A 57,671-nucleotide genomic window follows, 5' to 3' on the forward strand; every position below is an offset into this window, starting at 1 on the left:
GGCGCGATCTTTATGATTCTGGTCGATACCGCCGCGAGAAACTTGACCGCCGCAGAGATTCCTATCGGAATTCTCACAGCCCTCATTGGGGCACCGTTTTTTGCAATTATCTATAACCGCAGAAGAAAGGAGGGATGAATCTATGAGCAAAATATTGGAAGTGCAGGATGGCTGCTTTGCCTACACGCAGAATCACCCGCTCCTGCAAAACATCATATTCTCTTTGGATGGAGGTCAAGTGATGGCTATCATGGGCAGGAACGGCATCGGCAAAACGACACTAATTAAGTGCATTGTTGGTATTCTAAGTTGGGATAACGGATTTTCTGCCATAGGAGGAAAGAGAAGTCAAAAAAACAAGCCCATGAAAGAAATCGGCTATGTCCCGCAGGCACACAGGGTTTCCTTCGACTACTCTGTGCGGGATATGGTCGTTTTCGGTAAGACTGGTCACAGCTCCTTTTTTGCAATGCCAAGCCAAAAAGATTATGATTTGGCAGATCAAATGCTCAAAAAGATAGGAATTTATGACCTGCGGGAGAATCCCTGCAACGAACTGAGCGGAGGGCAGCTTCAACTGGTGTATATTGCCCGCGCGCTCATCAACGCTCCTCAGCTTCTGGTGCTGGACGAGCCGGAATCGCATTTGGATTTTCGTAATCAAATCCGGCTGCTCAAATTGATTCAGTCTGTGGTGTCCGAGAAAAACATTGCCTGCATCATCAATACCCACTACCCCAATCATGCGCTCCGCATTGCGGATAAATGTTTTTTACTGGGCGAACAGGATTACATTGTGGGCAATACGGAAGAGGTCATGACAGATGTAAATATTCAGAAGTTTTTTGGCGTGTACTCTCACTCGGTTGAATTTCAATACAAGGGAGAAAAGGTCATATCGTTCTCGTTCTTAGATGAGGTGTGAAGTAAGCACTAATGTAGAAAGCGCAAGCCAAGCGCAGACGGCGCGAAGACAACAAAATATCGACAATAAAAATAAATATACCCAAGGGTAAACATGGAAAAAGTCAAGGACGCAAAGTTGAGGCTTGAAGGTGTTTATGCGCTATGATATTCTGGCTGCCAAAAACGAGCAGAGTCTGACCTCTATTCTGGAATCAGGATTCTGTCATATTCTATGGATATTTGGGTTATCGGACGGAGCTTTCGTTACAGACCACTTCCTTATGAGCATACCCTGCTTCTTGCTTTTCCGCAGGTAAATATACGAGTGTAGTCCATACCTACCGTTCTTTATACATATCATTTCATACCGATAATCTAAAAAAGTCAGTATCTTGCCATGAGCAACATACTGACTTTTTTTATTAGATGCAGATTATTTGGGCTGTCACAATCTCATCTGCAATCGTCCGGATGTGTGCTGAACAACTATGATTTTCGTAAACATCCTTGTTGAAGGACTGCTAATAACTGCAGCCCCTTTCTTTTATGACAAGAAAAGGTTTCCTTAACACCCTTTTTAGATATTGTGAAACTTGTTCTAAAATTGGAAAATTCATGTTTTTAAATTAGTTGATGGAATTTGACAAATAAAACAAGTATAATATAATTTCAGTTATAATAATAACTTCTGAATAAAAGACAGAATCATAATGAAGTAAATACATCATAGAGAGGACAAAAGGGTTTAGGTGATTAAATGTTAGTTTCAAAACAAGAAATGCAGCGATTATTAGATATTGAGCGAGAGTATAAAAACACTCTTATTAAAATAAATGAAATATCCCAAAATAATAATGATGCCAATAATTTACTAGAGAAGAGACAGCAAGAGATGTTAAGGTTATCTCAACAAGTAGCCTTTTATAAAAATGAAATTGTAAAATACAATGAAATTACAGTTGAAGTTGAGGAATATGTTCGTGAAAGAGAAAATGAAATAGCGAAACTTAGCAATAAAGTAAAGGATTATGAGGCAAAGTTAGACAATATATATTCAGAGAATGAAGATCTAATTGCATCTATCAAAAAGAATAAACAAGAAGTTCAGGAATTAGAATCAAATCTAAAAGAGAAAGAAAATGAGATTGTATCATTTAAAACAGCTTTGGAAGAAAAAGAACAGAATATAAAACATATAACAGAGCTGCTTAAAGAATCAGAAGTAATATTTTCAAATAAAGAGGATGAAATCAACTTATTAAAAGAACAAATCAATGCTTTAGAGCATGATAATCAAGAAAAATTATCAGATTTACATAATAAAACGGATTTGATTTCTTCTTTAGAAAATGATATGGAAAGGCTAAATGAATCATTAAGCCAAAGTCAGAGTGAACTAGAGCATACAGTAATAGAGTTAAAAAATGTGAATAATGCTTTAGGAACAAGCAAAGACGAAAATAAGCAGCTTCAACAGCAGCTTGTGGATAAAGAACAACAACTAAAAGCAGTAAATAATACATTATCACATAAAGAGAGCGAACTTCAAAATCTTAAGGAAAAATTAAAGCAAAAAGTAGATAGTTATACCCAATTAGAAACTGAATTACATAAAAAAGAAGCCGAAATAGAAAACCTAAAAAATAACTTGCAAAAGAATGAAAGTGTAATAGAAAATCATCAAAGGAACATAGAAGAACAAAAAAATACCATAATAAATCTAGAGAAACATATAGAAGAGAAAGAAAATTTAATTGAGGACTTCAAAAAGGAAGTCGATGAAAAAGAAAATGCAATCGAAGAACTTCAAAAGAAAGAAAATGAAAATAAACTCTTAATAGATAACCTTCAATCAAAGATAAGAAAAAGTGAAGAGACAATTGAGAATCTTCAAAATGAGCTGAAGGAAAAAGATAATTCAATCCAGGAATTCCATAGGAAAATAAAAGAGAAAGAGGATACAAAAGAAATCTTACAGCGGTATCTGGATGAAAAAGAAGAGAACATAGAAAACCTTACAAATAGTTTACAAGAAAAAGAAAGTGCTATAGATAAGCTTCAAAGTCATATTGAAGAAAAAGGAAATGAAATCATAATTCTCCAAAATGATATAGGAGAGAAAGAAAATACAATCGTAGAGCTTCAAGAAGATGTACATAAAAAAGAGTCTGCAATAGAAAATCTTCAATTAGATATAAGAGAAAGTAAAGAAACTATCGGGAATCTTCGAAGTAACATAGAAGAGCAAGGAAATATGATTGTAACCTTTCATAATGATTTGGAAGAGAAAGAGAATACAATCGGGAATCTTCGAAGTGACATAGAAGAGCAAGGAAATATAATTATAGACCTTCAAAATGGAGCAGAAGAGAAAGAAAATAAAATCGTAGAACTAGAAAATGAAGTGCAAAGAAAAGAATCTACAATAGAAAAGCTTCAATCAAATACAATAGAAAATGAGGATACAATTAAGAATCTTCGAAGTGACATAGAAAAACAAAAAAATGAGGTTATAACTCTTCATAATAGTATAGAAGAAAAAGAAAATACAATTGCAGAACTACATAAAAATGTACATAAAAAAGAATCCGCAATAGAAGACCTTCAATTAAATAGAACAGAAAATGAAGAGACGATTGAGAAGCTTCAAAATGAAATAGAAGAACAAGAGAATGTTATTGTAACTTTTCATAATAGTATACAAGAGCAAGAAAATACAATCGCTGAACTACAAAAAGATGTAGAAGAGTTTCATTCAATAATAAAAGATAAAGAGGATACAAATGAAATTTTACAGCAGTATCTAGATGAAAAAGAAGAGAATATAGAAGAACTTAAAAATAGCTTGCAAGGAAAGAATAGCATAATTGAGAATCTTCAAAGTAACATAGAAGAGAAAGAAAGTGCAGTAGATAATCTCCATTTAGTAGTGAAAGAAAGCAAAGAGGCGATAGAAAATCTTCAAAATGAATCAAATGAAAAGGATAATATAATAAAGGCACTTCATGGAGATTTGAAAGAAAAAGAAGAAGAGAACAAAATCTTACAACAGTATTTAGATGAAAAAGGCGAGAACATAGAAAGCCTTGCTAAAGACTTGGGTGAAAAAGAAAATGTGATCGATAATCTTAAAAATAGTGTAAAAGAAAAAGAAAACATAATAGAAGATTACGAAAAGGATATACTTGAAAAAGAAAAATTATTAGGGAATAGAAGAGCTCAGATCTACCAGTTGGAGCAAAAGTTATCTAAGTTTAATAAAGAACAAAAAATCTATAGTGATCAATTAGAGGATCAAGAGATTAAATTAGAATCAGTTATTAAAAATAGAGATGAACTACAGAATGAGACAGATTTAATAAAGAATCAGCTATTAAACTTGGAAGAGAAGAAACAGCAGATAGAATCTCAATGTTCTAAAATGGAAGATAAGATTAATGAAAAAGATGAATTAGTTAAGTCTTTACAAAATACTCTGGAAAAACAGACTAAGAAAACAGGGGAGCGGGAAGAGTCTATAGTACGACTACAAGATAATATAGCATCGAAATCTTTACAGTTGAAAGATTCCATAAAGAAGAATGATGAGTTACAATTAAATTACAATAATTTAATTAAAACTTTAAATAGTAAAGAAGAAAAAATAAGGTTAGCTGAAGATGCATTAAATAGTAAAACAAGTGAAGTAAATCATTTAGAAACAAGACTCCGGGAATTAGAAAATCAAAGGATCAATACATCTCCTGTAACAACAAATGGTACTGAAGAATTAGAAAATGATTTAAAAGAGAAGAGTGCAATCATAGATGAATACGAGACAAAAATTCTGGAATTAATGATAGAATTAGATGAATTAAGACACAAGTGATTTTGTAAACTGACTTATTTTTATATGGATGCCATTTCAAAATAGATGTCATTTCAAAATAGATGCCATTTCACAATAGATTGAGTTGATGCTTTGCCAGGAGTAAGTATGAATTGATACGAAGCGAAGGTTTTATATAGTTATGGCAGGTTAGATTTGTTTTCTGCATGAAGGCAAGAGAAGTGCTGATGCAGGAAAGTTTATATTAGGGGAGGTGTAAGATAATGGATATCATTAAGACAGAACGGTTAGAACTAAAGCCACTTGAATCAAGCTATTCAGCTCTGTTATTGCCAATTTGGGGCGATGAAGAAGTTGTTAAAAATACGTACATACAAGGTATGTATAATGAAGAAAACTGCAAAGAGAGGATTGATCGCATGATCAAAACCGGCTTATCAAGAAATGATATAGGACCATATGTCATATTCGAGGGTCAAAATCTAATCGGTATTGTTGGTGCCGCCCGGGATTCGTCATTTGAGTATGGTCTATACTATCATCTCGGGAAGGAATATTGGGGACGAGGGTACGCGACGGAAGCAGCAAAAGCCGTTGTAGATGCTGCATTTAAGCTTCCAGAGATAGTAAGAATTTCTGCTGATGCGCTAACAACTAATCCGGCAAGTTCAAGAGTTCTTGAAAAGATTGGTATGAAATTTGAGGGATGCATGCGTATGAAGTTCTTTCGAAATGGCGTATATGGCGACCTCAATACATATTCAATTTTAAAAAGAGAATATCGCATTAATTAATTAATTTCCCAGTATAATGTCCATTGACTTTGACGTCGTGTCGTCCTTTATACTTGAATCAGAAAGGAGATGTAGTAATGGAATTGATGACAATTAGTGAGATATCAAGAGGTTTTAATGTTTCAACAAGAACACTCCGGTATTATGAACAAATAGGACTTTTGACAAGTGGGAAGAAAGAGGATTATGCTTATCGTGTCTATGATGAAAATGCTGTAAGGCGCCTGCAGCAGATTATTATTTTGCGGAAGTTACGCATTCCGTTAAAACAAATAGGTGTTATCCTAAATGATAAAGAACAAACCCGCACCGTGGAAATCTTTCAAGAAAATATTTTAACACTTGATTGCGAGATTACTGCACTGTCAACAATTCGCTCTGTTTTACAAAGATTTGTGTCACAGTTGAATAATCATATTGGGGTGAATGTTAAACTGAACCTCTTCGATGATAACGAACTTCTGAAAGTCATAGAATCCTTAAGCCTTTCTAAAATTGATTTTAAGGAGGAACGGTCAATGGACGATTTAAACAAAGCAAATGAAATACTCGCAAAGAAGAAAGATATTAGAATTCTTTATTTACCCCCTGCTACAGTTGCATCAAGTCATTATATAGGCGAAAATCCGGAAGATGCTTCCAAAAAACTCTTAGATGAATTTGTTAAAAGTGCTAATTTGCACAGAATTAAGCCAGATTTAAGAGTGTATGGATTTAATAATCCCAGTCCCCGTAGCAGCGGTGACACATATGGTTATGAATTTTGGGTTACTATTCCTGATGACATGGTGGTGCCGGAACCTATTGTGAAAAAACACTTTGAAGGTGGATTATACGCCGCGCATTGCATTAATATGGGAGATTTTCATGAATGGCAGCCATTTTTTAAATGTATTTTGGATAATGATAATTATGAAGTTGATTACAGGGAACCTTTGGGAATGGAAGGCAGTTTGGAAGAACACATAAATGCATTTACTTATTACCAGACCTTTCATGAGAAATCAAAGTGTGAGCAATTAGATTTGTTGATTCCAATTAAACCCAAAGAATAGTATAGAATAAAACATGGGTTGCAGCAAAAGGTTCTAAACACATGAGTGTAAAGTGTAACATGTAGATAAATCGGAACTTACGTTATAGAAGCGGATGAAAATACAAGGAGAAAAGATATATGGAATTGAAAAAGTTAACAGAACATATTTATTATACAGAGAGTGATGCAGAAGTTGATCGTCCGGTACTGGGATATATTCTAGGAGATAAGTTCTCGATTATGATTGATGCCGGTAATTCAGCGAATCATGTTTTAGACTATAATAATGCTTTAGCGGAAGCTGGGGTTAGAATGCCAAAATACTGTATCATCACCCATTGGCATTGGGATCATACCTTTGGAATGCATGCTTTGGATATGGAAACAATTGCTTGCTGCAAGACCAATGAAGAATTGCATAGAATATCTTTGTGGGACTGGAATGACGAGGCAATGAAACAACGACTGATCAGTGGTGAAGAAATTGATTTTGCAGATGAACATATCCGGGCAGAGTACAGCCGATTAGAAGATATTAAGGTGGTACCGGCTGCGCTCACCTTTAATAGCAAATTAGCTATTGACTGTGGCAATATAACTTGTGAATGTATACACTTATCCTCTGCCCATAGCGATGATTCAGTGGTTATATACATTCCAGAAGAGAAAGTGATTTTTATTGGTGATATTTATAATGATGATTTTTATAACAATCATTATAGGGACTTGAAAAAAACAGAAAAACTATATCAGGATTTAAGCGGAATTGATTTTGAACTGGCGGTAGCCGGACATAGTAAACCTGTTAAGAAAGGTGACATTCTAAATTTCTTGTCTAGATTTCTTGTCTAAATTTTATAAATTAAGATATAGACTATTGGTGCAGTAATTAAAGAGAGCTAAGGATTGATGGTATGTTTATCTAAGGCGATAGAAATCGTTGATATGAAAGAAGAATTGTATGCATAGGAAATGTTGGTGTATACAGTCTAAAAACAATATTTTGAAGTATTTTTTTTGATATAAGCTACTCTCTGTCTCCTTGACAGGGAGCAGCTTTTTGTGCATTATGTCTCGGTTTCTATGTTGGATATAAGCTGCTTCACAAATTGCCCGCTTTGTTTAATAAACTGGTCAACATCTAAATTGTCATTCTGCAAGGTTTTATGAATGAAGAGCCCATCACTTACCAATAAGAGGAGCCAGGTAATATATTCTGCAGGAAGCTTCTGATTTCTTTCACTAATCTTTTTCGATATTAAATTTGCAAAATCAAAATACCGCTGCATTAATTTGGAACGCACTTCTTCGTTGCCAAGCATGGCATCATAAAAAAAGTGTAAACGCATTCCCACATTGGAAACATCCCGTTCTAAAACATATTGTACAAGACGATGCAGAGAGGTATCTTTTTCCGGATTTTCTGTCCATGCAATTAAGTCGTCCCATTGTTGTTCTAAGTATTTATCCGTTATATCGAATAAAATATCATTTTTGTTCTTATAATGATAATATAATGTACCTTTTGAAATACCGGCACTGGAAGCTATCTGTGCAAATGTTATTTCAGAGAGCTTCTGTGTTTCCAGCAGTTGCTCTGTTGCATTAAGTATTAATTCTTTCACATTATCTTTTCTAGGAGCAGCCATAGAAATCTCCTTCCAATTCTTTAGAATTTGTTACATATCATAATTACAATATCTTGAAACAGTATAAACTCTTTTCAACTATTTGTCCAATATCAAGGGGAAAAGTAAATAGAAAATAGTCAAATGTGTCAAAAAACAATTGACACATTCCAATATTTTTGGTAATATGTAGTAAAATAAGTCGGTCGCCTGTACGACTAAGAAAGAAGTGGGTGAATGAGCGGAAAAGTCTTTGAAAGGAAACTGAATAAGAAACTTGAGAGATACTTTCCCGGAAGGGTATGGGCAAAGTTAGATAAGGATTGCATTCGGGTTTCCGGAGAATTAACAAATTGGGAGGATGTTGTTAGAGCATGCAGGATGTGTGTCAGCAAAGACAAAAGATTACATGTAGTAAATGATATTAAGCTTATGAATACGAATATCCCAGGCATGAGGATTCCAAAGGAAGCTTCAAAAGAGTTAGAAGGTATGAAGCCGGACGTTTTAATTATCGGCGGTGGTATATCCGGGGCAAGTATCGCAAGAGAACTATCAAAATGGGATATCAATATTTTATTAGTTGAGAAAGAAGCGGATCTTGCAATGCAGGCATCCGGACGAAACGATGGTGAGGTACATCCGGGAGTTGATTTAAGCAAAGGGAGCTTAAAACAGCATTATGTGCTACCAGGTAATAAAATGTTCGATAAGGTTTGTGAAGAACTTGATGTTCCATTTAAACGAAGAGGGCAGTATGCTTGCTTTAAACAACCATATTTATTACCCTTATTGGCAGCTTATTCATGGCAGAAAAAACATATCTGCGGAGTAAAAGATACAAGAATTATTGGAGGGAAGGAATTAAGAAAACGGGAACCGGAATTAAACGACCAGTTTGTTTTTGCCTTATATAACTCAAGTGCAGGTTGTGTCTGCCCTTATGGATTAACCATTGCATATGCGGAAAACGCAGTACAAAACGGGGCAAAGGTTTCGTTAAATACGGCAGTTATGGGAATGGAAATAAAAGATAATCAGATAATCAGCGTAAAGACCAACAAAGGTGTTCTTTATCCAAAGTTAGTAATTAATGCAGCAGGGACATTTGCAGAAGATATTGCAGCTATGGCAAAGGACCGGTTTTATTCCATTCATCCAAGAAAAGGAACCAATTCTATTATGGATAAGAAAGCCGCACATCTGGTTCGCTCCATTGCATCAATTAAAACAATTACCCTTAAGAAACAGCATACAAAAGGAGGCGGTATCCTAAGAACTGTACATGAAAATTTACTGGTGGGACCAAATGCAATTGAAACCTATGAAAAAGAAAACTTTACTACAGAACGTAAAAGTATCGAAGAAGTATTTAGCAAACAAAAATTAACAGCGAAAGGGTTATCGGAACGGGATATTATTACATATTTTACCGGAGTTCGTGCCGCAACATTTGAAGAAGACTTTGTTATAGAAAAAGGACGGAACACAAAGAATCTCATTCATTGTGCAGGCATTCAGTCTCCAGGACTAACAACCGCACCGGCAGTGGCTTTGGATATTGAAAAGATGGTCATTAAAGAATTATCCAAAAGAGAGATTGTTACAAGGAATAGAAACTTCAATCCAAGGCGAAAAGGTATTCCGGTATTACGAGAAATGTCCGGTGAAGAACGGACCAAAATGATACAGAATAATCCGGACTACGGAATTATTATATGCCGCTGCGAGGAAGTCAGTAAAGGTGAAATTATAGATGCACTAAATGCTCCCATATCAGTACCAACCGTAGATGGAATAAAGAGGCGGGTCAGACCGGGAATGGGCAGATGTCAAGGGGGATTCTGTATGCCTCTTGTTACGCAGATTATAAGTGAACATGAGAATATTTCAATTCATGAAGTAAAAAAATCAAGGGCAGAGGCTTATATTACCCTGGGAGAAACAAAGGGGGGAACCAGGTGATAAATTATGATGTAATTGTAATCGGTGGAGGACCTGCTGGTCTGGCTGCAGCCATATCGGCCCATAAGGAAGGAGCTAAAGTTTTATTAATTGAACGTGAAGCACGACTTGGAGGTATTTTAAAACAGTGTATTCATGACGGTTTTGGTCTGCTTCTATTTGGGGAGAAACTTTCCGGACCGGAATATGCACAGCGTTTTGTGAATGAGTTTCATCGAAGAAAGATTGATTTTAATGTACTTACCTATGTTACGGGAATAGAAAAATCGGAGCATAAATATTTGGTTTCTGTGGTAAATACAAAAGGTGTGACTGAATACAGTGCAAAATCCATTATCTTAGCAACCGGATGCAGGGAGAGAACCGCAAAGCAGGTTTCTATCCATGGAACGAGACCATCCGGAGTATTTACGGCTGGAACAGCACAGTATTACACCAATATATTGGGGCAGCTTCCTACAAAAAAATGTGTTATTTTGGGAAGCGGTGATATTGGATTAATTATGGCAAGAAGGCTTACCTTAGAGGGGGCGAAAGTATGTGGGGTATATGAAGCCAAGCCTGTGCCCTCGGGCCTTACAAGAAATGTTATGCAGTGCCTGAATGACTTTGATATACCACTATTCTTATCACATACAGTAACCAGACTTATTGGGGAAGAACGGTTACAAGCAGTTGAAATTATGAAAGTGGATGAGTTCATGGCACCAATTCCCGGAACGGAAGAGATTGTGGAATGTGATGCGCTAATATTATCGGTTGGCTTGATTCCGGAAAATGAACTGGCAGAAAATCTGAATGTACGGATAGATCCAAAAACAAAAGGGCCGGTTTGTGACGATCAGTTCATGACAAGTGAACCGGGAATCTTTATTTGTGGAAATGCACTTCATGTCAATGATTTAGTGGATTATGTATCCGAGAGCGGGGAACTGGCAGGATGGGCAGCGGTAAATTATGATTATGAGTCAAAGGAATTAGTAAGATTTAAGGCAGGTAAAGATTTTCTCTACTTTGTACCACAGCAGGTTAGTGTCAGACCGGTAAACAAACCGTCAACATTTTATTTTAGAAGCAGTGAAGTATTAAAAAAAGCAGTGGTAACCATATTCCTGAATGATATACAAATCTTTCAAAAGAAATATGCATACTTAAAACCTCCTGAAATGGAAACCATTAAGCTGGATATGAGTCAATTTCATTTAGTGAAAGAAGATACACTTACAGTGGAAGTGAAAGGAGAGAGAGTATGAAAGAACTTGTCTGTATTGTCTGTCCCAATGGCTGTTCCATGATGATTGAAGAAATGGGGACTTCAATCAAGGTATCCGGAAACCAGTGTAAGCGGGGAGAAGAATTTGCAGTAAGTGAGATGATACATCCAATGCGAACCATCTGTTCTACGGTTAAAACGAGTTTTACGAACGTGCCTGTACTTCCTGTCAGAGTATCGGAGGAGATACCCAAGGATAAAATCTTTGATGTTATGAGGGAGATTAATAAAGTGGTGGTTACAGAACCGGTTTCACTTGGGGATATTATTATAGAAGATGTATTGGGGTTAAATGTTAATGTCATAGCAACAAGCAATATATTAAAGGAGCAATGAAAAATTATGGAGAAGGTTGAGAGAAACTAAATAGTAGAAAGGTTGCACAAAGAGATTCTTTCAACCCATGGGCGAATGGAGGTAAAGATGAAGAATCCGTTGATATTAACCTTTGATTTGGGAACCCAGAGTATGCGGGGAATGCTGGTGGATAAACAAGGGCAGATAGTATATATGATTCAGCATAAGTACGAGACGCCATACTATTCCAGGAAGCCGGGATGGGCAGAGCAAAAACCGGAATTTTATTTTGATACGCTATGTTCTATATCCAGGGAATTAAAAGAGAAAAGTCCAAATGGCTATGATGACGTAATTGGGGTGACGCTGACGGCCATTCGGGATTCCTCCCTCTGTCTGGATGAGAATAATGAACCTTTGCGGGATGTTATATTATGGTTAGACAGCAGAGAAACAAATCATGTAAAACCCTTTAAATGGTGGATCAAAACCGCAATGAAGCTGGCCGGAATGGAAGCAACTTTAAATAAACAATATAAGGTCTCCGCTGCCAATTGGGTTATGGAGAATGAACCGGATATTTGGGAGAAAACTTATAAATTTGTTATGCTGCCTACCTATCTAAATTATAAAATGACAGGACAATTAAAAGATTGTCCCGCCAATATGATTGGTCATATTCCCTTTGACTACAAAAAGATGAACTGGCAGTCAAAAAATAATATAAAGCGTTGTATGTGTGATATACCAAAGCCACAATTGTGTGAACTGGTCCAAACGGAAGAAACCATAGGAATGATTACAAAAGAGATGGAAGAATTGTCCGGAATACCGGAGGGGCTTTCTCTAATTGCAACCGGTTCTGATAAAGGCTGTGAGACATTAGGATTATCGGTAATTAATGAAGAAAAAGCGGCATTGTCCTTTGGAACCACAGCAACGGTTCAGTTTGCAACAAAGAAATATTTTGAACCAAAGCGATTTCTTCCGGCATATCCCGGAGTACCTCGTGGAATGTACAATCCGGAGATTGAGATTTTCCGCGGTTATTGGTTGATTTCCTGGTTCAAACGTGAATTTGCCATGAAAGAATGTGTGGAAGCACAGAAAAGAGGCTGCGATCCGGAGAAGATTCTAAATGAAAGGCTCAGAGAAATTCCTCCTGGATGCGATGGATTGATTTTACAGCCTTTTTGGACACCCGGAGTTGTTACACCCAATGCCAAAGGTGCGATTATTGGATTCTCGGATGTACATACAAGAATTCATATTTATCGGGCTATTATAGAAGGAATCGGGTTTGCACTAATGGATGGAATGTACAGTATGGAACGAAGGTCAGGGCAAAAGATAAAGGAAATATATGTAGCAGGAGGCGGATCTCAAAGCAATGAAATCTGTCAGATTACTGCCAATATGTTCGGTCTTCCGGTTATACGTATTCAAACTCATGAAGCCTCGGGTTTGGGAGCCTCCATAGCGGGATTTGTAGCGATGGGTGAATTTAAAAGCTATGAGGAAGCCATTTTCCATATGGTACATATAAAGGATGTATTCCAACCGGATATGGAAGAACATGATATATATGAAAAACTTTATCAGTATGTATATAGACGGATTTATTCAAGACTATTGCCACTTTATGTGAAAATAAAACATTTGACAAGGTGAGAAGTGTGAAGGAAAAGTGTCTTCACAAATGGAGGAGATGGTATTCCATTGGAAAGAACTCCAAAATGAACTTCTTCCACCATTAGCTGAGATACCGCAAGCGGTATTATGTCTGAAAGGAGCAGGTTTTAAAATGAGTAAGCCATATGAAGGATTTGAACCCAAATGGGTAAAAGAAGCAGCACCAAATAACAGTTATAGATCTATTTTTCGCTGGGGAGACCCTAATTATGTAAAATATCCAAAAGAGTCATTGTATAAAATGATGAAAGAAACATTTGATATGAAAGATGAAGACTTCAAACAATATACCGGTGATATTGGAATGGGAGAAGTAAAACTGAACATTCCATGCGGTTTAGATCAGGCGCATATAAAGGCGTTGAAAGGTATAGTGGGCAGTCAGTTTGTAACAACAAAAGATTATCCCCGTCTTGCTGTTGCATATGGTAAGACCGGATATGATGCACTACGGCTTCGGCAAAGACGGGTAGACTGTGTGCCGGATGTGGTTGTTTATCCGGATACAACAAAGCAGATTGAGGAGATTGTGGAGTATAGTACCAAACATAATATACCCCTTTATGTATATGGAGGCGGCAGCAGTGTTACAAGAGGTGTGGAACCAACTAAGGGCGGTATATCACTGGATATGAGACTACGATATAACAAAGTACTTTCCTTTAATGAGGTTGATCAAACCATTACGGTTCAAACAGGAATGTCCGGTCCTCAGTTGGAAGATGCATTAAATCAGGCACCTGTTTTATTTGGTGCAAAGCGGGCATATACCTGCGGGCATTTTCCACAGTCTTTTGAATACAGTAGTGTGGGCGGTTGGGTTGTAACAAGAGGAGCCGGTCAAAACAGTACATATTATGGCTGTATCACGGATATTGTCATAGGACAAAAATATGCCACTCCAATCGGAACTATCCAAACCAGTCATTACCCAAGAGAGGCAACGGGTCCGGACTTAAATCAGCTTATGATGGGAGGGGAAGGTACTTTTGGTGTTTTAACAGAAGTAACGCTGAAAATCTTTCGTTATATGCCTGAGAATAGAAAAAGGTTTTCTTTTATCTTTAAGAATTGGGAAATAGCCCAGGAAGCAGCAAGAGAAATGATGCAGTGTGAAGCGGGATATTCTTCTGTTTTCAGATTATCAGACCCTGAAGAAACCAGTCTAATGCTGCGTTTATACAATGTAGATGAAACTCCTTTACATAAAATCTTTGATATGCGGGGATTTAAGGATATGGAACGCTGCCTGTTCTTAGGTTTTACAGATGGTGAAAAAGGATTTTCTAAAAATGTGGCAAAGAATATTAAAAGAATTGCAAAGCAGTATGGTGGCATGAGTTTAACCTCCTTTGTAACCAAGAGCTGGGAAAAAGGCCGATTTACGGATCCTTATCTTAGAGATACTTTAATGGACTTTGGTCTTATAACCGACACCCTGGAATGCACTGTAAACTGGTCTAATATGGCACAGGTTCATAGGGATGTGAGAGAAGTCTGCCATAAGTTACCTAATACTATTGTAACAACCCATATGTCACACTGCTACCCACAGGGAGCAAACCTTTATTTTATCTTTATTACTAAAATGAGTGATGCCGAAAGTTTTAAAGCATATCACAGCAGTATTTTAGATGCCATCCAAAAATCCGGTGCCACCATGAGTCATCATCACGGAATCGGCAAAATGTTTGCACCTTGGCTGGAAGGTCAGATTGGCAGAAAAGAATATGGAGTCATTAAGGTTCTTAAGGATTATTTTGATCCCGGATATAATATGAATCCCGGAGGAACGCTTGGATTAGATTTGAAGGAAGAGGAAAAGAGATTTTTAAAACCGGATATTCAATAATATTAGATATTTAATAGCGGCTTCTCGGTTTTAATGAGATTATAAAAACCTTTATCTGCAAATTGTTATTGCTTGTTTAGTGAATGATTTTTACGTTTATTCATAATATTTCATTGTAATTTAAGAGGCTGTTGTAAAATGGAATAAAGATATTAGATATGGAAGATTTAGTTAATATTATAATCTATATCTGGTATAAAATATTCATTTTACAACAGCCTTGATTTTATTTGTGCCGATTATAAAACATCATACAATTTTGTGATGGATACAAAACATCAGCTTCACTTTGATAGGGTGGGGTGGTATAATAAGGTAATTAATAATGTAATGATAAAATTACTTGTATATCTGACTCGTTGGGATATAAACATTACAATTATAATCTGCGTTGTGGCTTGTTGCCGCAACTATACTAATGCTCATGTATGAATGCTGGTGGAATAGATATTTTAAAAGCCAAATAGATCAGCCGACTTTTACAACAGTTTTATGGCATTTCGGTAGCTGGTGCTACCTTGCATAGGGGATGGAAATATGAAACTATCTGATAGGACTTATTCAGAAGTAAGGGAATTACTGAAAGTAAATAAAAATTTAATAATTCCGGTAGGAACTTGTGAACAGCATGGGCTACATTTGCCTTTAAATAATGATATTTTATGTGCAGAATATTTTGCGGAAGAATTATCAAAAGCAACCGGTTGTTTAGTTGCCCCTACAGTAAATTATGGCGTAAATCTGCCGTGTGACCGTTCATTAACCGGAACAACATCTATTTCAACGAATACCTTAAAAGGAACAATAACAGAAATAATGGATTGGTGGAGATATCAAGGATTTCTTAAATTCTTTATCATTACTTTTCACGGAGATCCCTTCCACATAGATGCATTATCTGATATTGCTGATGATGTATATTTAATAGAGCCTTATGAAATTGACTATTCCGGTATATTGGAAAAGCAAACCACTATGAGACATTCCTGCGAAGCAGAGACTTCCATTGCTTTATATTTATATCCTGAAAAAGTCAGAGTTTCTTTAATAGAAGAAAAAGATATTGTTTTTGAAGATTTCCGTCAATACCTGTTTCATGAAAATTGTGAAAAACCTGAGGAATATATTGGCTGCTTGGGGTATCCCAAATCGGCAACGGAAGAAAAGGGCAAAATACTTGTAGAGAAGATGATTGAAAGAACCATAAATGAGTATCATAAAAAAGCTGTCATGCTTTAGCTGATCACTTATATTAGCTAAAAGTTAATATAAGCGTTGAAGTCTCCGGCTGAGATAATCTGTTTTTGAAAGGAACTTGCATTCTTAATTGCATTCTGATAAAGTTTCTTTATAAAATTCATATAAAATAAAGGAGATGATAGAATGAAAGTTATTATGTATGGCACAGGTATTTGCCCCGATTGTGTTGAAGCTAAAGAAATATTAAAAGATTATTCTAATATAGAACTTGACTATAGAAATATTACTGAAACCACTGCAGTATTAAAAGAATTTTTAGCCTACCGGGATCATGAACCAATCTTTGCTACGGTTGTTGAAGCAGGCAAAATTGGAATACCATTTTTTGTCCTTGAGGATGGAAGAAAGACATTTGAGCTCTCTGATTTTGTTAATATAATAAAATCAGAGGTACAAAGCTCAATAAGTTCTTGTTCTATTGATGGTAAAGGGCAATGCTAGTTTCACATAAGAAAAAGGTGCTTAAGAGCAGAATTGAGGTTAATATGATAGAAATATTATATGAAGATAAAGATTTAATTGTATGTGTAAAGCCTGTAGGAGTACTTTCCCAGCCGGGTATGGGAGAAGGGGAAGATATGATTACACTGCTTACCAGACATTTAGAAGAAAACCAGGAGAAACCATATATTGGTCTGATTCACCGATTGGATAGAAATGTAGGTGGAGTTATGGTATTTTCTAAAAAGCAAGTAGTAACTTCAAAATTATCTACAGCTATTCAAGAAAAAAATTTCACCAAGGAATATATGGCTGTAGTTCATAATAAACCAGAAGAACCAACGGGGATTTATAAAGATTTACTATTTAAAGATTCTGCTAAGAATAAATCCTTTGTTGTAAAAAGAGCCCGTAAGGGAGTAAAAGAAGCTTCTTTGGAATATACTGTTATGGATTCCATAATGGAAGAAAAGGGAGCACTTAGTCTTATTCGAATTAAATTGCACACAGGAAGAACCCATCAGATAAGAGTGCAATTTTCTTCCAGAAAAATGCCTTTATTAGGTGATGGTAAATATGGCAGCAAGGATAATGGATGTGAAATAGCATTATGGTCTTATCGTTTGGCTTTTTGTAATCCTATAACAAAGAAAGAGATTGATTTTACAAAGATGCCTCCAAGTATTTATCCCTGGAATTTATTTGATGTCAATTAGTTAGATAATCTTAAACAATAGAAGTGAAAGAATTGAATTAATCATTAAAGTATATAGTAAGAAGAATAGAATTGAGTTTTAAAATATAGAGTAAGAGGAACGGAATGGAGTATTAAGCATAGAGGATGAAATGATGGCCAAGATAGTAAAGCGTGGATATTATTTGAAAGATGAAATAGAATTCGGAAGCCAGTGGAAAGACAGATTAAACCGGGCAGGAGAAGAATTATATTTTCTATTGAACCGAGGATATAAGTTAAATCCTTCTTCTACTTTTATTGGAAATCATTATATGCTTTCGGAACGACAGCGATTGGCTTTAGTTAGAATGCTTGCTTCAAAGAAACAGTTAGAACTACGGAGAGAGAAAGAACTATCGCCCCCAGAACTACCTAAAAGGGTGGTAGTAGATGGGTTTAATACAATTATAAGTTTAGAGGTGGCATTGTCAGATTCCTTAATTATTAAGGGAATGGATGGCACCATAAGAGACTTGGCTGGACTTCGGGGGAATTATAGAATCATTGATAAAACAACTGGAGCGATTCAGTTAATACTACAAACTTTAGAGGAATTAAATATATCTGACGCATTATTTTATTTAGATCAACCGGTTTCTAACTCCGGAAGATTAAAGAATCTTATTATAGAAATTGCAAAAAATTATAACATATCGGTTGAGGTGGAAGTAATATATGATGTAGACAGAGTTCTGGAACAGAAGGAAGGAGTAATCTCAAGTGATGCAGTTATTCTGGACAAATGTATTAGTTGGTTTAACTTAAATAACCAGATAATAGACAGATATGTGCAGAAAGCTTGGGTTTTTGAATTGAATAATGCCTTATTTGATAATAAAAATCCATGATATTTAAGATTAATAATGTCATTGACATCCACAAAAGGATTTGATATTATGACTATATAGATGGAATTGGTCAAAAAGGGAGGAGAGGATTTTGCCTAAGTGTTATTCACAGCAAGAGAGAGAATATATTATCAAACGGTTAAAAGAAGAAGCAGCTAAGTGTCTTTCACAATATGGTATTAAAAGAACCACTGTTGATGAAATTGTCAAACGTGTGAAAATTCCTAAGGGAACCTTTTATTTATTTTATAAATCAAAAGAATTATTGCTGTTTGATGTTATTTTGGAGGAACACGATAAAATTGAAAAGCAATTATTAGAAGCTTTATCAAGTCTAAATCCAAAAGAAATTACTTTTGAAGAAATGACGGATTTACTCTTTAGTTTTTTTAAAGCTGTTGAGGATATACCTATCTTAAAAATGCTTAATTCCGGCGAGATAGAGATATTAACTCGTAAGCTTCCTGAAGACATTGTTGCAGAGCATCTCCTTCAAGATAATTCTATGATTGAGCGGTTATTTGAAAAAATCGTACCCAAAGGAAAGAACATGGAGGTATTTAGTGTTGCTTTTAGAAATATCTATTTTGCAACTCTGCATAAAAACGAATTTGATGAGCGGCATTATGATGATGCTTTGAAACTTTTAATTCGAGGCTTGGTAATACAATTACTGCAATAAAAAAGTCCGGCGTAATATGAACTGCCGGACTAGTATTTAATCTTATATTGACTATATAAATGATTACAGTCAAATAGTATGGAGGCGGATTATGATTGAGGTGAAAAATCTATCATTTAGTTACACAAAAAAGCCCTTTGTAAAAAATATTAATTTTTCTGTTGGCAGTGGTGAAATTTTTGGTTTTTTAGGACCCTCTGGAGCAGGAAAAACCACATTGCAAAAGATATTAACCGGTTTAATATCTACTTATGGAGGCTCTGCGGTTGTGGCAGGTATGGAATGTAAACATCATAATAACAATTTCTATGAAAATATTGGTGTGGACTTTGAATTTTCTACTTTATATGAGAAACTAACGGCACGGCAGAATCTGCAATTCTTTTCTTCTCTTTATAAAAAACAACCGGTTTCCATTAATAATTTATTGGAAGCAGTTGGACTACATAACGATGGAGATAAGAAAATATCAGATTATTCCAAAGGGATGAAATCCCGTTTGAACTTTATAAAAGCATTGCTGCATAATCCATATATTCTATTTCTTGATGAACCCACAAGCGGACTTGATCCAACAAACAGCCGGTTAATGAAGGACATGATTTTAGCGGAAAAACGTAAGGGGAAAACCATAATTATAACCACTCATAATATGCATGATGCAACGGAACTTTGCGATAAGGTAGCTTTTATTGTAAATGGGGAAATCCGTGCCCTGGATAGCCCTCATAATTTAATCATGTCAAAAGGTGCGGCAAAGATTACGTATTCCTATTTTGAAAATGGAGAGCAGACCTCATCCTGTTTGCTAAAAGAAATATCGGAGGATAGAAAACTGCAAATGCTGATAAAAAATAATAGTCTATTATCCATTCATAGCAGTGAGCCAACCCTAAATGATATTTTTATTGATTTGACAGGGAGGACGCTGTTATGAGAATGGTAAAAATGATTGTGGGAGATATAAGATTTCAGTTAAAATACGGTTTCTATTTTATATATACGGTGCTGACGGTTGTTTATATTACTATACTTTATACCTTTCCGCCGTCGTGGCGTGAAAGTACTGCAACCATTATGATATTTTCTGATCCTGCAGCCATGGGATTGTTTTTTATGGGGGCAATTATTTTGCTTGAGAAAAGTCAGCATGTGTTAAATGCCCTTGCTGTTTCACCTGTTAAAATAGCGGAATATATAATTTCAAAGGTAGTTTCCTTAGGATTAATTTCAATTATTGTTGCAGGGATTCTTTCCTTATCGGTAAAAAAGGAGAACTTATTCATGGTATTATTGGCTACAGCATTGACCACAATTATTTTTACACTTTTAGGCCTGATCGTAGGTACCAAAATAGCAAGTCTGAATCAGTTTCTTATGGTAACTGTACCGGTGGAAATAATATGTTTTGTTCCTGCAATGTTATATCTGTTTGGCTATAGTCCGACATTTATGCGGCTTTATCCTATAAACCTATGTATGAGCCTAATAGCTGGAAAATGTGAGAAGGTTCTAATAAGTATTTTGATTATTATTACGACCATAGGGATTCTGTTTTATATCGCATACCGTTGCACATGGAAGATGTGGAAGAGGGTGGGAGGGGTGAAATTATGAAAGCAATTAGAGCGAATTTCAGACAATTAATACTTTTCCTTAAAAATGATAACATGATGTTTGCAGCTTGTTTTACTCCGCTGCTATGTGCATTACTATTTCGATTTGGTGTTCCGGTATTGGAAAGAATGGTAACAAGATATTTTAACGTTTCATACATAATCACACCGTACTACGCACTATTTGACTTGTTTTTATCGGTACTGTCACCTACTATGTTATGTTATGTTGCCGCTATGATGATTTTGGAAGAAAAGGATGACCGCATTATAGAATATCTTTTTGTAACACCTTTAGGCAAAAAAGGATATTTGGTATCAAGGCTAGGTGTACCGGTGGGGATTTCTATTGTAATTACTATTATTCTCTTATTGCTTTTTAACCTTTCCCAAATATCTTTTGCTGCAAAAATTTTGCTCTCTGTAGCAGGAGCATTACAGGGACTTATTGCCGCACTTATAATAGTAACACTATCATCCAATAAATTAGAAGGAATGGCAGCAGCAAAATTAACCTCACTTATGTCACTTGGGATAATGGCGCCTTTTTTCTTACAGAAGGGAACACAATACTTGCTATCACCTTTACCTTCATTTTGGATGGCTAAAGGGGTTTATGAAAATACTTATTTATATATGACTTTATCCTTCGTATTATCATTCCTTTGGATGGGATTTTTAATAAAAAGATTTACACGTAAAACCACAGGATAAAAATATGTTTAAGGAAATAGAAATTTTAAAGGGTGGTCTTGAAATCGAAATTCAAGACCACCCTTTAAAGAATATCATTTACACCACTTTCTTCTAATAAAGCAGCTACTTCTTCAATTCTTTTCATACTCTTTGTAAAGTATCCGTTGGTTATAAGCTGACGTTTTCTTATGCTGTGTTGTTTGGCAACAGTATGGATTTTTGACAGTCCTTCAGGACATAGTAGAGGCTCCCCACCGAATGTCATAATAGAATCAATCTCAGAATATTCTGACAATTCGTCCAATGCATTAGCAACAATATCTGCATTCAGTCTGTTTTTACCTTGCAGATATCCTTCTGAACAATGTTTGCATCTGCTTGTGCAGGCATCTGTCATAACAAATTCAACACGTTTAACCGTTTTGATATATTTATTTAATTCGTTCATACCATGCTCCTTTTAAACTGTATTTAGTTCCAATTAAGCATATCTAACCTCCAACATCTTTGCTACAATTTTAACATAAGTATAACCTGCCGACAATCCAAACTATACTTTGATAGTTTAAAAATTCAAAGTTTTAATCCCCATTCTTAATAAAACTATGAAGCCAGTCTGCCTTTTTATAATATATAAGAAACGCTATAGAACTGAGCATCCATGTCAATGGGTATGCCCAAAAGATTACCCGTATATCCGGTATAAGACGTACCATAATTGTTATGTAACTTATACGGACAATGCACCAACAAACAAGCATGACAATCATGGGAACAGTGGACTTTCCCGCACCTCTTAAGATTCCGGCCAGGCAATGGGACAGAGCCAACAGGCAAAAAAACAATGCTTCTGTTCTCGACTGCATAACGCCAAACTCTATGACATCCGGTTGACTATTGAAGAATCGAATTAATACCGGCGCAAATATCCATAATATAATACCAACAGTTTCTGCCAATAGCACTCCGGTCAGGATACCGAAACGGGCGCCTTTTTTTGCACGTTCATATTGTTTGGCGCCGAGATTTTGCCCGATAAATGTTGTTAAAGCAACGCTGAAACTGGTAATTGGTAAGAATGCAAAACCTTCAAGTTTAGAGTAACTGCCGCATCCGGCCATAGCAACAGAACCAAAACTATTGATGTTTGACTGGACGATAACATTGGCAAATCCAATTACAGAATTTTGCACGCCGGTTGGGATACCCATTTTAAGAACTTTTATAAGCATCTTAGGTTGAATGCGTATTTGATTGATATGTATCCGGTGTTCTCCCTCAACTCTCATAAGCTTAGTAAATCCAAGAATAGCACTAACAAACTGTGAGATTACAGTTGCAATAGCTGCACCGCCAATACCATATCCCAGTACAGCTACAAATAAAAGATCCAAGATCACATTGATGACCGCGGCTATAATTAGGTAGTAAAGGGGGTGCCTGCTGTCTCCAACTGCCTGAAAGATACCCATGCATGCATTGTACATAACAATGCCAATCCCGCCTGCAAAATACAATTGAAAATACATAATAGAATTAGGAAGTACATCCTCCGGTGTTCCCATCATCTTTAGCATCCAAGGTGAAAACACCATTCCTAACGCGGTTACAATTATTCCGGCGATAAGTCCAAAAGCAATGGTGGTATGAACTGCAATGGACAAATCTTTTGGGTTCTTTTCTCCAAAGTATCGGGCAATAATCACACTTGCTCCAACAAAAATACCATTAATAAAGCCCACAATTAAAAAAATCAGGCTGCCGGAAGAACTTACCGCAGCAAGTGCATCCTTTCCAAGAAAGTTCCCAACAACAAGGGAATCCACAATGTTATAAAGCTGCTGAAATAAATTTCCCAAAAAGATGGGCATAGCAAATAATACAATTTTTTTTGAAATTTTTCCTTCTGTCAAAGTTTTATCCTCACTGTCATTTAATCACTTCAACTTATTATCATAGTTCATGTAAAGAATATATGCAAGTCCCAAAAGTGAATGAATAATCGTGAGATTTTATAAGTCGGGTATATTATTTGTGTTTAAGCTTATATAAAGAGAATGTAAATCCAATGTATGGTAAGAATGTAAATATAAAAAATACAAAAACAATTAAGCCTAAAATTGCGAAAATAATTGATTTAATTAATGAGCTTAAAATAGCACAAATCATAATTAATGCGGCAAATAGCAGAGCACATTTTCCGCTCCAATCTCTGTTTTTATTAAGTACATCTATTTCTGACTCTGCGTCACTAAAGATAGGCGCCGCACCGGATTCAGCTCTGAATATTTGATGCCCGTTTTCTACAACGATTGGTGTCCAGCCACTGGCTTCGTAAAATGACAACATTTCCGGAGTAGTACTTATTTCTATATTCAAAGAATAATTGTAATCATGGGGATCACCTTCTTCAAAGCAGTAAAAAATACCTTTCATCTTTGATAAGTGCCATCCTTTTTTACTCATATCACTTAACATTTTCATATCACGTTTTGGTGTCATAGCGAATCCGCCACACATACGATATTTAGTCATACAATACCTCCTATTTGTTTTTCTGCAATTTGAACTATACTTTTTCTATATTCATAATTATCTTCAAGAATTTTTTTGCCCGAAGCTGTTATGACATACAAAATCTTAGAATCGTCTTCACTTATTTCAGAAATCCATCCAGCTTGATTTAACTTTTTAAGTGTGGTATACATGGTTGCCGGACCAATTTCTACAATTTTTTTTGTCATGGTCTGAACATCCTGCATAATCTTATAGCCATGAGCAGGTGTAAGAGTTGCAAGCAGTATTAAAAAAATACTATCCGTAAGTTCGCCAGATTCATAAGGACTTATTTTAGCCATTTCATCACCTCCACTATATCAATGATTGATACATACACTATATCAATCATTGATATAACTGTCAAGTATAAAAATCATTGAAAACTGTTTATTAAGAAAACTTTTTGGAATATAAATGGTATTGATATACGCAAGGAAACTCAAAACAATTAAAAAAACCCCGGAAACCTTGAATAATCAAAGCTTCCAGGGAGATTAAAAAGCATAACGGAATCCGAGCTCCGTAAGCTATAAGAAAAACTATGTAATATGAAACTGGATTATACATTACTACGACTCTCGAACATGAAATACATTAATAAGCACAAAGACTAACATCATAACAATTGCTATTACGATAGCACTCATACCTGCCCATATTCCCCAGTTATCCGATAAGGAACCTACAATAATTGGCATTAAAATAGAGCCAATACTGCTTAGCATAAGCAGGGCGCCCATAGACATGGGATACAACTTAATGGTACTGCCAAATGTAGAAACTGTTGTAGGGTAAATGCCTGCCATAGAAAATCCTAAACCCATGATTGCAATGGTAATTACAAGTATATTTTGTGTAGACAATAATAGCAGGTAAAAAGCAACTGTCCCAATGCTGGTTACTAAAAGCAATGTTTTCTTTGATATCTTATCTACTATGAATGCGCAGGTTAATCTTCCTGCAAGAATAACTACCCATAGTAAGGAAGCAAGCATTTGAGCATATTCTCTTGTCATAATATCGGTGTCAATGAAATATTTTACGATCCAACCATTAATAGCAGCTTCTGCACATAAATAGAAGAAGAGAATTCCGGAAACTATCCAAAAATGCTTGAATTTTAAAAATTGATAAGAGGTATTTTCCTTACTTTTTACCATATCATCTATTTCCATTTGTGAAAATAGAATCATAGAAATAATCGCAAGAAAAATGATAACACCGGCAGCTATTTTCCAACCACGATCTCCAGACATGTTTGTACATGCAATAACTAAGAAAGGAGAAGTCAAAGCTCCAATGGCAAATACACTATGTAAGATATTAAGTGCTCCGGGGCTGCTATTGGATACTTCATTTACAACTGTATTATTAAAATTAGAGATACTGCCTCTGCTTAGTCCTGTAGATAGAAAGCCTAAAATCAATAGAACCGGATTGCCTGTTATAATCATAATAAAAAAGCCCATAACTACAAAACTACATAAAAATAGAATTGACTTTTTTCGTCCTAAATAAATGGGCAACACCCCTGCGATAAATCCTGCGATTAAATTGCCTACCTGATGTGCCGATAATAAAGCTCCGCTAACTGTATTATTAAGCCCGTATTCGCTGCTGATAAGTGGTAATAGGGATCCTAAAATCATAGCATATAAGCCGTTGACTGCGAAAACAAAAAAACAGCATTTTAATATATATTTGTTGCGCTTGTCAAGTTGTGTGTAAAATGATGGGCTACCCATTAAAATAAATCCTCCTGTCTAAATAAAAATGCTCAACGAGGGTATTGTACCATATTTTATAATAAATACAAGCTTGGATAATGGATACAAATAATTCATTAATGAAATAAAAAACGCCAGAAATCTTGTAAACAAAGGATTTCTGACGAATTAGGTAAGTATGTATACAGAGAATTTGTCCATCCACTGGTTCTACATTCTAAAACCGGATGTTCATCAATAGTATTTTATTTATATCATTTTAACCTAATCGGTATAAATGTTTCCATTTGCGCCCAGCCTTGTGCAGCTATAATCTCTTTGGGAGTGATTATATGTCCCATTGCATAATGATTAGGGCGTACATCCAGCTCAAAAATCCCGGAGTTCTTTATGTATTCCACAGCTTCATTATATAGCTTTCCGTTAGTTTCTTCGTCCCCATCTCTATAGGCATAAGTAAGATAGTGCCCACCTTCGAAGTTGACAACCTTGTTGCCCCCATCTTCCATATCCTCACTTAATGCCCACCACCATACCATACCTTGATTTTCTTCATCAAAAAATAAAAAATCTCTAGGCATAAAATCATCTCTTGCTGAGGGGATGATTGCGGAAAAGTACTTATCAAACTTTCCTAATATACCATCCTCGGAAAAATCAAAGTTCTTATCTACAGCAGATGAAGCGGCTTTAAACGGTGGCAAATATATTATCCTAAACTCCATAAAAATACCTTCTTTCATTTTATTTTTACTATTTTACCATATTATTCCTACCAAAGGAAGGCTAAATATCTAATAAAGGGTATTTACTTTGCACTAATTCCATTTACTATTACAGAAACTAAATCAAAATACTGAAGGTTTACGGTTATAAGTTTCATAATTAGCTACATAATAAGATATGAAGAAAGTATACCGGTAAATGTATAAAATTCATCAAAATCGTTATTTAGCGAAATTGCACAAAAGATGTCGATAAAAATGTGAAATATATAGAAATAACAATTAGTAAACTAAAACTATTGAAATATTAACTAGTAAATACTATAATATATTTACTTAGTAATATTGAAATATATTTACTAAAAGAATAGGAGGAAGGTTCATGAAAAAAAAGTTAGCAGCATTATGCGTATTGTCTTTAGCAGTAGCAACAATCTTCACCGGATGTGGAAAGAATAAGGATAATACGGATAACGCAAAAGGAGAAAAAACAAAAATTCGTTTTGCATCCTGGGATGTAGCAGAGGATGTAGATCGTCAGCAGGCACTAGTAGACAAGTTTAATGCAGCACATGATGACATTGTGGTAACTCTGGAAGCTTACGGAAGTGACTTTGATACAAAAATTAGTGCAGGTATGGGTTCAGGGGATGCACCGGATGTTATGTACATGTGGAACTATCCGGCATATTCCGGTGGTTTAGAACCTCTGGATGGATATATTGAGAAAGAAGGAGAGAACTATAAGTCTAACTTCTATGAAACTCTTTGGAACTATAATTCAATCAATGATCAGGTATATGGTATTCCCATTGGATTTACAACACATGCCTTATTCTACAATAAAGATATATTTGCAGAAGCAGGTGTGGCAGAACCTACAGCTGACTGGACCTGGGATGATTTAAAGGCAGCAGCAAAAACTATTACAGAGAAAACCTCAGCATTAGGATTTTCTTTCCAGATGAAACCAGATCCTTATGATTTTGAGATGTATCTGTGGAGTAATGGAACTGCATATTGCGACAAGGATGGAAAACTAGAAGGAAATTTAAATTCCGAGAAGTCTCAGGAAGTATTCCAGATGTTCCAGGGTATGGAGAAAGATGGATATGCAATAGCTTCTGAAAAGAGTGGAACAGATGAATTCCGTTCCGGTGCAGTAGCAATGTATGTTTATGGTTCCTGGGCAATTAGTTCACTTAAGGAAGATCAGTTGAACTACGGTGTTGCTACCATTCCTGCCTTTGCTAATGCAGGTCAGGATTCAGTTAGTATTTTAAGCTCCTCCGGTATCTCTATGTCTAAAGACAGCAAGAATAAAGATGCAGCATGGGAATTTATAAAATTCTGGACAAATGAAGAAGCAAATAAAGAACGTATCGGTTTGGAATTACCTGTATTAAACAGCGTTGTAGAGTCTGAAAAAATTATGGAACAGCCTGAATATGCACCATTTTATGTTATGTTGGAGCAAAGTAAGGGCTATACACCGGCAAGCTTTATTATTAAGGATTGGTCCGAAAAATCAGAAAACCTTTCCTTATCTTTTGAAGAAATATTTAACCCTAGTGTTTTACAAAGTGCACCGGATGTATTAAATAACGCGGTACAGCAGTAAACAGGAAAGGAAAGCATAATAGTAAGCTATCTGGGGCATAACGCCCCGGATAACTTGCATCTTTTACAAATAAAGAAGGGTCTAGGCAGGTGGAAATTATGAAGCGCAAAAAATTTATAAGGAAAGCAACCCCGTATTTCTTCATTTCTCCATGGATAATTGGTTTTTTAGTATTCACAATAGGACCGCTCATCTTGTCTCTTATCATGAGCTTTTTTGATTGGCCGTTGACAACAGAGCCGGTGTTCAGGGGATTTGGGAACTACATAGAGATGTTCACAAAGGACGCTCAGTTCTGGAAGTCTCTAAAAATCAGTCTAAAATATGCAGCAATTTTTGTCCCATTAAACATGGGAATTGCGCTATTCCTTGCCATGCTGATTACGCAGCCGGTAAGAGGAGTAAAAGTATTCCGTACCATATTCTATATTCCAGCAGTTATATCCGGTGTTGCAGTTTCTATTATTTGGGGATGGATCTTAAATGGTGACTACGGTGCATTAAATTATTTATTATCTTTAATTGGAATCGAAGGGCCAAGATGGCTGGTAGATCCCGCTTGGGCATTATTTGCAGTTATTCTTGCAAGTGCCTTTGGTGTAGGTACTATGATGCTCATATTTTATACTAACATTAAAAGTATACCTAATGATGTGTATGAAGCAGCCTCTCTTGACGGGGCCAGTCCCGCAAGACAGTTTTTCAGCATTACATTACCGATTATAACACCTACAATTTTGTTTAATTTGATTACCTCAATTATTGGTTCTTTCCAGCAGGTTACTCTGGTAATGCTGCTGACTGGTGGCGGCCCCTTAAAATCCACTTATTTTTACGGCCTTTACACCTATAATAATGCCTTTAAGCATCATAAACTGGGTTATGCAAGTGCCAATGCCTGGGTGATGTTTATCATAATACTGATTTTAACAGCATTGGTTTTCAAGTCCTCGTCAACATGGGTATTTTATGAGGCAGAAGCAAAAAAAGAAAATAAGAAGAGAAGGGGAGGTAGAAAGTAATGAAGATGTCAAGAAAAACGAAAGCTATTATATATATTTTACTGACAGTGATTGCGGTATACTTCCTTGCACCTTTTGTATATATGTTCTTTACTACTTTTAAAACAGAGGCAGAGGCAATCGCATATCCTCCCAAGCTGTTTCCGTCAAAATGGCTGTTTGAGAATTTCGTAAATGCCTGGAAATCACAACCCTTTGGAACTTATTTAAAGAACTCCATCTTGGTTACCGTATTGACTACCGCAGGTCAGATACTTTCCTGTTCTTTGGTTGCCTACGGTTTTGCTAAGTTTGAATTTAAAGGGAAAAATGCTTTGTTCATGATTCTTCTTTCAACCATGATGATTCCCTGGGATGTTACCATGATTCCACAGTACATGGAATTTAATATGTTTGGATGGATTAATACATTAAAGCCTTTGATTATACCGGCATGGTTCGGTTCGGCTTATTATATTTTCCTTATGAGACAGTTCCTTATGGGAATTCCAAAGGATTTTGAAGAAGCTGCCCGCATCGACGGAGCCAACTCTTTTCAGATTTATTGGAAGATTTATATGCCAATTTTAAAGCCTTCCCTTATTCTGGTGGGTGTTCTGAATATGATTTCAGTATGGAATGACTATCTTGGACCATTGATTTTCTTACAGGAAAGAAGCAAATACACATTGGCATTAGGGCTGGCGGCCTTTAAGGGAGTTCACAGTACAAGAATTATTCCGATGCTTTGCATCACAGTTATTATGATTATACCACCAATTATTGCATTTGTTGTTGCACAAAAATATATTGTGGAAGGAACCAGTGGTTCCATTAAATAAGAAAAAGCGGCCGGGTAGCTTATTTCAGATAGTATGTGTTCTGTTTTCTGCCCGGCTTTACATTTATCTCAGTTACCAAAAGGTATCATTCATTTATAGTTAATATTTAGATAAGGAGAAATAGACATGACGAGGAGAAAAAAGAAGAGATGGGAAGACCATCAATTGGGGCATATAGGAAGAAGAGAGGCTCGTACTGCTTTCTATAAGGATTCTGCTAACAGAATCAGTTTAAACGGAGAATGGAAGTTTTTATATATGGAAGCTCCCGAATTATCTCCGGAAGACTTTATGAATAAGGAAAACGGCAGCCAGTGGGATACCATAGATGTTCCATCGGTATGGCAATTAAGAGGATATGACCGGATGCATTATACTGATGTACTGTATTTGTTTCCAATCAATCCTCCTTTTGTACCCACCGAGAACCCTACCGGAATTTATAAAAAGATAGTTTCTCTTAACAAAGAATGGATGTCTCATGATACAATTCTAAAATTTCATGGAGTAGATAGTGCATTTGATGTATGGGTAAACGGAACACATGCGGGATACAGTAAAGTCAGCCGTCTTCCCAGTGAATTTGATATTACAGACCTGTTGCAGGAAGGTGATAATGACATTACGGTGCGGGTTTATAAATGGTCCGATGGTACTTACCTGGAGGATCAGGATATGTGGTGGCTTTCAGGAATTTACCGTGATGTGGAATTGATTAATGAGCCAAAGAACAGTATTATTGATTGTGCCGTAAACGGAGATCTGGACAGTACTTATAAAAACGGAATATTAAAGGCAGACATTACAACAAAAGAAATAAGCTGCGAGGGTACTTGGAAGTTAGAGAGGACTGGGAAAGAAGCTGCAAGTGGAACGTTTCGAACAGAAGATGGGAAAGCTCATTTGGAAGAAATGATTCCTGAGGCAGACCTTTGGACAGCAGAGACTCCGAATCTATATGAGTTGACGGTATCTACAGACAGCCATGAGATAAAGGTACGTGTGGGATTCCGCAAGATTGAAATTATAGATCATAATTTTTGTGTAAATAATCAGGTTATTTTATTAAATGGTGTAAATCATCATGATTATAATCCCAAAGAAGGACGCTGTGTTACATATGAGCAGTCCAGAGCAGATGTTCTGCTCATGAAGCAGTATAATATAAACGCGGTACGCTGTTCCCACTATCCTGCAAATGAACATTTTTATGATCTTTGCGATGAATATGGACTTTATGTAATTGATGAGGCGGATTTGGAATGCCATGGCTTTGAATGGGTAGAGCGGTATGACTGGATTACCGATGATCCAACCTGGAAGCAAGCTTATGTGGATAGAAGCATTCGCATGGTAAAAAGGGATCGCAATCATCCTTCCATTATAATGTGGTCTATGGGAAATGAATCCAGCTTTGGCTGTAATTTTAAAAGTGCTGCAAAAGCCATAAAAGAATTGGACAGCACAAGATTGCTTCATTATGAAGGAGACTATGAAGCAGAGATTACAGATGTATATTCTACCATGTACACACGTTTGAAAAGATTAAAAGAAATTGGGGAATATGAAATAAAAGGAAAGAAACCTCATGTGATGTGTGAATACGGTCATGCCATGGGAAATGGACCGGGAGGACTTAAGGCATATCAGGATATGTACCGTAAGTATAAGAGGCTTCAAGGCGGTTTTATCTGGGAATGGTATGATCATGGTATTTATACGGAGGAAGATGGAGAGACCTATTACCGTTACGGCGGAAATTACGGCGATTTTCCTACTAATGGTAATTTCTGTATTGATGGTCTGCTGATGCCGGACAGAACACCTTCTCCTGGATTGCTGGAGTATAAACAGGTTATTGCACCGGTTGAGGTGACAAGAATAGAAGGAACACAAAGGGAGTTTCAGTTAAAGAACTATTATGATTTCCTTTCTTTAGAGCATTTTTATGTTAAATGGGCAGTACAGGGAGAGGATAAGTTACTTCAGGAAGGAACCATTGACCGCCTGACAGCACTTCCTCATGAAACAGAGAAGATAATCATTCCTTTTGACCCTATCCAACCGGAAGCCAATACAGACTATTATCTTAACATAACAGTGTGCCGGAAAGAAGCAACCCAATATGCAGAGGCTGGCTATGAGATTTCAAAAGTACAATTTCCTCTGGATATACTCTATAATATACTGGAAGAACGTCCACAGGGAAATACACTGAAAGTATCGGAAGTAGAAAATATTTTAACTATAGAGAATGATGGCGTAACGGTAAGATTTCATAAGGTATTTGGAAATCTGCTTAGTGTATCGGTAAAGGATAAAGAATACTTAAGTGAAGGTCCTAAGGTGACAGTGTACCGTGCTACTATTGATAATGATATGTATAAAAAAGAGGACTGGATGGAGAGATACTTTATCCAGAAATCCAGTGAACAGACAGAGTATTTCAGATATAAAGAGGACCGGGATAAAGTAAGGGTTTCCATTGGTAAATACTTCGGATGTTATAATCAATCCTGGGGATTTGAATGTGATTACGAATATACGGTATATTCCAGTGGTCAGGTTAAAGTGAACTTACACGGAAAAGCAATACAAAACGGAAAACTGGAACCTGCCTTTCTGCCTAGAATCGGCGTCATAATGAAGGGAAATAAGGAACTTCAGCAAGCCATATGGTATGGACGTGGGCCTGGAGAAAATTATGCAGACAGCAAAGAAGCAGGTGTCATGGGGATTTATTCTAACTCTGTGGACGAGATGGGAACTAACTATGTATTTCCTCAGGAAAATGGACACAGGGAAGAGGTTAGATGGTTCAGTATCGGAAACGGAGATAAGACCTTGCTATGTAAAGCAGAAATGCCTCTTGGGTTGAATCTTGCTAATTATACGGATGAAAGTCTGGAAGAAGCGAAACATCCATTCCAGATTAAGAGAGCTGAAGATGTTATTATCCATCTGGATTATGCCCAGTCTGGATTAGGAAGCAACAGCTGCGGCGAAGAGCAGCAGGAGGAGTTCAAGGTAAAACTTCAGGACTTTACTATGGCATTTGAGTTACAGGTGGTATCTGATGGTGAAGAAATGAAGGAAGCGAAAAGACGCTATCTGGATTAAGAAAATAACATCTAAATTTTGAAATGCAAAATACAGAATCATTTTTTGAACAGGATGAGGAAGGAAGATTATTTGAATTAAGAAGTATTTTGCAAAGTAATCTTCCTTCAATTAAAATAAAGTAAGGAGCAGAGAAGATGATTAAAGAGAGATTTTCAGAAAGATTAAGTAAGATGCTCAGTTCCGATGATTGGATGATTTTACAGGATAAATACGAACCGGAAGAAAATCTGAAATTTGAGAGTTTATTCAACTTATCCAATGGATATCTGGGTATACGGGGAAGCCACGAAGAAGGAACCAAAATTACACTTCCCTATTTATACATCAATGGTGTATTTGATAAGTCGGAAACCTTTATGCGTGAACTAGCCACACTGCCTAATTGGCTTGGAATTAAACTTTATGTAGAAAAAGAGCTGATTGGAATTGAAGATTGTGAGATTTTAGATTTTTCAAGAGCTTTGGATATGAAACATGCACTATTGGCTAAGCGTGTATTACTTCGTGATAAGCAGGGCAGAGAAACCCTGATAGAGGGAATCCGCTTTGTCAGCCGGGCAAATGTACATCGGATGGGAATTAAGCTATATGTAACTCCTATGAACTACAGCGGAATTATTGAGGTGGAAAGTATCGTTGACGGAACAATAATCAACTTTTATGATGCGCCCCGTTTTAAAGTAAAACATACGTATATGACATCAAATGAGAAACTGGATGGAAATGGTACTTATATAGAAATGGCAACAAGGGATAATCATCTGCACATAGGTACTGGATGTCATATTGAAGCTTATAAAGATGGAAAAGATATTTTAAAAAACAGAATGTTCAATGCCTTTGGTGAACAGGCGGTAGAATTCTCCGATTTCGATGCAGTGGAAGGTGAAACAGTAGAAATAGTGAAGTATGTATCCATGTACACGGAACGTGATGTGGCAAAATATGCTCTTCATACAAGTGTAAAAGAAGAAGTGGATCATTTCCTTCACACTGGCTTTGAAGAAGAATTGACTGCACATAAAGCCGTTTATGAAGATATGTGGAAAGCGGCGGACATTCGAATTGAAGGTGATTTTGAACTGGATCGTGCCATCCGTTTTAATATTTTTCATCTGATGAGTACGGGAAATGAACGTGATGACCGGGTAAATGTTGGTGCAAAGCTGCTTTCCGGAGAAGAATACGGAGGTCATGCTTTCTGGGATACCGAGTTGTTTATGCTTCCATTTTTCTCATATGTTTTCCCTAAAACGGCGCGGAATCTGGAGACTTACCGTTACCGTTTGCTGGATGCAGCAAGAGCAAATGCTGGGAAAAACGGATATCAGGGTGCACAGTATCCATGGGAATCTGCGGATGACGGTACGGAGCAGTGTCCGGATTGGACTATCGAACCGGATGGAACCTGTTATCGCTGCTATGTAGCGGTCTACGAGCATCATGTAACAGCAGCTGTTGCCTATGGTGTATGCAACTATGTGAAAATTACAAATGACTTGAATTTCTTATTCAACAAAGGTGCTGAAATCTTAACAGAAACAGCAAGATTCTGGGCAAGCCGCTGCGAATATGTGGCAGAGAAAGACCGTTATGAAATCAATCAGGTAACCGGTCCCGATGAATGGCATGAACCGGTAAACAACAACTTATATACCAACTATTTAGCGAAATGGAATTTACGTTATGTGATTTCCTTAATTGATATTCTGAAGAAAGATCACACGGGAGAATATCATATACTGATTGAAAAGACAGGCTTGACTCAGGAAGAAATTATTAAGTGGCAGGATGTTCAGGAAAAGATGTATCTTCCAAGAAAGGAAGGTACCAGTCTTTTAGAGCAGTTTGAAGGCTATTTTGAATTGGAGAATGTAATAATTGAAAAATACGATGAGAATGATTGGCCAGTTCGTCCGGAAGCATTGAAAAATAGAAGGGCGCGAGAGACCCAGATTATCAAACAGGCTGATGTTGTTATGTTACTTCATTTAATGGGTGAAGAATTTGATGAAGAAACGAAAAAATTAAATTATTCTTACTATGAGAAACGTACTCTTCACGGCTCTTCCTTAAGTCCAAGTATTTATGCTATAATGGGACTTAAAGTAGGTGATAATTCCAAAGCATACCGTTACCTGCGCCGTGCGGCATTCATTGACTTGCTAAATCTCCAGAGGAATACCAGAGAAGGCATTCATGCTGCTAATACGGGTGGTGTATGGCAGACAGTTGTATTTGGATTTGCAGGAGTTGCTATTGAAGAAGAGGGTATATTATCTATTCGACCGAATATGCCAAAAGAATGGGAAGGCTTGACTTTCCGTATTCATTATCTGAATTCATGGTTGGAGATAAGCATTAGTGCAGATAACAGCGCCTCGGTAAAAGTTTTAGAAGGAGATTCTATAACAGTAAGAATTAATGGAGAAACAGTAGAAGTATAAGAGGAGGACACATTCATGAAGAACAAACTTGCAATCGGCGGTCTTATATTAGTAACCATTATATGGGGCGGCGGTTTTGTTGCGAGTGATATGGCATTAGAGAGTATGGGTCCGTTTCAAATTATGGCAGTACGATTTCTGTTAGCAACGGTTTTGATGGGTTTAATCAGCATCAAATCCTTTGAAAGGAAATCACCTCATGAGAAATCCACTAAAGGGAAATCATTTGAAAGAAAATCCTTCGAAAGAAAATCATTTGAAAGAAAATCCCTTCAAGAGAAAACCATTCAAGGTAAATCCCTTAAAGGGAAATCCCTTAAAGGGAAATCCCTTAAAGGGATTGAAAAAGCAGAGGTATTGGCAGGGGGACTCATGGGAGTCGCCCTCTTTACCGGTTTTGCATTTCAGATCGTGGGGCTGCAATATACAACTCCATCCAAGAATGCATTTTTAACTGCGTTAAATGTGGTAATAGTGCCGTTTATTTCATTTTTAATTTTAAAAAAGAAAATTGGGGTAAAAGGTGTGATTGGTGCTTTGATGTCAGTGGCGGGAGTTGCCCTTTTGTCTCTGGACAGTAATTTTTCCCTGGGTCTTGGAGACGGACTGACTCTTATCTGTGCCTTTGGTTTCGCATTTCAGATATTTCTAACAAGTGAATTTGTTAAAAAATATCGTGCTACGGTATTAAATTTTATTCAGATGGCAACCGCTTTTCTATTGTCGGTAGTGTGTCTGGTTGCTAATGGAGAAACGAACTTTCAGGTCACCACCAAAGGCTGGCTCAGTGTACTGTATTTAGGTATTATCAGCACAACAGTCTGTTACCTGCTTCAAACTGCCAGTCAAAAATATGTGGATGAAACAAAAGCCGCAATTATTTTATCTATGGAGTCCGTCTTCGGAACCATATTTTCGATTATTATACTGCATGAAATCATTACACTGCGAATGGTAATCGGCAGTGCAGTTATATTATCGGCGGTGATTATATCGAATTTGTCAGAAGTACAGGAACAGACGGAAGAAACAACGTGATAACATTAACAGAAAACTTTCTAACCTTATTATCCCTACGTAAATTGTCACAATCAATGTACACATTTGGGACTTGTAAAAGAAAACAGAAAAAGGTATAGTAAAGGTGTGATTTTTACTAACATATCTATGGCGATTTCCATCTTATTCAACTAAAGTAAAGTTGCGTAATCCCAGGTATACATAATAGTGTGATACTAATCAGATATGTTAAAATAAAATAAGATAGGTGAAATACTAATCTCTATTAAAACCTTACTAAAAATCCCTGCAAAAATCCATAAATTCAAGATTTTTACAAGGATTTTTAGAGGTTTTATAATCGAGATAAGTATAAGGAAGGATAGAATAGTGGCAACAATTAAAGAAATAGCTGAAATGGCAGGTGTTTCTGCTGCAACAGTATCCCGAGTCCTTAATTTCGATGATACATTGAATGTACAGGATGAGACTAAGCAAAGAGTGTTTGAAGCTGCGGAACGGCTAGAATACCAAGTAAAGAATAAGAAGAGAAGTAAAAAGAAATTAAGGATGGGAATGTTATCCTCATATTCTCTGGAAGAAGAACTGGAGGATACTTTTTATCTGTCGGTACGCATTGCAATTGAAAGAAAAATAGAGGAAGAAGGCTTCAAAAAGGTTCTTGTTAACATAAAAGATTCAGTGGAAAGTGTATCCAATCTGGATGGGCTGATTTGTCTCGGAACATTCAGTGAATCTATGGTAAACAAGGTGAAAGCCTTTAATAAGCCTGCCGTGTTTGTTGATACAATTGGTGATTTAGATTTATTTGATTCCATAGTAACCGATTTGAAGCATTCTGTGAAAAATGTGCTGAATTATTTTTTACAGGAAGGACATAAGAAGATTGCTTTCATCGGTGGCCGGGATGTGGATGCTGATGGAAAAGAAGTGGTGGATATGAGAGTTCCTATCTTCCAATCCTATATGGAAGAAAAGGGCTTATTAAATGAGGACTATATTAAGATCGGAGGCTACACGCCAAAGCAAGGGTATCGTCTGGGAAAAGAGCTGGTGTCGATGGAATCAAGGCCTACTGCTATTTTTGCAGCGAATGATTCTCTGGCTGTTGGATGCTATAAAGCAATACAGGAAGCAGGGCTTAGAATTCCGGAGGATATCAGTGTGATAGGGTTTAATGATATATCTATTGCAAAGTACTTGGTTCCTCCCCTTACAACGGTTCATATTTATATGGACTTTATGGGCTCTCAGGCGGTGAATATGCTTTCTGAGAGAATCTACTCTAACCGTGAAATCAGTATGCATGTTTCAATACCTACTAAGTTGATGATTCGGGGAAGTGTCAGCAAATGGGAGGGAGAAAGCTAAGAAATATTTTAAATAGCAAATGATTCTCTGGCTATTGGAAAAAATATAAGCGGATAAATGGATATTATAATTCAGTTTATCCGCTTTAATGTATTCGTTCACAATAAAATTACGGAGACCCTATGACAATCCATTCATTAATCACGTATTTTTCTTTTTAAAGTAGGCATAAGGAAAAAAGAATCCCAAAGAAACACCTAATATAATTTTATTCAAGGATATTCCAAACATCTCAAATATTAATTGAAGAAGAATATTAAATAAATATTCTAATTTACCATAAGCTATATACAGCAATGATCAATGTTTAAAGGTAATTTGGATTACGGGAAGTGTATGTGTATCTAACCCTAGTTTTGAATTGAAGGTACTGGATAATCTGTATCAAAATTTTTCATATGAAGGGGTTAGAATTGACACAGAAAAATGGGATACAGAAGGTATAATATATGATTTAGGGTACTTACTTGACAAATATTTATTAAAGAAAAATAATGTCAAATGGAAAAATATAAAAAGTGTCAGATTTGATACAATATACAAGGAAAATAATGATATAAAAAAGACTGCATACAAAGCAATAGGAATATATTTTGGTATTGTATTTGGATTATCTGTTAATATATCATTTTATAAAATTCAAATTAAGATAATAATATTTCTCTTTTGTATATATGCAATAATGGCAGTAGTTGCTTACTTGGTTAAGCCAATACGATTTGGCTTAATGAGTACAGTTTATTTTAAATGTGGTTATTTTGTGGAATATTGCAATAAGATTAAATATGAAGTTGGTACAATAACACCAACATCAGATTGGTACATGTTTATACATTCTTTGGAATGTATTTTGTATTTTTATAAAATTGCAATTAATAAAAGTGATCAAGAAGATGTGAATATTGAAAAAAAGATTATAGAATATATTGTAAGTCGGAATCAAGACGGAAATTGTGATTTATTGTTAAGCTTATTATTATATCTGAAATTTGAGAAAAACGATAACATACATACATGGGATGGAATACATAGGATAATTGTAGAAAAAATTTGTTGCCCGATTTTTGTAAATCCAAACAGTATACAGTATCAAATAGCTAATTCTGTTATATGCGATATTAATAGAGATACAAATGGAGATAAAAATAGTAATATAACATCCAATCAGCTTGAACTTAAAAATGAAAAATTTTTTAAATTTTGTAAGTGTATAAAAGACATTAGCTGACCTTCTAGCAGATATAAAGATTGCTTTTTATATCGGGAAGTAATCTTTATATCTGAGTAATAAGATAAATGAAATGTGTTTATTAGTCTTTTAAAATCATTGGTAAATCCATTTGAAAATACACATGTCAATATCTTAATAATCAAAAATTTCCCCCGAACTTTTCAATTTCTTGTGAGCGTCAATAATAATTGAAACCATGCCTAGTTTACCGTCGTTGTTTCTAGTATCAAATCGTAATGACCTTCCAATAAATCCTTGCTCAGGATCCCAGTAATTAAAGTGAAATCGTCCATCTTTGTCACAATACTCAAGCAAATCTACTAAAAAACCAGCAGCTTCGAAAACCTTTATTAAAGATTTATAGTCGTAAAAAACTTTATGACTATATGCAGGATGATCTACTGGACCTGGGCCACCTGGCTTACACATATTTTGGTACCATTCGTTTTGAAAATTAATATCTGGAACGGCTAATCGAATATACCCATTAGGTTTTAAAAACTTGTAAAGATTTTTTCCGGCTTCTATACCTTCTTCGTAGCTTAAATGTTCAAATACATGTTCAGCTAAAAAAGCATCAACAGATTCTACCTGTTCAAAAAGCTTATAATAATCTTCGATTTTTAATAAATTGAGTTCATTTTCTTGGGTCGCAATCCATCCATCATAAGCAGTTTTACCTGCCCCTATAATAATCTTTTTCATATCATAATCGCCCTTTCAATATTTAATTACTTTTTGAGTTTATAGTATCACGTTGATTAAAATAAATAAACTTAATATCCATAAATCTAGATGGAGTAGTGTACATATTATAATACATCTACAGCAAAAAATCCCTTAAAATCAAGGGATTTTAAAAAGTAGGAGATAGGTTTCGATTTTTCAAAATTATTTCTGCTTAAGCCATTCTTCTACCAGTTTGTAGTATTCATTATTAGGATCTCCATTCTCATAATAAAATTCTAATTTCTGTACATAAATGATTTGTCCATCAACATAAACTGGCTCCGCATTCCTGTAAAGACATTCATCGGTATCATCATCGGGGGAGCCTTTATAAAACATACATCGAATTTTCATTCCTTCGAATGTTACATCAAAAAATTTAAATCCAGTAAAGGTGCTTTTTGCGTTACCATCATAATTAAAGAAATTTTTTATTATATCTTCTTCATTCCATTTAAAAGTCAGGCAGATTTTTTCAAGTTTAAATTCAAGCCCATGTGCAAATATCATAGTTTTACCATCCACTTTAAATTTGATTTTTTCATGATTAAGTTTCCTTGCTATGGATAGTAGGATTTCCCAGTCCCTTTTTTGCTGCATATCTTTTAAACAGATGTGATATTCATATCTAGGATTTTCCATAGATATTCCTCCTTTATATTTAGTAATTTCATCATAACAATAAAGGGGATTCTTTTCTTGTTCGGGGGAATTTTGTTTTGTCAGTAATGCATTATCGCTATTTAATGCTTCTTCCCATCCACCATGTATTTCAAATTTTATCAGTAATGGATTGAACACTTTGATTTCTGGATATGTCCTTCTAACAAAACTTGGCGGAAATCCATGAAAACGTGTAAATGCTTTGGTAAATGCCTCAGGTGTTTCATATCCATATTTATAAGCAAGGTCTATTATAGGTATATTAGAAATCATAAGCTCTTTTCCGGCAAGTGAAAGCCGCCGGTTCCGTACGTATTCCATTATAGTCATGTTGCAAACAATCTTAAATAAGCTATTAAGAGTAGAAACGCTTAGAAAAAATTGTCCTGCAATATTAGATGGTGTTACTATTTTAAGAATGTTGTCTTCAATATAGTCTATAATTTTCTGTACCGTATCAATCGAAATTGTATTTATATTCTTATTTGATTCTTTTGACATATTATATTTCCTCCTAAAAGTAGTACTATCATTATAACTATACTTAGGTTGGTATTCCTGTCCGTAAAATTTTAAGTTTGTCAGTTATACTGTACCATATGATATAAACATAGAAGGTGCATGAACTGCAAATAATTCGTTTTATTTTTTCTAACAAAATCGTTTATTTCTTTTTCTCATTCATATTGACGAATTGCCTCCTGATCTGTAAGTCCACATTTGCATAAACTATCAATAATTTCTTGCTTTTAGCCCGTTTCATTATCCCCACCTCCTGTCAAAAATGAGGTTAGATGCTTTTCATGCTCAGTAGCATTAACTTGCGGATTTACAAATTGAACACAATAATTTATACGTATTCTGACATTAGAAAGTCCTAATTTCTGCATTAATACTGGAATTTTTATTCCAATACATCGGTCTATATTATTTTTCCTGTTTTCTTCAACCCAAAGTTTTTGTAATATTCCGAGATTGCAATGACGGTTTGTATCAATACCATCAATATAAAATGCCGCATTAGTTACATTCCAATTAATTTCGCTGCAAATTACAAGACCATTGACTTTGGGTGAATAAATCATTTTTCTTAAAATATCAGATGGGTTTGGTATGTGCACATAATCTTGCCTTATATATGAAGCTACCTCAATTACATTTCTTCCAAATACGAAACTTCATTTAACGTTTTTACTTGAAACTTAGCAAGTTCTTTATTATAGTCTAAAATATTTAAGCTTGTGTTTCCAATATCAAAGCAAATTCTTTCAGTTAATGGAATGTGTAAAATTTTACACATAACTGATTTTATACATGCGTTATGTGTTATGATTGCAACTTCATTATGTACACTATTCCCTATTTCAATAAGCGCTTGATACGCTCTTTGCTGAACACTAAAACAACTTTCTATGCCATGGCCTGCTTCAAACGTAGGGTCTTGTTCCCACTTAGTAACCAGTTCGCCGTATATTGCCTTATTTTCGGCAATTGTGCGCCCTTCCCAAACCCTGCATACACAAATACTGATAAATAGGAGGTTTGCGGCTTCTGTTATTTATCTGCACACATACTTGTACAATTGAATGTGTGCGTTTTGCTGTTAAAGTTTATTCCTGCATATCGTTAATTATACTTGCTTTTATTTATATAATTCAAAATGTGATTCAATCTTATGGGACATTTCAACAAGTGATGTGCGTTCATCTCTCATGAATTGTTTAATTCCATATACAGATGTGTCGTCACAAAAAGAATTACAAGCAACTTCTTTTCTTAGATTTATTCTACGTTCTTTTTCTTCTAATGTTATATTGGTTGTACTCAGAATACTATTTAGAAGTGGTTTATGGTCATCTCTATTGAAAAATTCGTTCTTAATTATTTCTTTACTAACAGTTAAATATACAACTCTTTTTTTATTTACAATTTGACTAATCAAACTCAAATCCAAAATCCCATCAAATAGAATTAAGTCATAATTGCCTGAAAGATTATTAAGGTCAGACAAAATAAAGGGAGTTTGTTCAGAAATAACACCTTTTTCCCACTCTATCATATCTTTAATAGACCATTCATAAAAATTCGATGTATCCTTTGTCATGTAAGGATGTTTCGATGAATCTGCAAGTTTAAAATAATCAAAACGTCTATTATCACCACTAAAGTAAAACATGTTATATTTCTTTGCTAATATATTGCCAACAGTTGTTTTTCCGGAACACGGAAGACCTAGCATAAAATAAATATTATCATTTAGCAAAATGGGTTACCTCCAAATAATATAATGTTGATTAAATATCTCACTTTACATTTATTTCGTTATGCAATAGTCATCATTCTAAAGCTGAACGTCGGTATAATAATACTTTTTAACTATTTCTTTCATAAACTCATCAATAATACTTTTCATAATAATTAATTTGAATATTTTTATATTACACTTTTTTCATATTATAAAGTCAATGGGGGGTGGAAAAATGTAGTATATTAACTTCGCATTATGCTCATAATCTTACTATAATTTTAGCAACTCACTTGCAATATCTTCTGTATTTCCAATAAGTTGATTTACTTGTGAAAGCCAATAAAATGTTGATGTATTATCATCGCATTTAAAGTATGTATCATCATGGTGACATAAGTAAACTTTTTTGTTTAATGCTATTGCTATACCTAATTCCGTATGAGTTCCTCTACCCTGCGGAGTTAATATTATTACAACATCAGACTGCTTTATCCCTTCATATTCCTTTTCGCCAATAGACTTTAGTGCTTCTACGTCTGTTTCTTTCACTGGGCAATGTAATGTCCAATCATAAGTATGCTCCCAACCAGCATTTTTTAGCAGACGTGAAAGGTTACGCACTTGTTCATAATTTATAAGACTTGAAGCAATATAAAAATTCATTTTTATCCTCCAATTTATATAAATAATCTTGCTATTAATTTTAATAAAATATATAGCCTTATGCTAACTTTAAAGCAATAAAAAAGCAAGTGATAATGTTAAATTATACTTTGCTATTTTTCTATAAAAAGTGTACACTTTTTTCCCGAAGTGCAGTAAATTTACACTTTCTAATCAACATTTATACTTTTCTATTTTACCAGATTATAACGGTAACTCGTCCAGTTTTTCTATCCAACGGCTAAACGGTTAATAATGTCATTTTTTTCGATATCATTGAATGAATAATAGTATATTAAAATTGTAGTCATGGCGAAAGGAGAAAACAAAACATACAAAACATGTAGAAATAATAAACAAATGAAACAAACAGCATCCCGCACACATTATTTTTAGAAACAAAAAAAGAAAAGCTTAATTTTATTAGCTTTCTGCCCTTTCCAATTAAGCGTGAGACGGGATTCGAACATTACTGGCCCTTCGCGAACCCTACAAAAATAAGGAGAAAAGCACACCGTCTACCAAATGTCTACAGTCTGTCTACAACTGTTTTATTGGAAAAATATTGTTTATAAATATTGATGTTATTATATATAAGTGATATGATTCAAAGGATAGACATATTTTGTCTAGCCAAGCGATGATACACTGTCGTTAGGAAATGCGAACTAACGATTATTTATATATTTCTTTTAATAAAAGGAGATGAAAAAGAGATGAACAAGAGAAAATCTATGGGAATTCAACATTCCATGTGTGTACAACCAGCTTTTCTAATTGGTACTTATGATGAGGATGGTAATGTTAATTTTGCCCCAATAACCTGGGTAAGCGTTACTTGTGACGCTGACCACTATATGCTTGTAATAAGTATGTTTGGTACAAAGAAAACAAAGCAAAATGTAATAAAGACAAAACAACTATCAGCAAATCTTGTGAGTACAAATATGCTATATTTAATGGATTATTTCGGAAGTAACTCTGGTCATAATGGGATAAAGGACAAGAAGTCATATGACTACAGCAATGGTGAAATCTTACATGTACCTACACTTGACATAAGTAAATGGGTATATGAATGCGAAGTTAAAACGATTGTACATACAGGAGATTCCGACACTTTTTTCTGCGATATTAAGAATGTTCAAATTGATAATGATATAGATATATCTGATGGAATTGATTTGACGCTATTTGATCCAGTTGTATATTCAGGACAATATCATTCCATAGGTAAACATTTAGGGAAAATCGGTGATTACATTAAAGAGGATTAGCTTCACATCAGGGATATATAGAACCCAAGATGCATTTTTCGGTATCAACACAATTTTAGAATGCTAGGACTACGATAACAAAATAGTAGTGTACATATGGTGCATATATCATACTCAACAAAAAAATCCCTTGAAAATCAAGGGATTTCGTAAGCGCGAGACGGGATTCGAACCCGCGACCCTCGCCTTGGCAAGGCGATACTCCACCACTGAGCCACTCGCGCATATGTAATTTTGTTGGCTTTGTATTTTGCAAGCACGTGTTATAATATACCATATACCAATGTGCTTGTCAATAATAAATCAATAAATTATTTTGGTTTATTTATCCAGTAAAATTGGGAGATGGAAGAGTGGTAACAGCAAGACTTGCCGGAAATATTACTAAATTTAATCCGGCTGTTACAGACTTGCTAACATTATGGTTTAAAAACAAATCTGCAACAGCCGTTATTATTAGTTATAATGCAAACAAAACATGTTAAAAAGAAGCTTAATACTGAATATCCAGTAATCAATTCGATAGATTGATATTACTCTACATAACCAGATTACGATACGGTTCTTTAAACATTAAACTTACATATTCTCCAATACTACACTAACAGGATAATGATCGGATAAATAAACACCATTTTCATAATCCGTCCACATCTCACGTTTACTGCATTCCAAACCGGAAGAAACTATAATATAATCTATCTTTTCAGGCGGAATCATTCTACCATAATCATGAAACGTTCCTTCCATTCCGGCAGTAAGATCCTTTAATAACTCACTTTTCTCAATAAGTTGTATTTCAGGGGAGTCGGGATAACCGTTAAAATCTCCGGTTAATATCATTTCAATTGTTCCATATCCAGTTTGCTCTTTTTGTTCCACTACCTTTTTCATGTGCTTCAATATTTGCTCCATACCAAGTATTCTTGCTTCGCTTCCCTCATGATCCAAGTGAGTATTTAAAAGATAGTATAATTTTTCTGTCTCTAAATCCTGCAAGAATAACTCCGTAACCGATCTTGGACACATACTTTGTTTTTCATATCTGGTTCCGGGTGTCTCCGGTGTCAATGACAACCAAAAAGTATTCATAGATATTAACTGAAACTTTTCTTTCTTAATTGCCACAGTATTTTGCTCACCTTTTAAGTCTTTTTCCCTGCCACAGCCAAGGATGTAATAATCTTTTAAATTCTCTTTCAGCCAACCGGCTACATGTGGTAATACTTCCTGAAAACAAACAATGTCTGCATTTTCTTTATTTAATTTCTTTAAAATGAAATCTTTTCTGTTTTGAAAATTGTTATCACCATCCTGATTGTAATCACAACGGATGTTAAATGTTACCACCTTCATAGGTTCTACCTCACTTTTGAAATTAAAAATAATTTTACTTTCATATAAAGATATCAAAATCTGCTGCTTATATTATTATATTTTATTGCTTTAAGTAAATATGAAATTCCTTGTCTTTCTCTGCTGCATCTAAGAAATCCGCCATTAAAATTTCAAATCCGCCATTTCGATAATGATTTTTCACGTAATTACCAGGAAGTTCTTTGCTGCCTGATTTTATACAGATAGGCTGCTCCATGCTATTATCTATATGATAGTTAAAGCAGACAGTCTTTCCATAGCAAGTATATTGAAAGGAAACACCATCTAAATCCTCTGTTATAACAGGATCTATGTGGATAAAATTATGTTTAAAGCGAATTCCCAGTAGATCAGCTATAATTCTACGAATATAAATCCCTGGGCCGCTGGAATATAGTCTCCAGCCACCTTTTACACATATGTCACCGGTTCTTAATTTGTCAAAATTAGCTGCATATTCATAACGGTCATAGAAACATCCTTCTGAGCTGCTATAATAAACATTGCTTTGACGTGTTAGTGCATTTGGTACATACTTAGTAAGCAGGACAGGAGTAATACGCATCAGTGCATCCCAAGCTTTTTCGGCCATTCCTAATGTGGCAGTGGCTTCGATATAACGAATATGTGCATGAACATATTGCAGACTAATTTCCCTGCCTACATTGGCTGCCTGTTCCGCTCTTAAGAAGATTTTACTGATTCCCCCATTATAGCTGGCAGGATGATCCATTAGGCGGACACCGTCGGGGCATGATAAATGCTGGTCGATAATCTCCAGGTTGCGGGCTGCCAGTTCAGGTTCTGCCAATTGCGCAATGATACTTCTGGTCAGCGGCAGCAAACGATACTGAATAGAGGTTTCTGTATCACTTGGATGCAGCATATATTTCATATGTTCTTCGGACTCTCTGTAAAGAAAGCCTGCTATAACTCCATCTTTAATCAGATACTGATAGAATGAATCTTTAATTTCCGCTGCCATGTGGGAAAGGTCTTTTACAAAAGCTTCATCCGTATCGCATATAGTTTGACTGAGCAATTCCAGGGTCTGCATAGCAAGTGCCTGAGTCCAAGCGCTTACCAGGTTATCTCTTAACTTACGGCTGGCTGGTTGTAAGGTGTCGTCCCAATCACCCCCAGCATAGGAGATAAGAGCAGTACCGGAAAGATAACGCTTCTTTATGGTATATACTGCACGCTTTATATGAAGCAGTATTGTTTCAGGCTTGTTAGCAGGCAATGCATTCTGTGAGGTTCGATAATCTACAATTTCTTCCAGAATGGAAGTATCTCCGGTAGCCTGTATGTAATCACTGATGGCTTTTAACGGCCAGAATACCACATCTCCATGACAATCTTCCTGATGCATAGGATAACGGTCAAACATAAACCATTGAGGCCACTCAAAAACTTGATCAATCTGATGAGAGAATAAGTTTAATAATATATCCCGTACAAGAGGATAATGCTGAGTAGTTAAGAAAAATTCCAATGGACCCTGACACACATCACGGGTACCCCAAGCTGCACCACCGGACTGCTCAAGCCCGTGTGGGGAAGCAAAATGGATTAAAGCGTCATGTGCATACCAGTATATAATGGCGTTTAATTTCTGTGCTGTAAGGGGAATACCATTTGGTGTACTTAACTGAAAATTGCATGTTAAGTCGTCATAGTATTCATGATAAGCTTCCTTTTGAGCCGGGTAATCGTAGTTATCCAGGAAAGAAATTTCATTTTCATTATCGTAGCCTTGCATTACAATATCAAAGTTGGAACTGTCCGGTATTACAACAGACAAAAGGGATTGATTTATAGTGGCATTATCTTCAAAGAAAATACTATCATCTGTTATGGTACTGTCTTCAGGGATTCTCATACGAAAATGAAGATCAGGATAAAAAGAATTTGTAAAAGCATCCGGGGATGGATGAATTTGTACAATATTATCTTCTTTTTCTAGTACAATTTCGTTTTCATATTCATTTGGTCCGGCAGTAAGTTGATGGGTAATAATAAAATCATATTTTTTGTTATTAACAGATCTAACTTTTAGAACTATCTCTGGTCGGTTATACATAGCAAATGTGGTTATGATTAAAACGTCCTCATCCAGCTGATAGTACCAGGTACTTCCTGACACATCCATTTCATAGGCTGCGGGTAATGTAAGTTGTCTGTAGAAATCTCCGATTTTTACATAAATTCTTTGTCCACTGTTTTTTTCAACATTTAATAACCCTCTATGATTGGATAGCAGCTTATTATAAGTTGTATTACCCACTACCAGTTGACAGTTAAATACACCATAGATATAGTTAGTAGAGCTGACCAAACCTTGCGGAACCTTTGTTAAATCAAAATTTGTTAAAAGAATATGCCCATGTGGGCGCTCTGTTATCAATTCTTTTGATTGTAAAACCACATGACTATTTGTGGAAGTAAAAAAGGAAAGTAATGAATCACCTTCTTTTTCCTCCAATAACCTACGAGGAAAGTATTTATTTACTTGTTCCATATTCCATTGCTCAGAAGCGTATGGGATTCCTGTTTTGGTAAGAGAGGGCACTTTAACAGGCAGGAACTTCTGGGATTCATTAAATGAATAGGCCTTATGTAATTCCTGCACATATTCTATTTCTTTGATAGCTTCCGGATGATTGGATTTGCAGATACCATAAAAAGAAAATTGTTTCCTACCGGATAAGGAAAATACTTCTGTTTGAAGAGCGGTATGTGACAATTCATATTGTTTGTTTTTACTGGGAAGATTGCCAAGCAGTGCTTCCGGAATATTTGTTTTTTTATAAGAAAGGCCAAAAAACTGTGTGCCATCTGTAGAATAGGCTACAGTACGTATGCCAAGGCTTCCTTGCTGAAGATAAGGATAGGTTCCTTCTTGTTCTATGTTTTGCCTGGAACAGATAACATATCCGCAATCTCCTTCAAAAATACTATGGCCTAAATATTGAGCTACATATAGTTCGTTTGTATTTACACTTCCCTTTGAGCCAATTCCGATGTCCTGAGAATAGATAATATCCGCTTTGTTACATTCACCGCTTAAAGAGATATCCCAAAACCAGATGCCATACGAAGTTAAGCGAAAGGTAACAGTATAGCTGATTTGTTCCGCAGTTCCTTCAAAAACAAGGGAAGAATTACTTGCTTTTAAACTACTTTTGGATGCTAATCCGATTAATGGATAGAAATTAATAGAATTATCCTTGTATATTCGAAGGTATATATTATTGGTTGAACCGTCTAATGTATTACCTCGAAAAGCATTAATCAGAATGGATTCGTGAATCCATTCAAAACTGTCTCCTCCGGGTAAGAAAGTAAAATTGCTGTTACCATTTTTTAAAGTTATTGGAGCAGACAAAGTTTTTAGTATCATATAGTAACCTCCTTCATAAAAATGAGTGGAAACATTTCCAATTACAAAGAAGTATACAAGAACATAAATTATATGTCAAGAATAATTAGTGATTATGATATAAGAAACGGATTTAAAGAAATATATTAGAAAGAATAGAAAATAGCAGCTGATAACAAGAGTTGGTTAAAGTGCATAAAAAAAAATAATATATATTAATATAATTAACATATTGACAAAAAAACTGGAATAGATTATTATAAACATATCAAAACATAAGGAAACGTTTCCAATTACTTTTTCATTAATCTTATTTCCTAGTTTTGATAATAAAAAGAATGGAGGAACGGAATTGAAAGTAAAGCAGGGTTTCCGTGTATTTGGAAAAGAAATACGTAGGAATTGGGTTATGTTCCTTATGCTTTTACCGGCAATTATTTATTTTATTATATTTTCTTATATCACAATGCCGGGAGCATATGTTGCCTTCGTCAACTACAATCCCACAAAAGGAATTTTTGGAAGTGACTTCGTAGGTTTCAAAAATTTCGAATTTTTAATCAAGAATGGTGATCTTTGGAGAATAACAAAAAATACATTATTATACAATGTGGTGTTTTTAATTTTAAGCCATTCTTTTCAAATTGTATTGGCTATTATGTTATCTGAAATAACCGGTAAATATTTTAAAAAAGTATCACAATCGGTAATTTTACTCCCTCACTTTATTTCTTACGTTGTAGTTGGAGTTTTTGCGTATAACTTTTTTAATTATGATAACGGATTTATAAATTCCATCTTGGTAAACATGGGTATGGAAAGATTCCCTTTTTATACGAATCCAGGGATATGGAAATACATAATTGTCTTTTTCTACATGTGGAAGACTACCGGATATGGGATGATTGTATATTTGGCAGCTATTACAGGTATCAGCGGTGAAATTTATGAAGCTGCCTATATAGATGGAGCCAGTCGTTTTCAGAGAATTCGTTATGTGACGATTCCCCTTCTAAAACAGACCTTTGTTTTATTAGTATTATTTGGTCTGGGAGGCATTTTGCGAGGATCTTTTGATTTGTTTTATAACCTGATTGGTACCAATTCACTCCTTTATCATCAGACGGATATTATTGATACTTATGTTTATCGTAGTTTAATTGGTTCCTTTAACTTTTCATCCAGTGCAGCTGTAGGTCTGTATCAGTCTGTGTTTGGTTTGATTCTGGTTCTGACTATTAATATGATAGTTCGAAAGTTAGAACCGGAAAGTGCATTGTTTTAATAAAAGGAGGCAGAAGATGAAAAAAAGTCATCAAAATGGTAATTCCATCAAAATGAGCAAAGGTAATCGGACTTTGAATATTATTTGCTATGTTGTAGTGGGAATATTTGCTATAACTTGCCTTTTTCCATTTGCGTTAATGATTTCTTCTTCCTTTATGAAAGAAAAAGAAATTGTTGCAGAAGGGTACAAGTTATTCCCGAAAGAATTAAGTATTGCTGCTTATAGATATTTACTGGATAATCCAACAAAACTTATTAATGCCTATAAAGTTACGATTACAACTACTGTAGTAGGAACTGTGCTTGGCTTAGGTGCTATGTCTATGGCAGGATATGTACTTAATCGTAAGGATTTTAAATATCGAAATTTCTTTTCCTTTTTTATTTACTTCACTACTTTATTTAGTGGTGGTTTAGTACCGACTTATATTTTAAATGTAAGATATCTTCATTTAAAGGACAGTTTATGGGCAATGATACTTCCGGGACTGGTTAGTGCCTGGTCCATATTTTTAATGAGAAACTTTATGAAATCCATACCGGATGAATTGTATGAATCCGCCATGATGGACGGGGCAGGTGCTTTTACCATATACAGGAAAGTGTTTATGCCCTTAGCTATTCCTTCATTAGCCACCGTAGGACTATTCCTTGCTTTAGGCTACTGGAATCAATGGTATAGTGCCAGCTTATATATTGATACTCCATCCAAGTATCCACTGCAATATTATCTGCAAAAGATGATTAATCAAACAAATATTGAAGCTTTAACAAGCCAGGGACATTTTATTGATGCTGAAACTTTGCCAACCCAGTCCGTAAAGATGGCAACAGCAGTATTAACTACGGGACCGATTATCTTATTATACCCATTTGTTCAAAAGTATTTTGTAACCGGTCTTACTATGGGTTCCGTAAAAGGGTGAGTAATTTAACCTCATCAGGGAAGAGGATTTGCCGGTTTAGCAGGAGTTAGGGTTCCTGAAATGCCACATAGTGGAAATGAGGTTAGAGCAAGCAGCGTAGGCGAATTGTAAATATACGCTTTAATTAGAAATTATAGGCTTTACTTTTGAGTAGTAGGCTTATAAAATAAAAGGAGGAAAAAGTATGAAATTAAAAAAAGTTATGTCTGGTATTTTATGCCTTGTTATGGCCATCACGCTATTAGCGGGATGTGGAAAAAAGGCACCAACCAATGAAACAGGAAATCAGACTGAGAAAACTGAGAACAAGTCTGAGGGGGATGTGGATTTATCCGAGCATGTAACACTTGTTATGTATCTTTATGGTTCAGCAGGGGTGGCTAATGAAGATATTTTAGCAGAAATTAATCGTAAGCTGACAGAGGATATTAATACATCCATTGAAGTTAAGTATATTGACTGGGGTGATATCGGCACAAAGTATCCGCTAATCTGGGCATCCAATGAAGCCTTTGATATGGCATATGCTTCCGTTAACACAGCTGTACCATTCTACACATTGGCAAAGCAGGGTTCTTTATATGATATTACTGATATCGTTGATAAGTATACCCCTACATTGAAGGAAACAGTTCCAGAATCAAGCTGGGCTGCAACATCCTCTGAAGGTAAAATCTATGGAGTACCTACTCTTGGTTCCGGTTATACCAGTACTGGATTTGTTTACAATAAGGAAAATTGTAAGAAATGGGGAATTAGTGAAGTTACAGATTTAGAATCCATGATCGCATATTGTGACGCTTCCGTAGCTCATGGCATTTATCCTTTCAATGGTAATGCTGATATCTTTAGGGATTTCTATAAAATGCTGATTGAAACTACTGGAAACTGGGTTCCAGCTCCTGGAATATCAACAGAAGAAATGCATTTAGTAACTCGTGATTATAATAATTATAAAGATATTGTACACCCGGCATTCACTGATGAATTTGCACAGTTTGTGACTATGATGGATGAATGGGAAGCAAAAGGCTATTGGCCTAAGGATATTTTATCTTCTTCAACCGGTGATAAAGAAATGTATAAGAATGGTCAATCCTCTTCTTATATAACACATCTGGGAGACTGGACAGGAAACTTTATAAATATTCATGGTAAATTAGCAGATCAGGATATTGATGCATGGTATTTTGCAGAAGATCATAATAAAATAATGAAAAGTTCTCCGGCACAGGATATCACAGTTGTGAACGCTAATTCAAAATATCCGGAAAGATGTGTTATGGCAATTGAAAAGTTCTTAACAGATCAATCTTACTACAATTTATGGCAGTCCGGTATTGAAGGACGTCAGTACGAAATTGTAGACGGTTATCTTGAAAAACCTGCTAATTATGATGAAAGCGTTGATGCAGGCGGTTTTTCAGCATGGGCATTCAGCAACTCTGAATTCAAGATTCCACTAAGAACAGAGCATCCAAGCCGCTATGTAAAAATGGATGAATGGAGTAAGACATACCTTAGTGATCCTTACACAGGATTTAGCTTTGATTCTTCCAAAGTAAGCACGGAACTTTCAGCTATTTCTAATGTAAATTCAACACTTGGTATTCAGCTTATGTTAGGTAAGACAGATAATGTAGAAGCTGCAATAGAAGAATATAGGAATCAGTTAAAGAGAGCAGGTATTGATACAGTTATAGAAGAAGTAAATAGTCAATTAGAATCCTTTACACCTGCTGTAAAATAAACCAATAAAAGAGCTGTTGCATAATAATAATTCGCATTCCGGGTACAAATATGAATCAAGAATGCCGGTTTTTGCAACAGCCTCTTTTAAATAAAAATATTTTAGATGAAGATTTTATCTTGGTAATATATTTATCCGGATAATGTATTTATCTATACTGGAGGTACATGATGGCAAATATCAATATTAAGGATATAGCAAGATTATCGGGTGTAGGTATTGCGACAGTTTCTCGTGTAATAAATCAGACAGGATCAGTTAGTGATAAAACAAAAAAGAAAGTTATGGATGTAATTAATGAATACAATTACATTCCGAATAACAATGCCCGAAATCTAAAATTGACTCAATCTGAAAATATTGCACTGATTGTCAAGTACATGTCCAATCCATTTTTTATTAAAATGATGGATGTAATTGAAATTGAAATGGCATCCAGAGGATATCCGCTTTTGATACAGAACGTAGATGAGACATCCGATGAACTTGACACTGCAATCAGTGAATCTATGCATAGTAATCTATGCGGAGTAATTATTATGGGAGGTTCTTTCTCTTCTTATACGGAAGCAAAGTTTAAGCAGCTTGGAATTCCATGTGTTCTTCTTACAGTAAGTTCAGAAGGAAATGTTGACCCATCCCTTTATTCCAGTGTGATTATTGATGATGAAATAGAAGCCTATAAAGCGACTAAATATTTGATTGAAATGGGACATAAGAATATAGGATTCTTATACAAAGATGTAGCCGGTTTGGTTACTCCGAACATATTGCGATATCAGGGATATAAAAGAGCATTAGAAGAAAGTGGAATACCCGTAGATGATAATTTAATCTCTACTGGAATACCTGTAAATGGTTCCGGTTTTCGCGCAGGCTTCCAGACTATGAAGCAGTTAATGCAAAGAAATCCTTCCATGACTGCTGTTTTTGCCTTTTCCGACGTATTGGCAATTGGAGCTGCAAAGGCTGCATTGGCTAACGGAAAGAAAATACCGGAGGATTTATCCATTATAGGATTTGACGGAATAGAAATGACTGAGTTTTATAATCCGGCTTTGGATACTGTATACCAGCCTGCAACAGAAATGGCTTTATCTGCAGTATCATTGTTGCACGGAATGATGAACGGAGAGAGATCACAGCATATGGTGTATGACTCTGTAATTTTAAAAAGAGGTTCCGTTAAAAAAATACAAGAGATAGAATAACACATTATAGTACTGTGTATGACAGAAAGGAACGTGCAATGGAGCAACAGAAGTTAAAAGATTTAGTTGGAGACATGAGTCTTGCAGAGAAAATAAATCAGCTCTTACAAGTGACCAGCGGATTTTTCATAGATGAAACAGTGCTTACAGGGCCAATTAGAGAAAATGGAATAACAGAAGAAAGTATTTCACAGGCGGGCTCTGTAATTGGTTTATTAGGTGCAAAACAATATAAAGAAATACAAGATGCTTATATAGAAAAACATCCTCATAAGATTCCATTATTAATTATGATGGATATTATCAATGGATTTCGGACCATATTCCCTATACCCTTAGCACAAGGGGCTACCTTCGAGCCAGAGTTATCCAAAAAATGCGCAGAGATAGCAGCCAGGGAATCTGCTGTTTCCGGAGTCCATGTTACTTTTGCGCCAATGGTTGATTTAGTCAGGGACGCCAGATGGGGAAGAGTAATGGAATCCACCGGTGAGGATACAAAGTTAAACAGTGACTTTGCAACTGCAATGGTAGAGGGTTTTCAAGGTAATAATGTAGGAGAGGAATACAAAATTGCCGCTTGTGTAAAACATTTTGCCGCATATGGAGCTCCCACCGCAGGAAGAGAGTACAATACGGTGGAACTTTCAGAGAATACCCTTAGAGGTTATTATCTTCCGGCTTATGAGGCTGCTATAAAAGCCGGTGTAGAGATGGTAATGACATCATTTAATACATTAAATGGAATTCCATCTACCGGTAACAAGTGGCTAAATAGAGATGTACTGCGGGATGAGATGGAATTTGATGGTGTATTAATATCTGACTGGGCAGCCATTGAAGAAATGCAATATCATGGATATGCAAAGGATCGTAAAGAAGCAGCAGGAATGGCCATGAATGCCGGTGTAGATATTGATATGATGACAGGTATATACAGCAAAAATCTTGCTTTACTTATAGAAGAAGGGACCGTTAAAGAAGACCTGTTAGATGAGGCAGTTCTTCGTATACTTAACTTAAAGAATAAATTAGGCTTATTTGAAAATCCTTATAAAGATGCAGATGAGATAAAGGAAAAAGAAATTATACTGTGCGAAGAACACAGACAGGTTTCCTTGGAAGCGGCGGAAAAGTCCTTTGTTTTATTAAAAAATGAAGAGGTATTGCCTTTAAAGAAGAAAGAAAAGGTGGCATTCATTGGTCCATTTGTTCAGGAAAAGGAGATATACGGTGCCTGGTCCATGCTTGGAAGACCGGAAGATACCGTATCAATAGCGGATGCGGCAGGGAAGTATAAAATGGATTATGATCTGACTTTTGCCAAAGGATGTAACATTCTTGGAGAGGAAGATAGAAACCTAATTCCGGAGCTGCATTATAATAAGATAATGCAGGAAGACTGTGAAAGATTACGAAAAGAAGCAGTGGAAATAGCTAAGAATGCAGATAAGATAATATTAGCATTAGGAGAACACCGTTGCATGTCCGGTGAAGCTGCCAGCAGGGCAGATTTAACTTTACCGAAAGAGCAGGAACAATTGCTTCATGCTATATACGAAGTAAATTCTAATATTGTGGTAATTCTTTTCACTGGCAGGCCTTTGGATTTACGGGAAATATCAGAAAAATCAAAGGCAATATTAAATGTATGGATGCCCGGAACAGAGGGAGGCAATGCTATTCTTAATGTCCTTATCGGAAAGGTAAGTCCCAGCGGTAAATTACCTATGAGTTTTCCATACTGTGTAGGTCAGGTACCAGTTCATTATAATGAGTATTTTACTGGCCGTCCTTATGATCCGAAAACCAGAGAAAAGGAATATAAATCTAATTACAGAGACATTCCCAATAATCCTCTTTACCCCTTCGGATATGGACTTAGTTATGGAAAGTTTCAATATTCTAACCTTAAGTTAAGTAAAGATATTATGTATGAAGGAGAGACTCTGGAGGCATATGTTACTTTAAAAAATGAAGGAGAATATGAGGGGACAGAAACCGTCCAGTTATATATTAGAGACTGTGTAGGCAGTGTGGTTCGCCCTAGAAAAGAACTGAAAGGTTATCAGAAGGTATATTTGCAACCTGGCGAAGTGAAAAAAGTGACTTTTCAGATTACGGAAGAAATGTTACGATTCTGTAAGGGGGATTTAACCTTTGGCAGCGAAAAAGGTGAATTCCATGTATTTATTGGCACCGATAGCAATACGGATGAATATGTATCCTTTGAATTAAAATAGGGACGTAAATTGTAATAAAGCTATTTGCTCATCATGTAATAAAACAATGTATTTGTAAAGAATCTGATTTATAATTATCATAAAAAATTGTTGCAAAAACCTATGCTGAAACTTTTGTAAAAGCATAGGTTTTTTGCTATATTTCTGAAAGAATGCAAAAATGTTCTTTTGAATAAAAAGCAGTCTTTTTCAAAATTCAGAATATGATTTTTATAAATAAAAGTTGAAAATATATACGAAAAACAGCTAAATTTGTTGAAGAATAATCATCCGTATGTTATAATCCACAAGGACTATTTACTATAATAACTATAAGGAGGAGAAGCGGGTAATTATAATATTTTAATTAGTTATAAGAGTTGATAATACATAAGACTTAAGGAGAAAGACATGGAAACAAAAACAATAGCAATTATACTATTTGCGCTTACTTATTTAGCTTTATTAATATTCCCTAAAATAAGAGCTTATATAGCTTTGGCATCTGCAGCCATTTTTGTGATTTTAGGAATACTGCCAGTAAATCAGGTACTAGGTACCGTGGACTGGAATGTAATCCTAATGATTGCAGGTACCATGGGTATTGTAACTTTATTTATTGAATCAAAAATGCCATCTTTATTGGCAGATTTTATTATAGAAAAAACTCCAAATGTAAAATGGGCAATTATTTCTTTAGCATTATTTGCGGGATTTA

The 57,671-nt window shown here is 35.5% G+C and carries 51 protein-coding genes, 1 tRNA gene and 1 riboswitch (1 of these 53 cut by a window edge); of the genes, 36 read left to right on the plus strand and 16 right to left on the minus strand.

The features are described 5' to 3' along the window. The 7 genes from RT261_RS21010 to RT261_RS08580 form a co-directional block, all read left to right on the plus strand. The coding region (locus tag RT261_RS21010) for an iron chelate uptake ABC transporter family permease subunit (protein ID WP_313131904.1) at window positions 1-138 on the plus strand (138 nt) is incomplete at its 5' end. 4 nt (window positions 139-142) lie between these two features. Continuing rightward, window positions 143-925, plus strand: a complete 783-nt coding sequence (locus RT261_RS08555; protein WP_313131783.1) for an ABC transporter ATP-binding protein — start codon at window positions 143-145, stop codon at window positions 923-925. Between the two features lie 76 nt (window positions 926-1,001). Beyond that, window positions 1,002-1,088, plus strand: a riboswitch (cyclic di-GMP riboswitch). Next, window positions 1,062-1,223 carry a hypothetical protein gene (locus RT261_RS08560; RefSeq protein ID WP_313131786.1) on the plus strand — a complete coding sequence of 54 codons (162 nt, stop codon included), beginning with the start codon at window positions 1,062-1,064 and terminating at the stop codon, window positions 1,221-1,223. Its footprint overlaps the riboswitch before it by 27 nt. 440 nt (window positions 1,224-1,663) lie before the next feature. Next, on the plus strand, window positions 1,664-4,774 hold the full coding sequence (locus RT261_RS08565; protein ID WP_313131788.1) for a hypothetical protein: 3,111 nt from the start codon (window positions 1,664-1,666) through the stop codon (window positions 4,772-4,774). 224 nt (window positions 4,775-4,998) lie between these two features. Continuing rightward, window positions 4,999-5,529 (plus strand): GNAT family N-acetyltransferase, encoded by a 531-nt coding sequence (locus RT261_RS08570; protein ID WP_313131791.1) that lies wholly within the window; start codon window positions 4,999-5,001, stop codon window positions 5,527-5,529. Between the two features lie 77 nt (window positions 5,530-5,606). Then, window positions 5,607-6,584, plus strand: coding sequence for a MerR family transcriptional regulator (locus RT261_RS08575; protein ID WP_313131794.1), 978 nt, complete (start codon window positions 5,607-5,609; stop codon window positions 6,582-6,584). Window positions 6,585-6,703: 119 nt separating this feature from the next. Further along, window positions 6,704-7,417, plus strand: coding sequence for an MBL fold metallo-hydrolase (locus tag RT261_RS08580; RefSeq protein ID WP_313131795.1), 714 nt, complete (start codon window positions 6,704-6,706; stop codon window positions 7,415-7,417). Window positions 7,418-7,632: 215 nt separating this feature from the next. On the opposite strand, the gene RT261_RS08585 is transcribed toward RT261_RS08580, so the two are convergent. Next, entirely contained in the window at window positions 7,633-8,214 is a 582-nt protein-coding gene (locus RT261_RS08585; RefSeq protein WP_313131797.1) for a TetR/AcrR family transcriptional regulator, read from the minus strand. A gap of 216 nt (window positions 8,215-8,430) precedes the next feature. Between RT261_RS08585 and RT261_RS08590 the strand changes: the two genes are divergently transcribed. From RT261_RS08590 to RT261_RS08650, 13 genes are all read left to right on the plus strand, one after another. After that, a complete protein-coding gene (locus RT261_RS08590; protein WP_313131800.1) occupies window positions 8,431-10,158 on the plus strand; it encodes an NAD(P)/FAD-dependent oxidoreductase in 1,728 nt (575 codons plus the stop codon). Then, complete coding sequence (locus RT261_RS08595; RefSeq protein ID WP_313131802.1) at window positions 10,155-11,411, plus strand: NAD(P)/FAD-dependent oxidoreductase; 1,257 nt, start codon at window positions 10,155-10,157, stop codon at window positions 11,409-11,411. The genes RT261_RS08590 and RT261_RS08595 overlap by 4 nt, the downstream gene beginning before the upstream one ends. Beyond that, entirely contained in the window at window positions 11,408-11,767 is a 360-nt protein-coding gene (locus tag RT261_RS08600; RefSeq protein WP_313131805.1) for a DUF1667 domain-containing protein, read from the plus strand. The genes RT261_RS08595 and RT261_RS08600 overlap by 4 nt, the downstream gene beginning before the upstream one ends. Window positions 11,768-11,854: 87 nt before the next feature. Then, complete coding sequence (locus tag RT261_RS08605) at window positions 11,855-13,399, plus strand: FGGY-family carbohydrate kinase (RefSeq protein ID WP_313131806.1); 1,545 nt, start codon at window positions 11,855-11,857, stop codon at window positions 13,397-13,399. 28 nt (window positions 13,400-13,427) lie between these two features. Next, entirely contained in the window at window positions 13,428-15,272 is a 1,845-nt protein-coding gene (locus RT261_RS08610) for an FAD-binding oxidoreductase (protein WP_313131807.1), read from the plus strand. A 537-nt stretch (window positions 15,273-15,809) separates the two neighbouring features. Next, window positions 15,810-16,511 carry a creatininase family protein gene (locus tag RT261_RS08615; RefSeq protein ID WP_313131810.1) on the plus strand — a complete coding sequence of 234 codons (702 nt, stop codon included), beginning with the start codon at window positions 15,810-15,812 and terminating at the stop codon, window positions 16,509-16,511. 144 nt (window positions 16,512-16,655) lie between these two features. Beyond that, window positions 16,656-16,973, plus strand: coding sequence for a glutaredoxin domain-containing protein (locus RT261_RS08620; protein WP_313131813.1), 318 nt, complete (start codon window positions 16,656-16,658; stop codon window positions 16,971-16,973). Between the two features lie 44 nt (window positions 16,974-17,017). Then, window positions 17,018-17,689: an RluA family pseudouridine synthase gene (locus RT261_RS08625; protein WP_313131815.1), complete on the plus strand. Its 672-nt coding sequence runs from the start codon at window positions 17,018-17,020 to the stop codon at window positions 17,687-17,689. Between the two features lie 133 nt (window positions 17,690-17,822). Next, window positions 17,823-18,557: a DUF434 domain-containing protein gene (locus RT261_RS08630; RefSeq protein ID WP_313131818.1), complete on the plus strand. Its 735-nt coding sequence runs from the start codon at window positions 17,823-17,825 to the stop codon at window positions 18,555-18,557. Window positions 18,558-18,648: 91 nt separating this feature from the next. Further along, window positions 18,649-19,239: a TetR/AcrR family transcriptional regulator gene (locus RT261_RS08635; RefSeq protein ID WP_313131820.1), complete on the plus strand. Its 591-nt coding sequence runs from the start codon at window positions 18,649-18,651 to the stop codon at window positions 19,237-19,239. A gap of 91 nt (window positions 19,240-19,330) precedes the next feature. Next, window positions 19,331-20,176 carry an ABC transporter ATP-binding protein gene (locus RT261_RS08640; protein ID WP_313131822.1) on the plus strand — a complete coding sequence of 282 codons (846 nt, stop codon included), beginning with the start codon at window positions 19,331-19,333 and terminating at the stop codon, window positions 20,174-20,176. Further along, the gene (locus RT261_RS08645) at window positions 20,173-20,856 is read left to right on the plus strand and encodes a fluoroquinolone export ABC transporter permease subunit (RefSeq protein ID WP_313131825.1); all 684 of its coding nucleotides are present in this window, start codon (window positions 20,173-20,175) and stop codon (window positions 20,854-20,856) included. The genes RT261_RS08640 and RT261_RS08645 overlap by 4 nt, the downstream gene beginning before the upstream one ends. Next, window positions 20,853-21,569 carry an ABC transporter permease gene (locus tag RT261_RS08650; RefSeq protein ID WP_313131827.1) on the plus strand — a complete coding sequence of 239 codons (717 nt, stop codon included), beginning with the start codon at window positions 20,853-20,855 and terminating at the stop codon, window positions 21,567-21,569. The genes RT261_RS08645 and RT261_RS08650 overlap by 4 nt, the downstream gene beginning before the upstream one ends. Window positions 21,570-21,633: 64 nt before the next feature. On the opposite strand, the gene RT261_RS08655 is transcribed toward RT261_RS08650, so the two are convergent. The 6 genes from RT261_RS08655 to RT261_RS08680 all read right to left on the minus strand — a co-directional run bounded on the left by RT261_RS08655 (window position 21,634) and on the right by RT261_RS08680 (window position 26,562). Continuing rightward, a complete protein-coding gene (locus RT261_RS08655; RefSeq protein ID WP_313131829.1) occupies window positions 21,634-21,999 on the minus strand; it encodes a radical SAM protein in 366 nt (121 codons plus the stop codon). 133 nt (window positions 22,000-22,132) lie between these two features. After that, window positions 22,133-23,422: an MATE family efflux transporter gene (locus tag RT261_RS08660; protein WP_313131906.1), complete on the minus strand. Its 1,290-nt coding sequence runs from the start codon at window positions 23,420-23,422 to the stop codon at window positions 22,133-22,135. A 157-nt stretch (window positions 23,423-23,579) separates the two neighbouring features. Continuing rightward, window positions 23,580-24,086, minus strand: a complete 507-nt coding sequence (locus RT261_RS08665) for a DUF2812 domain-containing protein (RefSeq protein WP_313131831.1) — start codon at window positions 24,084-24,086, stop codon at window positions 23,580-23,582. Then, window positions 24,083-24,409: a PadR family transcriptional regulator gene (locus tag RT261_RS08670; protein ID WP_313131833.1), complete on the minus strand. Its 327-nt coding sequence runs from the start codon at window positions 24,407-24,409 to the stop codon at window positions 24,083-24,085. The genes RT261_RS08665 and RT261_RS08670 overlap by 4 nt, the downstream gene beginning before the upstream one ends. Before the next feature lie 270 nt (window positions 24,410-24,679). Then, on the minus strand, window positions 24,680-25,855 hold the full coding sequence (locus tag RT261_RS08675; RefSeq protein WP_313131835.1) for an MFS transporter: 1,176 nt from the start codon (window positions 25,853-25,855) through the stop codon (window positions 24,680-24,682). A gap of 236 nt (window positions 25,856-26,091) precedes the next feature. Further along, window positions 26,092-26,562 (minus strand): hypothetical protein, encoded by a 471-nt coding sequence (locus RT261_RS08680; RefSeq protein ID WP_313131837.1) that lies wholly within the window; start codon window positions 26,560-26,562, stop codon window positions 26,092-26,094. Window positions 26,563-26,944: 382 nt separating this feature from the next. On the opposite strand from RT261_RS08680, the gene RT261_RS08685 reads away from it, so the two are divergent. From RT261_RS08685 to RT261_RS08720, 8 genes are all read left to right on the plus strand, one after another. Beyond that, window positions 26,945-28,183 carry an ABC transporter substrate-binding protein gene (locus RT261_RS08685; protein ID WP_313131839.1) on the plus strand — a complete coding sequence of 413 codons (1,239 nt, stop codon included), beginning with the start codon at window positions 26,945-26,947 and terminating at the stop codon, window positions 28,181-28,183. A gap of 98 nt (window positions 28,184-28,281) precedes the next feature. After that, on the plus strand, window positions 28,282-29,205 hold the full coding sequence (locus RT261_RS08690) for a carbohydrate ABC transporter permease (RefSeq protein WP_313131840.1): 924 nt from the start codon (window positions 28,282-28,284) through the stop codon (window positions 29,203-29,205). Further along, entirely contained in the window at window positions 29,205-30,026 is an 822-nt protein-coding gene (locus RT261_RS08695; RefSeq protein WP_313131842.1) for a carbohydrate ABC transporter permease, read from the plus strand. Before RT261_RS08690 ends, RT261_RS08695 begins: the two co-directional genes overlap by 1 nt. 126 nt (window positions 30,027-30,152) lie before the next feature. Next, window positions 30,153-33,146 carry a glycoside hydrolase family 2 TIM barrel-domain containing protein gene (locus RT261_RS08700; protein ID WP_313131844.1) on the plus strand — a complete coding sequence of 998 codons (2,994 nt, stop codon included), beginning with the start codon at window positions 30,153-30,155 and terminating at the stop codon, window positions 33,144-33,146. A 137-nt stretch (window positions 33,147-33,283) separates the two neighbouring features. Further along, window positions 33,284-35,596: a glycoside hydrolase family 65 protein gene (locus RT261_RS08705; protein ID WP_313131846.1), complete on the plus strand. Its 2,313-nt coding sequence runs from the start codon at window positions 33,284-33,286 to the stop codon at window positions 35,594-35,596. A gap of 15 nt (window positions 35,597-35,611) precedes the next feature. Continuing rightward, window positions 35,612-36,634, plus strand: a complete 1,023-nt coding sequence (locus RT261_RS08710; RefSeq protein WP_313131848.1) for a DMT family transporter — start codon at window positions 35,612-35,614, stop codon at window positions 36,632-36,634. A gap of 351 nt (window positions 36,635-36,985) precedes the next feature. Further along, window positions 36,986-37,987, plus strand: a complete 1,002-nt coding sequence (locus RT261_RS08715; RefSeq protein WP_313131850.1) for a LacI family DNA-binding transcriptional regulator — start codon at window positions 36,986-36,988, stop codon at window positions 37,985-37,987. A gap of 361 nt (window positions 37,988-38,348) precedes the next feature. Further along, window positions 38,349-39,215, plus strand: a complete 867-nt coding sequence (locus tag RT261_RS08720; RefSeq protein ID WP_313131852.1) for a hypothetical protein — start codon at window positions 38,349-38,351, stop codon at window positions 39,213-39,215. Between the two features lie 135 nt (window positions 39,216-39,350). On the opposite strand, the gene RT261_RS08725 is transcribed toward RT261_RS08720, so the two are convergent. From RT261_RS08725 to RT261_RS08745, 6 genes are all read right to left on the minus strand, one after another. Then, window positions 39,351-39,923, minus strand: coding sequence for a class I SAM-dependent methyltransferase (locus RT261_RS08725; RefSeq protein WP_313131855.1), 573 nt, complete (start codon window positions 39,921-39,923; stop codon window positions 39,351-39,353). Window positions 39,924-40,109: 186 nt separating this feature from the next. After that, a complete protein-coding gene (locus RT261_RS08730; RefSeq protein WP_313131857.1) occupies window positions 40,110-41,111 on the minus strand; it encodes a helix-turn-helix transcriptional regulator in 1,002 nt (333 codons plus the stop codon). A gap of 248 nt (window positions 41,112-41,359) precedes the next feature. Further along, window positions 41,360-41,731, minus strand: coding sequence for a hypothetical protein (locus RT261_RS08735; protein WP_313131859.1), 372 nt, complete (start codon window positions 41,729-41,731; stop codon window positions 41,360-41,362). Between the two features lie 32 nt (window positions 41,732-41,763). Further along, a complete protein-coding gene (locus RT261_RS21145; protein WP_442871770.1) occupies window positions 41,764-42,168 on the minus strand; it encodes a histidine phosphatase family protein in 405 nt (134 codons plus the stop codon). 84 nt (window positions 42,169-42,252) lie between these two features. Further along, window positions 42,253-42,873 (minus strand): AAA family ATPase, encoded by a 621-nt coding sequence (locus tag RT261_RS08740; protein ID WP_313131862.1) that lies wholly within the window; start codon window positions 42,871-42,873, stop codon window positions 42,253-42,255. Window positions 42,874-43,128: 255 nt separating this feature from the next. Further along, complete coding sequence (locus tag RT261_RS08745) at window positions 43,129-43,521, minus strand: nucleoside 2-deoxyribosyltransferase (RefSeq protein ID WP_313131864.1); 393 nt, start codon at window positions 43,519-43,521, stop codon at window positions 43,129-43,131. Window positions 43,522-44,237: 716 nt separating this feature from the next. On the opposite strand from RT261_RS08745, the gene RT261_RS08750 reads away from it, so the two are divergent. Beyond that, a complete protein-coding gene (locus RT261_RS08750) occupies window positions 44,238-44,798 on the plus strand; it encodes a flavin reductase family protein (protein ID WP_313131865.1) in 561 nt (186 codons plus the stop codon). 152 nt (window positions 44,799-44,950) lie between these two features. Here RT261_RS08750 and RT261_RS08755 read toward each other — a convergent pair. Beyond that, window positions 44,951-45,022 (minus strand) — tRNA-Gly (locus RT261_RS08755). 129 nt (window positions 45,023-45,151) lie between these two features. Here RT261_RS08755 and RT261_RS08760 point away from each other — a divergent pair. Further along, on the plus strand, window positions 45,152-45,283 hold the full coding sequence (locus tag RT261_RS08760) for a hypothetical protein (protein WP_313131867.1): 132 nt from the start codon (window positions 45,152-45,154) through the stop codon (window positions 45,281-45,283). A gap of 94 nt (window positions 45,284-45,377) precedes the next feature. Here RT261_RS08760 and RT261_RS08765 read toward each other — a convergent pair whose 3' ends face one another. Both RT261_RS08765 and RT261_RS08770 read right to left on the minus strand, forming a co-directional pair. Beyond that, entirely contained in the window at window positions 45,378-46,154 is a 777-nt protein-coding gene (locus RT261_RS08765) for an endonuclease/exonuclease/phosphatase family protein (protein WP_313131869.1), read from the minus strand. Between the two features lie 82 nt (window positions 46,155-46,236). Continuing rightward, window positions 46,237-49,578 carry a GH36-type glycosyl hydrolase domain-containing protein gene (locus RT261_RS08770; protein ID WP_313131871.1) on the minus strand — a complete coding sequence of 1,114 codons (3,342 nt, stop codon included), beginning with the start codon at window positions 49,576-49,578 and terminating at the stop codon, window positions 46,237-46,239. 331 nt (window positions 49,579-49,909) lie between these two features. Between RT261_RS08770 and RT261_RS08775 the strand changes: the two genes are divergently transcribed. The 6 genes from RT261_RS08775 to RT261_RS08800 form a co-directional block, all read left to right on the plus strand. After that, on the plus strand, window positions 49,910-50,842 hold the full coding sequence (locus RT261_RS08775; RefSeq protein ID WP_313131874.1) for an ABC transporter permease: 933 nt from the start codon (window positions 49,910-49,912) through the stop codon (window positions 50,840-50,842). Between the two features lie 16 nt (window positions 50,843-50,858). Then, window positions 50,859-51,770 (plus strand): carbohydrate ABC transporter permease, encoded by a 912-nt coding sequence (locus RT261_RS08780; RefSeq protein ID WP_313131877.1) that lies wholly within the window; start codon window positions 50,859-50,861, stop codon window positions 51,768-51,770. Window positions 51,771-51,954: 184 nt separating this feature from the next. Then, entirely contained in the window at window positions 51,955-53,520 is a 1,566-nt protein-coding gene (locus RT261_RS08785; RefSeq protein ID WP_313131880.1) for an ABC transporter substrate-binding protein, read from the plus strand. A gap of 170 nt (window positions 53,521-53,690) precedes the next feature. Then, on the plus strand, window positions 53,691-54,731 hold the full coding sequence (locus RT261_RS08790) for a LacI family DNA-binding transcriptional regulator (protein ID WP_313131882.1): 1,041 nt from the start codon (window positions 53,691-53,693) through the stop codon (window positions 54,729-54,731). Between the two features lie 38 nt (window positions 54,732-54,769). Further along, on the plus strand, window positions 54,770-56,974 hold the full coding sequence (gene bglX / locus RT261_RS08795; protein ID WP_313131883.1) for a beta-glucosidase BglX: 2,205 nt from the start codon (window positions 54,770-54,772) through the stop codon (window positions 56,972-56,974). Between the two features lie 390 nt (window positions 56,975-57,364). Beyond that, a protein-coding gene (locus RT261_RS08800; protein WP_313131886.1) for an SLC13 family permease crosses the window boundary here: on the plus strand, window positions 57,365-57,671 show its 5' portion. The gene runs 974 nt beyond the window's last position; only the first 307 of its 1,281 coding nucleotides appear in the window; its start codon is at window positions 57,365-57,367; its stop codon lies beyond the right edge, outside the window.

Source organism: Anaerocolumna sp. (genome assembly GCF_032079385.1).
Classification (GTDB): Bacteria; Bacillota; Clostridia; order Lachnospirales; family Lachnospiraceae; genus Anaerocolumna.

What these genes read in the sequence shown, in the direction of transcription:
- RT261_RS08730 (WP_313131857.1), bottom strand. Translation starts at nt 41,111, where the DNA reads ATGTCAAAAGAATCAAATAAGAATATAAATACAATTTCGATTGATACG.
- RT261_RS08565 (WP_313131788.1), top strand. Translation starts at nt 1,664, where the DNA reads ATGTTAGTTTCAAAACAAGAAATGCAGCGATTATTAGATATTGAGCGA.
- RT261_RS08710 (WP_313131848.1), top strand. Translation starts at nt 35,612, where the DNA reads ATGAAGAACAAACTTGCAATCGGCGGTCTTATATTAGTAACCATTATA.
- RT261_RS08575 (WP_313131794.1), top strand. Translation starts at nt 5,607, where the DNA reads ATGGAATTGATGACAATTAGTGAGATATCAAGAGGTTTTAATGTTTCA.
- RT261_RS08680 (WP_313131837.1), bottom strand. Translation starts at nt 26,562, where the DNA reads ATGGAGTTTAGGATAATATATTTGCCACCGTTTAAAGCCGCTTCATCT.
- RT261_RS08785 (WP_313131880.1), top strand. Translation starts at nt 51,955, where the DNA reads ATGAAATTAAAAAAAGTTATGTCTGGTATTTTATGCCTTGTTATGGCC.
- RT261_RS08570 (WP_313131791.1), top strand. Translation starts at nt 4,999, where the DNA reads ATGGATATCATTAAGACAGAACGGTTAGAACTAAAGCCACTTGAATCA.
- RT261_RS08695 (WP_313131842.1), top strand. Translation starts at nt 29,205, where the DNA reads ATGAAGATGTCAAGAAAAACGAAAGCTATTATATATATTTTACTGACA.
- RT261_RS08620 (WP_313131813.1), top strand. Translation starts at nt 16,656, where the DNA reads ATGAAAGTTATTATGTATGGCACAGGTATTTGCCCCGATTGTGTTGAA.
- RT261_RS08560 (WP_313131786.1), top strand. Translation starts at nt 1,062, where the DNA reads ATGCGCTATGATATTCTGGCTGCCAAAAACGAGCAGAGTCTGACCTCT.
- RT261_RS08655 (WP_313131829.1), bottom strand. Translation starts at nt 21,999, where the DNA reads ATGAACGAATTAAATAAATATATCAAAACGGTTAAACGTGTTGAATTT.
- RT261_RS08670 (WP_313131833.1), bottom strand. Translation starts at nt 24,409, where the DNA reads ATGGCTAAAATAAGTCCTTATGAATCTGGCGAACTTACGGATAGTATT.
- RT261_RS08745 (WP_313131864.1), bottom strand. Translation starts at nt 43,521, where the DNA reads ATGAATTTTTATATTGCTTCAAGTCTTATAAATTATGAACAAGTGCGT.
- RT261_RS08645 (WP_313131825.1), top strand. Translation starts at nt 20,173, where the DNA reads ATGAGAATGGTAAAAATGATTGTGGGAGATATAAGATTTCAGTTAAAA.
- bglX (WP_313131883.1), top strand. Translation starts at nt 54,770, where the DNA reads ATGGAGCAACAGAAGTTAAAAGATTTAGTTGGAGACATGAGTCTTGCA.
- RT261_RS08555 (WP_313131783.1), top strand. Translation starts at nt 143, where the DNA reads ATGAGCAAAATATTGGAAGTGCAGGATGGCTGCTTTGCCTACACGCAG.
- RT261_RS08705 (WP_313131846.1), top strand. Translation starts at nt 33,284, where the DNA reads ATGATTAAAGAGAGATTTTCAGAAAGATTAAGTAAGATGCTCAGTTCC.
- RT261_RS08660 (WP_313131906.1), bottom strand. Translation starts at nt 23,422, where the DNA reads ATGCCCATCTTTTTGGGAAATTTATTTCAGCAGCTTTATAACATTGTG.
- RT261_RS08750 (WP_313131865.1), top strand. Translation starts at nt 44,238, where the DNA reads ATGAACAAGAGAAAATCTATGGGAATTCAACATTCCATGTGTGTACAA.
- RT261_RS08675 (WP_313131835.1), bottom strand. Translation starts at nt 25,855, where the DNA reads ATGGGTAGCCCATCATTTTACACACAACTTGACAAGCGCAACAAATAT.
- RT261_RS08765 (WP_313131869.1), bottom strand. Translation starts at nt 46,154, where the DNA reads ATGAAGGTGGTAACATTTAACATCCGTTGTGATTACAATCAGGATGGT.
- RT261_RS08615 (WP_313131810.1), top strand. Translation starts at nt 15,810, where the DNA reads ATGAAACTATCTGATAGGACTTATTCAGAAGTAAGGGAATTACTGAAA.
- RT261_RS08690 (WP_313131840.1), top strand. Translation starts at nt 28,282, where the DNA reads ATGAAGCGCAAAAAATTTATAAGGAAAGCAACCCCGTATTTCTTCATT.
- RT261_RS08700 (WP_313131844.1), top strand. Translation starts at nt 30,153, where the DNA reads ATGACGAGGAGAAAAAAGAAGAGATGGGAAGACCATCAATTGGGGCAT.
- RT261_RS08585 (WP_313131797.1), bottom strand. Translation starts at nt 8,214, where the DNA reads ATGGCTGCTCCTAGAAAAGATAATGTGAAAGAATTAATACTTAATGCA.
- RT261_RS08610 (WP_313131807.1), top strand. Translation starts at nt 13,428, where the DNA reads ATGGAGGAGATGGTATTCCATTGGAAAGAACTCCAAAATGAACTTCTT.
- RT261_RS08625 (WP_313131815.1), top strand. Translation starts at nt 17,018, where the DNA reads ATGATAGAAATATTATATGAAGATAAAGATTTAATTGTATGTGTAAAG.
- RT261_RS08780 (WP_313131877.1), top strand. Translation starts at nt 50,859, where the DNA reads ATGAAAAAAAGTCATCAAAATGGTAATTCCATCAAAATGAGCAAAGGT.
- RT261_RS08770 (WP_313131871.1), bottom strand. Translation starts at nt 49,578, where the DNA reads ATGATACTAAAAACTTTGTCTGCTCCAATAACTTTAAAAAATGGTAAC.
- RT261_RS08630 (WP_313131818.1), top strand. Translation starts at nt 17,823, where the DNA reads ATGGCCAAGATAGTAAAGCGTGGATATTATTTGAAAGATGAAATAGAA.
- RT261_RS08725 (WP_313131855.1), bottom strand. Translation starts at nt 39,923, where the DNA reads ATGAAAAAGATTATTATAGGGGCAGGTAAAACTGCTTATGATGGATGG.
- RT261_RS08665 (WP_313131831.1), bottom strand. Translation starts at nt 24,086, where the DNA reads ATGACTAAATATCGTATGTGTGGCGGATTCGCTATGACACCAAAACGT.
- RT261_RS08650 (WP_313131827.1), top strand. Translation starts at nt 20,853, where the DNA reads ATGAAAGCAATTAGAGCGAATTTCAGACAATTAATACTTTTCCTTAAA.
- RT261_RS08790 (WP_313131882.1), top strand. Translation starts at nt 53,691, where the DNA reads ATGGCAAATATCAATATTAAGGATATAGCAAGATTATCGGGTGTAGGT.
- RT261_RS08580 (WP_313131795.1), top strand. Translation starts at nt 6,704, where the DNA reads ATGGAATTGAAAAAGTTAACAGAACATATTTATTATACAGAGAGTGAT.
- RT261_RS08605 (WP_313131806.1), top strand. Translation starts at nt 11,855, where the DNA reads ATGAAGAATCCGTTGATATTAACCTTTGATTTGGGAACCCAGAGTATG.
- RT261_RS08685 (WP_313131839.1), top strand. Translation starts at nt 26,945, where the DNA reads ATGAAAAAAAAGTTAGCAGCATTATGCGTATTGTCTTTAGCAGTAGCA.
- RT261_RS08600 (WP_313131805.1), top strand. Translation starts at nt 11,408, where the DNA reads ATGAAAGAACTTGTCTGTATTGTCTGTCCCAATGGCTGTTCCATGATG.
- RT261_RS08640 (WP_313131822.1), top strand. Translation starts at nt 19,331, where the DNA reads ATGATTGAGGTGAAAAATCTATCATTTAGTTACACAAAAAAGCCCTTT.
- RT261_RS08590 (WP_313131800.1), top strand. Translation starts at nt 8,431, where the DNA reads ATGAGCGGAAAAGTCTTTGAAAGGAAACTGAATAAGAAACTTGAGAGA.